Here is a 47,500-nt window from a genome sequence, read left to right on the forward strand (position 1 = left end):
CGCCGACGGCGACCTCGACCGGGACGGACTCGCCGGTGAGCATCGAGGCGTCCACCGCGGAGGTGCCCTCGACCACCACGCCGTCGGTGGCGATCTTCTCGCCCGGCCGGACCACGAAGCGCTCCCCGACGGCGAGTTCGGCGATCGGGATGCGCACCTCGGCCGCGCCGCGCAGCACCGTCACGTCCTTGGCGCCCAGTTCCAGTAGCGCCTTGAGCGCGGCGCCGGCGGTGCGCTTGGAGCGGGCCTCGAAGTAGCGTCCGGCCAGGATGAAGGCGGTGACGCCGGCCGCGGCCTCCAGGTAGATGTCGGAGGCGCCGTCGCCGCGGGCGATGGTGAACTCGAAGCCGTGCCGCATGCCGGGCATTCCGGCGTCGCCGAAGAACAGCGCCCACAGCGACCACAGGAACGCGGCGCCCGTACCGAGTGAGACCAGGGTGTCCATCGTCGCGGCGCCGTGCCGGGCGTTGGTGAAGGCGGCCCGGTGGAACGGCCAGGCGGCGTAGGTGACCACCGGCGCGGCCAGGGTCAGCGACAGCCATTGCCAGTTGTCGAACTGCAGCGCGGGCACCATCGCCATCGCGACCACCGGTACGGCCAGCGCGACGGCGGTGAACAACCGGGCGCGCAGCGGGGCCAGTTCGTCGGCCGGCTCGGCCGGCTCGCCGGTCGGCGCCTGGGCCGCCGGGGGCTTGGGCGGGGCGGCGGTGTAGCCGGTGGCCTCGACGGTGGCGATCAGGTCGGCCACCTGGACGTCGCCCGCGAAGGAGACCTTCGCCTTCTCGGTGGCGTAGTTGACGCTGGCGGTGACCCCGTCCATCCGGTTGAGCTTCTTCTCGATCCGGGCCGCGCACGAGGCGCACGTCATTCCGCCGATCGAGAGTTCCACCTCCGCTGAGGCGGGTGCCTGCGTCGTCATCGTCGCTCCTCGGGACAGTCGTTCGCGCGGTGGGCGGTACGTTCTGCGGCTCGGCCCTTCATACCCGGCAGGGGTAGTGAGCCGCACCGAGGTCCTTTATACCCCCCAGGGGTATCTGTCGCAAGCTTTGGCGATACCGCGGAGGGGTATCTCTCGACACGACGGGCCGATCGCCTCGACACCTGGTGGCGCGCCCTTCCCGGCGGGCGCCCCGGCCGGGCACGCCGCGCTGCGGAAATCCGCCGAGCGCCGACCGCCCCCTACCCGTACGGGGTATGCGGGAACGGCGGCGCACCGCCCCCCGCGCCGCCCCCGCACCGCACCGCCCGGACGGCGCGGGCGCGGCCGCGGAACCGGCCCTCCCCCGCCGACGTCTATGCTCGTCGACCGCGGGCTCGTCCGATCACGGCGAGCCACTGGAGCTTCTTGGGGGAGAGCAGCCGATGCCCGACTCGGTGGGGTACACCGTCCAGCCCGACGCGCTGGACCACGTGACGACGGCACTCAGCAACGTCGCGACCGACCTGGCCTCGGCCAACCAGTCCTACACCGCGCAGAAGCCCTACCAGTCCGCCGACTTCGGCGAGTTCGGGGTCGACCAGGCCTGGGCGGGCTTCGACGGCAACTGGTCCCAGGAACTGCACGTCACCCAGCGCGCCGTGGCCGAACTGGTCCAGAAGATGTCGGCCACCGCCGCCAACTACCGCGCCGCGGAGACGAAGCTCACCGCATCGCTGACCCCGGCGCAGACCCGATGAGCAAGGTCACGGACCTGCAGAACGCGCAGCAGGCCATCACCCACCCCGGCTCCGGCTTCTTCATCGGCGTCGCGCTCATCGGCGCGATCGACAAGGCCCTGGCCGTGCCCGGGCCGGCCGGGAACCCGGGCGTGATCCGCGAGCGGGCCAAGGCCTACGCGGAGACCGCCAAGGCCTACGCCAAGGCGTCCACCGACCTCGGGGAGGTCGCCGACCACCGGCTGCCGAACGCCTGGACCGGCTCGGTCGCCGAGAACGCCACCCAGTCCGTGCGGGCACTGGCGAACGAACTGAGCGTCTCCCAGAAGTCCTTGGAGCAGGCCGCCGCCGAACTGAACGCCTGGGCGGACCACCTGGAAGGCGCCCAGAGCACCGACGCGCAGGGCGTGACCGCCCTGGAGAACGTGCAGAAGTCGCTCGCCGACGACGCCTTCGACACGGGCAAGGCCATCGCCGCCATCGAACCCGCCAACACGGCCGTGGCGACCAGGATCTCGGCCGCCCAGCGGGCGGAGAGCAGCGGCACCCACGCCGCGAGCATGCTCAACCAGCTCGCCGCCAAGGCCCGCACCGAGCGCGCCGGGCAAGGGCCGATCGACCCGCTGGCGGCGCTGGTGCTGGCGAACGAGAAGGGCCCCGGCGGCAGTGCGGACGGCGACTACATCCTGACCGACAACCAGCTCGACCGCGCCAAGCAGTTCATGTCGGTGATGAACGGCACCGACCAGCTCGCCTTCCAGAACCTCCTGTCCGGCGCCAAGTCGCCGGAGGAGGCCGCCTACCTGTGGAAGGCCCTGGCGGCCGGCCACTCGGTCGCCGACGTCCAGCAGTTCGCCGCGCTGATCCACCCCCACGGCGACGACCCGCGCTGGCTGTCCGAGCACCTGGTGCCGGCGCTCGGCTCGGATCCCCTGCAGGAGGAGTCCACCACCCAGACGATCAAGCTGAACTACAAGGGCGCCGACATCCTCGACGGCTACGACGTCTACAGCCAGCGCAACGTCGGCGACTGCGTCGCCGCCTCGACGGTGGTCGCGAGCCTCAAGCTCGACCCGGTGACGATGCTCCAGCTCACCACCGGCAACATGACCGACGTCCCGGGATCCGACTCCCCCGAGTACTTCAAACAACGCCTCCAGCAGCTCTTCATCGGCCAGTACCAGCAGGGCCAACTGGCCGACGGCAACCAGAAGGTCTACCCGCAGGCGGACGGCGGGATCGGCCCGAAGGGCGGCACCTTCCTCGCCGACCAGAACCTCGGGAAGGCCACCGGCTCGACCTACGAATACGTCAACCTGAACACCGACGACGACCGGCGCGCGGCCGTCACCCGGATCGAGAAGGCCCTGGACGAGGGCAAGCCGGTGCCGTTCTGCGCCTTCGACGAGGCCAGCAAGGGCGGTTACCACCAGATGGTGATCGTGGCCCGGGACGGCGACCGGCTGCAGGTCTACAACCCGTGGGGCCAGTCGGTGTGGGTGACCGAGGACCAGTTCATCCACAACCACATCGACACCGGCGGCCTCACCGGCGACGCGAAGATCAACCGACCCTACGGCGCGGAGCTGCCGAAATGACCGACTACCTCCCCGACTCCGAGCTGACGACCGGCTACGACGTCGAGTCCGCCGTCACCCGCGGCCTGCTGATCGACGGAGTCCCGCGCCGCGTGCTGTTCGGCGAGGCGGCGATCGCCGCCTCCTACCAGGCCGAGGCCCTGGGCATCGGCCCCGAGCCACTGGGCGTCCTGGCCCGGTACGTCCGCGCCGGCGGCTTCTCCGGTGCGCTCGACCTGCCGGAGCCGGTGATCGGAGAGGAACCGGGCGCACTGGTCCGCGGCTGGCTGCGCGCGGCCGCGGCCGGCGGGGCGGACCTGGGGCGCGAGGTCCTGTTCGCCCGCTGGCTGGCCGAGGTCGCGCTGCTGATCACCATGCGTCGCCGGGTCCGGGAGGAGGGCAACTGATGCGCCGGCTGATCACCTCCGTGGTGGCCATCGCGGCCGCCTCCGTGTTGCTCCTCTCCTACCTCAACGGCTGGTGGTCCGACCCCGATCCGGTCGGGCCGGCCACCGCCACCGCCACCCGGCCGCAGGTGGAGGTCCCGCTCCCCACTGACACGGACAACCCGGTCTCCCCGTACCCGCCCAGCACGGTGACCCTGACGGTCGGACAGCAGCTCGGCGTCAGGACGACCGGCGGCGCCCGGCCGAAGTGGTGGTACCTCGACTCGGCGGGCGACCCCACCGTGCTGCGGCCCGGCCCGAACTTCGTCATCACCCCCTGCCCCACGGACCAGCCCGCAGCGGGCTGCGGCTCCGAGTTCGACCTGACCTTCACCGCCCTGGCCCCCGGAACCACCACCCTCACCTGGCTGTTCGGCGAGGGCGGCTGCCACGCCGGCGTGCCGAAGTACGCCGGGGACCGCTGCGACGTCTCCAAGAGCATCCAGGTCACGGTGCACTGACCGGCGGCCCGCCTCCGGCCAGGCCGGCGGCCGGGCCGCTTCGGGGGCGCTACGCGGGCGCGATGGCGAAGCCCAGCATCACGGCGGCCGAGACCACGACCGCGCCGGGGGCGAGGTCGGCCTCGGAGACGCCGTCCCCGCCGCCGTGGCCCCGGTAGCGGCCTCCGCCGATGCTCTCCGGGTCGACGTCCTCGATGTGGATGACCGGGCCCAGTCGGACGCCCGCGGCCGTGGCGTACAGCTCGGCCTTGGCCCGGGCGGCGTGGACGGCCTTCTCCCGTGCCTCGGCGCGCAGTTCCGGCTTGTTGCGCACGTCGAAGTCCACACCGTCGAGTTCGTTCGCGCCGGCGTCGACCGCGGCGATCAGGAACGGTTCGAGCGAGTCGAGGTCCTGGTACTCGATGGCGAACCCGGCGTGGCAGCGGTAGCCGAGGAACTTCCGGTCCGAGCCGTAGCCGCTCCAGGCCGTTTCGAGGTCGAGTCGGGACGCCGACACCTGCGCGTCCTGCACACCGTGGAGCCGGAACGCTTCGCGCAGGTTCGCTATCGCGGTGCGCGCGGCGCCGAAGGCCTCCTGGGGTGTCGCCTCGACCCGCTCGACGCCGAGCCGGATCCTGGCGAGGTCCGGTGCGGCCTGGACGCTCGCCGCACCGTAGCCGGTGATTCCCCACGGTGACGTGATCGTTGTCTGCATGATCGGGAGTCAACCACGAAGCCGACGGGCGGGCAGCGGAGTTTCCGAACGCGGTGGCGCCGGCCTCCCCGGGCGAGGAGGCCGGCGCCCGGAGCGGTGCGGTCGGGCCGGAGCGCGGGGGCCCGGGGCGGTGCGCTCGGGCCGGGGCGCGGGCGGTGGTGCCGTCAGGTGGCGCTGGCGATCAGCGGTCGGGCCGCGGGGGCCGCGGCTCGGGACGCCTCCCCCCGCACCGCCCGGTCGAGGCCGAGGTTGCGGTGGATCTCCAGCGCGGCGGTGGAGCGGTTCAGGGTGATGTAGTGCAGGCCGGGCGCGCCCTCGCGGAGCAGGCGCTCGGCCAGGCGGGTGGCGTGCTCGACGCCGATCCGGTGCGCGGCCGCCCGGTCGTGCCGGGCCGCCTCCAGGAGCCGCGCCAGGCCGGCCGGGAAGGACGCCCCGCTGAGTTCGGCGAAGCGGCCGATCTGCCGGACGTCGGTGGCGGGCATGATCTCCGGGATGACCGGGGTCTCGCACCCCGCCGCGGCCAGCCGGTCCCGCAGCCGCAGGTAGTGCTCGACCTCGAAGAACATCTGGGTGACGGCGTAGTCGGCACCGGCCCGGCACTTGGCGACGAAGTGCCGGATGTCGCTGTCCCAGTCCGCGGAGCGCGGGTGCCGCTCGGGGAAGGCCGCCACGCCGACGGTGAACGCGCCGCACTCCCTGACCAGCCGCACCAGCTCGACGGCGTGCCGCAGGCCCTGCGGGTGCTGCTCCCAGACGCCGTTGGGGTTGCCGGGCGGGTCGCCGCGCAGGGCGAGGACGTCGCGGATCCCGACGTCGGCGTAGCGCCGCAGGACGGCCTGGAGTTCGGCGGTGGAGTGGCCGACGGCGGTCAGGTGCGCGACCGGGCGCAGCGTGGTCTGCGCGGCGATCCGCTCGGTGGTCTCGATGGTGCGGTCGCGCGAGGAGCCGCCGGCGCCGTAGGTGACCGAGACGAAGGTCGGTGCGACCGCCTCCACCCGTCGGATGGCCGCCCACAGGGCGCGTTCGCCGGACTCGTCCTTGGCGGGGAAGAACTCGAAGGAGTACGTCCGTTCGCCGTCGGCGAGGAGTTCGCGCAGGCCGCGTGGGCCGCGCGGGGTGGTCTGGTCCATGGGGTTCACCTCGTGTGGTGGGGTTCGGTCGTCCGGGGGCATGAGGGAGCGCCTCCACCCTGCCCGGTCGCCCGCAACAGGGGTGTCACAGCGACGCGTTGACGGCTTTCGACCGCCTGCGGCGGTGTCGGCCGAGGTCCCGCGCCCGGTCCGCCCGAACCCCCTTAGATACCCTAGGGGGGTATGGTATGTTCGAGGAGAAGCAGCCGCCCGGACCATTCCGGCCGGCGCCGGCCCATGACGACAGGAGCACACCGTGAGCGAGACCACCGTCACCGTCGAGTCGGCCCCCACCGAGGCCGGCTCCTGCTGCGGTTCGTGCGGCACCGGCGCCACCGCCGCCCCCGCCGCCGCCCTGACCTCGGCCTTCCAGGTCACGGGCATGACCTGCGGCCACTGCGTCACCTCGGTCACCGCCGAGCTGAAGAAGCTCGACGGCGTCACCGAGGTCGCCGTGGACCTCGCCTCCGGCAGGGTCACCGTCGCCGGCACCCGGCCGCTCGTCGATGCCGACGTGGCCGCCGCCATCGACGAGGCCGGCTACGACCTGGTCGGCCGCCTCGACGGCTGAGGGCTCGGCGGCGATCCCCGACCGGCCCTCGCCGAGGGAGGCCAGGGCGAGGCCTACCAGGGCATCGCCCGCCTCGCACGGTCCCGGCGCGCTCCCCCGTTCCGCCCCGGGGGGGGGGGCGGCTGCGAAGTGCGCCGGGCCCGGATCGGTCTCCGCACCGAGCGGTACGGGGCGGGGGTATCCTCGAAGCCCGCCGGACGACGGGCGGGGCAACCGGGACCGAGGGAGCCGCCATGCCGTCGATCGAGTTCGTCCGCCGCCTGGACGGTCTGGTCTACCGCTTCCGGCCCGACGGCACCTTCAACGGACGGCCGTCGTTCAAGCGGACCGACCTGGACGTCTGGTGCCGCTGGCTGCCCGACCGCGGCTGGTGCACCGTCGACGCCGCGGGCGTCCCCAACTCCGCCCCCCTGCCCGGCGGGACGGCCGACCAGCCGCTCCCGCCGCTCTGCCCCTGGCGCAGCTGGAAGGCCGGCAAGTCCTACCTCTACGACCTGCGCCTCGGAGACCTCGCCGACCCCGGAGACCCCGGAGCCCTCCCCGACCCCGGAGACCTCCCCGACGCCGCCGACCGCGCGGAGCCGGAGCCCCCGGTCGGCTGAGCCCCCCTCGCCGAGCCGGCGATCCGTCAGACCCGGTCGAGCGGCCGGTGCGGGCCCTCCGGGAGCTCGACCGCGATCCGGTCGCCGGGCCGGACCGGACCGCCCGCGCGGACGACGCCCATGATGCCGGCGCGGCGGACGATCGTGCCGTCCTCGGCGCGGCCGACGACCTGCTTGAGCAGGCCCGCCCGGTAGGCGTCGATCTGCGCGCACGGGTTGCGCAGGCCGGTGACCTCCACCTCCGCCTGCGCGCCGATCCTCAGCACCGCGCCGACCGGGAGACCGAGCAGGTCCACGCCCTCGGTGGTGATGTTCTCGCCGAGCGCACCCGGCGCCACGTCGAAGCCGGACGCGGCGAGTTCGGCGAGGAGTTCGCGGTGGATCAGGTGGACTTGTCGCAGGTTGGGCTGGGTCGGTCCTGGGCGACGCGCGAGCGGTGCCTGACCGTCACCCCGGCGTGCACGTCGCCCTCCACACCGAGCCCGGCGAGCAGCGTGATGCCGTCCCGGTTCGGCTTGGTGAACGAGTACTCGGCGTTGCTGCTGACTGCCACCACGGTGCCGCTCATGCTTCGGACCTTCCTCGCGCGCCTACCTTCGACCAGCCCGAAGCTTAAGGCGTGTCCGACCACTACCGCCGGGCGCGCGACGCTCCCCCAGCCTTCGGCCCGGAGGTACCCCCAGGGCACGCACCTCGCCGCGTTGTCGTCGGTCGCCGATGTCCCCCAGCCTCCGGCCGGGAGGTGCCCCCACCGAATGGACTCTCCCCCAGCCTCCGGCCGGGAGGTGCCCCCGTCCTCCGCCTCGCGATGCACGCATCCCAACGCCGCGCACTGATCCGACGCGAATGGTCAGACACGCCTCAGTCAGTGCCGGTCAGCCCGCGACCGGCGCCTTGAGGAGCGGAAGCACGATCTCGTCGAGGACCTCCGCCACGACCCGGTCGGAGGGGACCGCCGCGTCGACCAGGAAGGCGTCCCGCAGCAGGTCGAGCGGCAGCGAGACGACGCGCCGGGTGATCCGGCCGGGGTCGATCTCGTTCCGCGCGGCTGCCCGGCGCATCATCAACTCCAGGCTGTCGAGCGGGCCCTGGGTGTTCACCAGGCCCGAGAAGCCGGTCCGGAGCTCGGGGTAGCGCAACAGGTCCACGAGGACGCCGTGAACGGTGTCGGTCGGCAGGTCGTCGAAGCGGTGCAGCACGCTGCCCAGGAATTGCGCCAGGTCGGTGCGCAGGTCGCCGGTGTCCGGCGGCTCCTGGTAGTCGGGGGCGTTGCGGCCGAGGGCCGCGATGACGAGGGCGGCCCGGTTGGGCCAACGCCGGTAGAGGACCGGTTTGCTGGTCCGGGCGCGGGCGGCTACGCCCTCCATGGTGAGCCGGTCGTAGCCGTGGTCGGCGAGTTCGGCCCAGACGGCGTCCAGGATCGCCCGCTCCAGCTCGTCACCGCGTCGCCGCACCGGCTTGTCGCCGACGGAGGGGTCCGCCCCGCCTTGCCCGTCCTTCACGTCCCGCACGTCCCGCACCCGCCCTCAGAGATACGTTGCGTTTCTTATCGAGGTCAGCCTACAGTCGGAGGCAAGAAACGCGCCGTATCTTATGGCCGGAACGGCCAGGGGGAGATCCGTCATGCGCACTGCTCACACCACTGCCGACGCCACGACTCACCAGCACACCGACGTCCTGGTCGTCGGCGCCGGACCGGTGGGTCTCGTGCTCGCCCTCGGGCTTGCCCGCGCCGGGGTGCACTGCCGCGTCATCGAGCGGGAGCCGGAGTTCCGCGATCGCGGCGTCCGCGGCAAGGGCGTCAACCCGCGAACCCTGGAGGTGTTCGACGACCTCGGCGTCGTCGACGCGATCCTCGATCGCGGCACGCTTGGCCTCAAGGTCCGTACGTACGAGGGGAGTCGGGTCCTGCGCGAGGTCGATCCGGCCCCCGGGATCCGCCCGACGCCGGACCGCCCGTACGCCGGGATGGTGCTGCTCGGCCAGCACCACACCGAGGCCGTGCTGCGCGAACGGCTCGCCGCGTACGGCGTCACCGTCGAGACCGGTACGGAGTTGCTCGACCACACCCAGGACGCGGACGGCGTGCTCGCCACCGTCCGGCGCGGCGACCGGATCGAACGGCTGGGCGCCCGCTACCTGGTCGGCTGCGACGGCGGTCGCAGCACCGTCCGCAAGCTGGCTGGCTTCCCCTTCCTCGGCGAGACCTGGGAGGAGGAACGGTTCCTGATGGCCTCGATGGAGGTGGACGGCCTGGACTCCGACGCCATGCACGTCTGGAACGACCCCCGGCTCGGTGTCGGCGCGCTGGTCATGGTCCCGATGCGGGCGGACGGCAACTGGGCCGTGCACGCCGGTGTCGCCCCGGACGCGCAGGGCGGGATACCGGACCCGACCGGGGACACCTTCCGCGCACTGTTCGCCGAACGGGCCGGCCTGCCCGGCGTCACCCTGCACGAACCGGTCTGGTCGACGGTCTGGCGGCCGACCGTCCGCATGGTCGAGCGCTACCGGGACGGCCGGGTGCTGCTCGCCGGGGACGCCGCGCACTGCCACTCCGCCGCGGGCGGCCAGGGCATGAACACCGGCATCCAGGACGCCCACAACCTGAGCTGGAAGCTGGCCGCCGTCCTGCGCGGCGCGCCGGACGCACTGCTCGACAGCTACCAGGCCGAGCGGCTGCCCGTCGCCCGCGCCGTTCTCGCCGCCACCTCGGCCCAGCACAGGGCCCTGTTCGGCGCCGACGGCGCCCGCGCGCTCACCGACCAGTTCGTCAACCCGGCCGCCGCGGGCTCCGACTTCACCGGGCTCTCCGTCGGCTACCGTGGCGGCCCGCTCGGCCGCGACCTCGACGGCACCACGGGCATCCGGGCCGGCGACCGCGCCCCCGACGCCCCCTGCACCACCGCTGACGGCACGCCGACCCGGCTCTTCGACCTCTTCCGCGGCCCGCACTTCACCCTGCTCACCCTCGGGGAGCACCCGGCGCTTCCGGCCGGACCACCGTTCGCGGAAGGGCGCGTCACCGAGATCCGGCGGGCCGCCGTGCTCGACCCCGACGGCCACGTCGCCCGCGCGTACGGGCTGCGCGGCGACGCCGTCGTCCTGGTCCGGCCGGACGGCTACGTCGCGCTGACCGGGGCCACCGCCGATCCGGGTGCCCTCGCCGAGCAGTTGGGGGGCTACGCCCCGGTGGCCGCCTGAGGCCCGCCCGACTCCGGCAGCCGCCCCGGCTGCCGTTCCAGGCCGCGTTGCCGCTCGTCCGCGTCGGCGAGCCGGAAGTAGACCGGCGGGAGGGCGAGTTCGATCACCATCAGCACGACCTGGAAGCCCTGCGGCCACCCGTCCACCGCGATGGAGAGCACCCGGGCGAGGCCGCCCAGCAGGAGCACCGCCGCCAGCCCCCGCACCGCCCGGGCGGGCACCGGCTCCTGCCGGGCGGCCCACACCCAGGCCGCGCCGTACCCGGCGAAGACCGCGCCCATGAAGCGGCCGAAGCTGCCCACCGTCGGCCCCGCGTCCGCGATCCCGGGCACCGCGGCGTTCCCCAGCAGGATGTGGAAGAAGCCGATCGCCACACAGGCGATCCCCATCGTCCACACGAGCACCCGCAGTGTCCTGGCCATGACCCACCCACCCGTCGTCGGTCCGGTTCGACGCGTGCCACCGACGGCGTGCGCCCTGACCGACGCCGCCTTAGTTGACACGCGTCTACCAAGCTAGCGCCCCCCGGTAGACGCGTGTCAAGTAACCTGGCGCGCATGCCAGTCCACGAACGACGCCGACGGCTCTCCCCCGCCGAGCGGCGCGCCCAGCTGCTCTCCGTCGGCGCCCGGCTGTTCGCCGCCCGCCCGTACGAGGAGGTGCTGATGGAGGAGGTCGCCGAGCAGGCCGGGGTCTCACGCGCACTGCTCTACCGGCACTTCCCGAGCAAGCACGACCTGTTCGCCGAGGTCTACCGGCAGGCCGCCGACGAGCTGCTCGCCAGGAGCCGCTTCGACCCGGCCGACACCCTGGTGGAGCAGCTGGTCGAGGGCATGGACGCCCACCTGGACTACTTCATCGCCAACCGGCACGCCGTCCTGGCCGCCAACCGCGTCCTGGCCGGGGACCAGGTGATCCAGACGATCATCACCGAGGAGCTGGACACCCTCCGGGGCCGCCTGCTCGGCGTCCTCCCGCTCGCGGACGAGGCGGCGCGGCGGGCCGTGTCGCAGGTCCTGCGCAGCTGGCTGGTGTTCGTCCGGGTGCTCGTCCTCGACTGGCTGACCGAGGAGTCCTGTCCGCGCGAGGAGCTGCGCGACGCCTGCATCGGCGCCGTCCTCGGGGCGCTGCGGCCGCTGCTGCCCGCCGACCCGGCGCCCGACTGGGGGCGGTAGCCGCCGGGCACCCACCGGGCCTCCGGACGCATACCATCGATCCGCAACGGGAAAATCCGCACGAAGCGTCCAACTGTTGCTGAAAATATGACAGTTGGATGTGAAGTCCGCATCCACCCCGAAGGGACCCATGGACTCCGCCGCCGACACCCGGACCGCCCTCCCCCCGCTCCACCGGCTCCCCCTCTCCCCCGCCCTGCCACCCCGCCCGACCACCCTCCCCGACGGCACCCCCGCCTGGCTGGTCACCCGCTACCACGAGGTCCGGCAGGTCCTCGGCGACCCCCGGCTCACCCGGGCCGACCTGCACGAGGTCGGCACCGCGGGCACCACCGCCGACGTGGCCGCCAACCCGGCGTCCCTGTTCAACCAGGACGGCCCCGCCCACCGACGCCTGCGCGGCACCGTCCAGCGCGCCTTCACCCCGCGCGCCATCGCCGGGTGGCAGCCCTGGGTCGCGGCCGCCGTCCAACAGTCCGTGGACGCGCTGGTCGCCGCCGGGCCGCCCGCCGACCTGGTCACCGCCTTCGCCCGGCCGGTGCCCTTCGCCGTCACCACCCGGCTGATGGGGCTCGACGGCGACGGACCCGACCGTCTCGACGAGGAGCGGCTGGGCCGCTGGACGCTCGCCCTGCTCGCCCAGGGCGAGGGACCGGCCGCCGGGGAGGACGCCGGTGCGGACCCCGGCCACGCCGAAGTCCTCGCCGAGTTCGGCGCGTTCACCCGGGAGTTGATCGAGCGCCGGCGCCGCGAACCCGGCGACGACCTGGTCAGCCGACTGGTCCGGGCCGCCGACCAGGACGGCGGCATCCCCGAGGAGCCGCTCGTCTACCTCGTCGCCGGCCTCACCGCCAGCGGCAACGAGAGCGTCGCCGGGGCCCTCGGCAACGCCCTCCTCTACCTCCTCGGCGAACGCGCCGACCACTGGCCCCGCCTCGCCGACCCCGGCACCGCCGAACGCACGGCCGAACGCCTGCTCCACTTCATCCCGCTCGGCGACGACGAGGCCACCATCCGGCGCACCACCGCGCCGATCGAGCTCGGCGGCGCCACCATCCCGGCCGACGCCGTCGTGGCCATCAGCCTCGGCAGCGCCAACCGCGACCCGGCCGTCTACCCCGAGGGCCTCGACGCCGACCTCGACCTCCCGCTCACCTCCCCCACCCTCGCCTTCAGTGCCGGTCCGCACTACTGCATCGGCGCCTGGCGGGTCCGCCTCGAGATGCGCGAGTCCCTGCACCGCCTCGCCGCCGCCCTCCCCGGCCTCCGCCTCACCACCCCGGTCGAGGAGATCGCCTGGCAGCTCGGCGGCACCACCCGCAGCCCGGCCGGGATCCCCGTCACCTGGTGATCCCGGCGCCGGGCCGCCGCCACCGGCACGGACCGCGGACCGCGGCGGCCCGGCGCGGCGCGGGGCGGCGCGGGGCGGCGCGGGCTGGTGCCGCACGGCTTGGCGCGGCGCGGTACGGCGCGGCGCGGCGCGGTGCGGCGCGGCACGGCCCGGCACGGCTCAGCGCGGCACAGCCCTGCGCGCTTCGGCGCGCCGCGGTGCAGCGCAACGCCACGGCACGGCCGGGCTCGGCCCGAGCAGCCGGCCGTCAGCCGCCGCCCGTCAGCCGAACAGCCCCTCCCCCAGCACCGCGCCCTCCGGCGCCCCCGGCAGCACGTACGCCACCGCCGAGGCCGTGTGCTCCAGGAAGGCGTTCAGCGCGTCCCGCGCCGCCAGCCGGTTCTGCACCCGGGTGAACTGGGCCGGGTCCCGCATGAACGCGCAGAACAGCAGCCCCCGGTCCGTCGGCCCGTCGTCGTAGCTGTAGCCACGGCGCAGCATCCGGGCGCCGCCGTCCAGCCGGGGGCTGGAGAGGCGTACGTGGGCGGTGGCCGGGATGACGTACGAGCCGTCGTGGTTCTTCGCGTAGATGTCCGGCTCGTCGTGCTCCGCCGTGCCGGTGAGCGGGGCGCCGTCGCCCTCCCGGCGGCCCATCGCCTGCTCGCGCCGGTCCGCGGGGAGGGCGGCGAAGGCGGCGGTGTCCATCCGGATCCTCCGGTAGACCAGCACCGTGCCGTGCTCGTGGGGCCCTGGCGGTCCCCAGACCCACTGCCGGGCGGCCTCCTCGTCCGGGTTGGCCGTGCCGTCCTTGAAGCCGAACAGGTTCCGCGGCGTGGTGCCCGCGGGCGTCCGGGGCAGGAAGCCGGACTGCGTCCACCGCGCGGACGCCCCGGCCGCCGCAGCGGCCGCGCCCAGCTGCTCGGCGACCACCGCCAGCGGCCACCGGTCGGCCGCGCACAGCTGGACCAGCAGGTCACCGCCGCCCCGCGCCGGATCGAGCCGGTCCCCCGGAAAGGCGGGCAGCTCGGCCAGGACGGGCGCCGGAACGCTCAGCCCCAGCCGGGACGCGAGGCCCGGCCCGACCCCCACCAGGCTGCTCAGCCGGGCCGGTTCGCCGCCCCGCAGCCGCGGATCCGCCGAGCCGCCACCGGCCGCCTCGGCGAGCACCCGGGTCACCTCGGCGAGCAGGCCCCGCAGGGCCGCCCGGCCGTCCGAGGTCGCGGCGGGCGCGAGGTCGAAGGCGAGCAGCTGGGTGGCCGGCTGCTGCGGGGCCGTCACCCCGGCCTGCCGTACGCCGTGGAAGGGCACCTCCGGCTCGGCCGGCGGCGCCGCAGCGGCCCGTCCGCCCCCGCCTCCGCCGTCCCCGACGCGGACCAGGGCCGTGACGCCGGCGCCGACGCCCGCGCCGGCCCCGGCGGCCAGCGCCGCCCCGCCCGCCAGCAGGGCCCTGCGGCCCAGGCCGGCGCCGACAGCTCGTGGCCGGTCCTGCTCCTTTTCGGTTTCGGCATGCATGGCCGACATTGGAGACGATAGAACACGGATCATGCAACTTTTGACCACACGTCAATTCCGCTCCACCGCAAGGCGGCGCTGCCCGTCGGCGGCCCGCAGCCCGCTCCCCGCCCTGCTCACCACCGCCGCACTCGCCCTGGCCCTCGCCCTCTCCGGCTGTTCGTCGAGCGGTTCGACCTCGACCGACGCGAAACACCCGGACGGCACGGTGGTTCGGGTCCCGCAGGACTTCCCGACCATCCAGCAGGCCGTCGACGTGGCCCGGGAGGGCGACACCGTCCTGGTCGACCCGGGCACCTACCGGGAGAGCGTCCGGATCACCAAGCCCCGGATCGTGCTGCGCGGCACCGACCGCAACACCGTCGTCCTGGACGGCGGCGTGCGGCTCGTCAACGGCGTCACGGTGACCGGCGCGGGCTCGGTCGTCGAGAACCTCACGGTCCACGGCTACCTCGCCAACGGCGTGCTGTTCACCGGCGTCACCGACGAGAAGCTGCAGCAGCGCGGAGCCGGAGGCTCCGCCTACGACCCGCTGGACACCGCCCGCTTCCCCGTCGTCCAGGGCTTCCGCGCGACCAGGGTCACCGCCTACAACAACGGCCTGTACGGCATCTACGCCTTCGACGCCCGCGGCGGCGTCATCGAGGACTCGTACGCGTCCGGGCAGGCCGACTCCGGCATCTACGTCGGCCAGTGCAAGCCCTGCGACACCCTGGTGCGCGGCAACACCACCGAACGCAACGCCGTGGGCATCGAACTCACCAACGCCTCGGACGGGTTGACGATCGTCGGCAACCGCGTCAGCGGGAACCGGGTCGGCGTCACGGTCAACTCCAACGACCTGGAGGCCCTCGCCCCGCAGCACGGCGCCGTCATCGCGGGCAACGTCGTCACCGACAACAACGCCGCCGACACCCCCGAACAGGCCGACGGCGGCTTCGGCATCGGCATCGGCATCGGCGGCGGCACGGCGAACCTGGTGCAGCGCAACCTCGTTCAGGGCAACCGCGCCGTCGGCATCGTCATCACCGACCCGCCGGGCCACCCGGCGAGCGGGAACCGGGTCGAAGGCAACCGGGCCACCGGCAACGGCACCGACCTCGCCCTCGCCTCCGCCGACCCGGCCAACTGCTTCACCGGCAACCGGCCCACCGTACAGAGCCCGGAGGACCTGGAGACCGCGGCCGCCTGCCCGGCCGTCCAGGGCCGGGGCCCCGTGCCCGCGGGCCGCACCACCCCGGTCCAGGCCCCACCCGGCATCCCGTTCAGTCAGGTCCAGGCCCCGCCCGCGCAGCCCTCGCTCCCCGACCCGACCGCCCCGGCCCGCCCCGCCACCGGCCTCCCGGGCCCCGTCGACCCCGGCGCCTACCCCCTCCCGGAAACCCCCGACGCCCTGCCCAGGCCCTGACCGCTCCCGCACACCCCGCGCACACCGCAGGCGCGGCCCCCGCCGGCCGGCCGGGTGCGGGCGGGCCGTGCCCGGCCGGTGGCGCCGGGCACGGCCCCGACGGCCGGTCCGCCCCCGCTCGGCACAGCCGCCCCTGGGGCCGCTCGGCCGACGGGCCCCGTCAAGAGTTCGCAAACCCGCAGGACAGGACGGTGCAGTACCGGACGACCCCGACTTCCGTGCCGACACGGTCAGTTCAGGACACCCCGGGCAGTTCGGAATCCGCCCGAACAGCCCTCCGCGGACATGACATACTGCGTCGGTGACCGCAGCAGACCTGGCCGAGAAGCCACCCAAAAGCCGCCCGCGCCTGGGACGGAAGTTCACCCTGCTGTGGTCGGCCTCGGCGATCTCCTCGGTCGGCGACGGCATGCGGGACTCCGCCCTGCCGCTGCTCGCGGTGGCCGTCTCGGACTCCCCCAGCGCGGTCTCGGTGGTCTCCGTGGCCGGATCGCTGCCCTTCCTGCTGATGTCGCTGTACGGCGGCGTGCTCGCCGACCGCTCCGACCGGCGGCGGCTGATGTGGACCATCGACGCCCTGCGCGCCGCCGTCGTCCTCGGCTTCGCCTGCTGGGTCTTCCTCGCCCACCCGCCGCTGGCCGTGCTCGCCGCGCTCGCCTTCCTGCTCGGCTGCGGGGAGACGGTCTTCTCCAACGCCGCCACCTCCGCCGTCCCGGAACTCGTCCGCCCCGACCAACTCGACGCCGCCAACGGCCGGATGCAGGCCAACATGCTCGTCGGCGGGAACCTGATCGGCCCGCTGCTCGGCTCCGCGCTGTTCGCCGTGGCCGCCGGCTTCCCGTTCACCGTCGACGGCGTCTCCTTCGCCCTCGCCGCCGTCCTGGTCGCCGCGACCGGCCGCTCCACCGCCGCCCGCGCCACGACCTCCCGGCCGGTGCTCACCGAGATCCGCGAAGGCGTCACCTGGCTGCTCCGCCACCGCGAAGTGCGGATGCTCGCCGTGCTCTCCACCCTCGGCGCCCTGACCTGCTTCATGGGCACCACCATGATGGTCCTGATGGTCACCAGGGTCGTGCACGCCCCCGCCGCCTCCTACGGCATCGTCCTCGCGGCGGGCGCGATCGGCGGCACCGCCGCGAGCACCCTGGCCGGCCGGATCAGCCGCCTGCTCAGCCGCGGCACCCGGATCGCCGCCGCCTTCCTGCTGATGGGCGTCTCGCTGATCCTGATGGGGATGAGCACCTCGGTACTGGAGATCGCCGCCCTGTACGGCGTGATCGGCTTCGGCATCGTGACCTGGAACATCCAGGCGATCTCGCTGCGCCAGCAGGCCGTCCCGAAGGAACTCCTCGGCCGGGTCAACAGCTGCTACATGCTGCTGACCCGCCTCGGCATCATGACCGGCGCCGCCCTCAGCGGCTGGATCGCCTCCGTCGCCGGCATCCGCACCCCGCTCTTCCTCGGCGGCGGCCTGCTGCTCGTCCTCCTGGTCGCCGTCCTGGTGCTGCTGCCCCGGATGACGGCGATGGAGACCCCCAAGGCCGGGAGCACGGAGCCGGAGGTCACCGGCGCCGCCCCTGCCGCGCCCACCGCCGCTGCCACGCCCGCTTCGGAGAAGGGCGAGTAGTCCCCCGGCCGGACGGCGGTCGGCCACTCACCACCGATCGGTCGGACGTCGAGGCACTCTGACGCCCCGTCCGTCAGCGGGACCCCGGTCGCGCAGAGACCACCGGGCGTGCGCCGCAGGACAAGAAGGGCAGCCGGAACGCGCGGATGCTGGATCGGAACACCGGGAGCGCACCCGTCGCGGTGTCAGTTCCCGTCCCGACCAACGTCCTCAGGAAGGTACCGTGCTCAAGAAGACGTCCTCCGTGCTGCTGTCTATCTCCGCGGCCACCGCACTCCTCCTCCCCCTGGCGGGCACGGCGTCCGCCGCGACCGCCCCCGCCGCGCACCCGGCCGCGGTGAGCCAGGCCGCGCCCGCCGCGGCCAACCGCGCGGCGGTGAACTGGCCCGTCATCGACTGGGACATCACCGGCATCACCGCCGGCGGCGGCGAGCACGCGCGCCGCTACTGGAACCTGGTCGACGCGATCCACCGCTCCAGCTACGGCGAGCCGACCCACGTCGACAGCGGGGTCGTCCGCCAGACGACCCGGGACACCAACCAGCTGATCCAGGTGCGGGTGAGGAACCAGGGGTCGGACCTCGTCTCCGTCTACCTGTGGGCCGACAACCTCTACGTCGCGGGCTTCTACTCCCCGGCGGCCAACCAGCACTGGGCCTTCCAGGACGGCCGCCAGCAGCAGTTCCAGAACGACCTGGGCGTGCCGGTGCGCCTCATGCCGCGCAACGGCAGTTACCTCAGCCTCACCGGCGGAACCACGCGCGAGAACCTGTCCCTCGGCGCCGAGAACATCTTCAACGCCCTCCGCGACCTGTACAACCTCCGGGACTGGGACCCGACGCGCGCCGACCGGGGCATGCTGATGGCCATCACCATCTTCTCGGAAGCCGCCCGCTTCGGACCGATCTTCAACCGGGTCCACGGCAACATCAACGCGTGGAGCAGCAACCAGCTGAGCGTGGACTACCGCGACATGGAGAACCAGTGGGGCGCGCTCTCCCGCGCCGCCCACAGCTGGCACCAGGGCCAGCCGGCCTCGGTGCGGCTGATCGGCACCAACGTCACGAACTTCGACCAGCTGCGGCGCGTGGTCGGCTTCGTGGAGCTGCACGGTTCGGAAGCGCTGCTGTAGCGCGGCAGCGGGATCGGCCGACGGACCGGCAGCGGTGCCCCGCCCAGGCGATGGGCGGGGCACCGCTGCGCCGTCCACGCGCCCGCGGCTCGGTGGCCTACCGCCCGCCCAGGGCTCCGCCCGTGGCCGACCCGCGCAGGGACACCCCGAAGCGCGTCCGGAGCCGGTGCACCTCCCACCAGGCCACTGCGGTGACCGTCGCCGGCCCGCCGACGACCGAGCACAGCTGCACGGGCAACGGGCCGGGCGGCAGACCGCCGATCGCCAGTCCGATCGCGGCCAGCTCCCACACCAGCACCACGGTCAGCACGGGCGGGAACACCGCATGCACCCGGTCCATCGTGAAGGCCGTCCGGACCACCGTCGGCGAGGCGAACGCCACGAACATCAGCGCCCAGACCGGGACCGCCAGCGCCAGCATGTCGAACACCTGGCCCACCAGCAGGACCTGGACCGCCCCCTGCACCTGCTGGGCGAGCCACAGCAGCACCGGAACCGCCGTCCACACGCCCACGTACCGCAGCGCCATCAGCGCCGCCGGCCGCACCTGCGCCCGCATCGCGGGCCGCGCGGCCGGCCCGGCCAGCCGGAACAGCACCCCGACCACGACCGGCGCCGTCACCAGCACCAGCCACGGCGTGATCACCAGCCGCGTCTCCAGCTGATCGTTGGCCTGGCTCCAGTCGTCCGGCGACCCGTACACCGCCAGCAGCGTGAACCCCGCGGCGAGCGCCAGCCACCCCCGGATCCGCTGCACCCGCAGCACCACCCGATCGGTGATCCCCCGCGGCCCGGGCGCCACGAACACCCGCCGCGCCAGCCGCCGTGCCGAGCGCGCCATCGGGTAGAGCCCCAGGAACAGCAGGAACGGCCACAGGCAGAACAGCAGCGGCACCCACATCCAGCAGCCGACCGCCCGCCGCGCGGGCGCCAGCACCTCCCGCAGGGTGGGCCACTCCCCGTCGCCCCGGAACCGCTGCCACAGCGGAACGCCGCGCTGCGGCTGCCGCTGATACCCCTGCTGATATCCCGACCACGAGAAAGAGTCCTGATCCCCGTACGTCACGCCCCACCCCTCACCCGGTCCCTGCCCCCACCGGACATCCGGTCAACTCCGCAGCCCCGCACACTACTGCCGCCCACCTGCGCCCGCCTGTCCCTTTCCGTCCGCCCCGGACGACGAAGGCCGTCGACCTCCCCTCGGTGGGGCGAGTGGGCCGACGGCATTCAGACTGCAGGCCGATCAGCTGCCGGACGGAACCTCGGCCCTCTCGGCCTCGCGGAGCAGGGCGAGCAGGTTGAGGACGGTGCTCGTCGGAGCGTTGCCGAAGCGGACGAGGACACGGCCGTCCACGACACTGTCCGTGGTCGCGGACGGCCAGAGCAGGCCGAACTTCGCACCCAGCTCGCGGACTTCGGCGAGCAGGGAGGCGACCTGCGGCTCGGTGTACGTGCGGATCGACGGGTCGGCGGGGTCGATCGGACGGCGTCCGGCGCCGGTCACGCGGCGGCGTCCAACTCGAACCAGGTGGACTTGCCCGTTCTACGGGGCTCCGAGCCGAAGCGGTGGGTGAGCGACCGCACCAACTGCAGACCCCGGCCCGACAGGGCATGGAGGTCGGACCCCTCCCGCTGGACCGGCAGGACGGGGCTCGGATCACTGACGGAGACCCGCAGCACCCCGTCGATCGCCGTGATCACCACGAGCGGCGCCGGACTGCCCCGTGGCGCCAGGCATTGACGAACAGTTCGAGCAGCGCGAGCTCGGCGTCGCCCACCAGGTCGGGCCTCCACCCGGCGCGCGCCATCGCCCCGCGCAACTCCTCACGCGCGGCCGACCAGTCAGGGGGGATGTCGAGGGAGAACACGAAGCAACCTCCGTGAGGGGTGTAAGGGGATCATCCATCGCCGCACGCCGAGAGAAGACGGCCCAGAAGACGGCGAGATCACCGATCGATGCATACCCAGCGCATGCGACCGGCTACGCTCAGCATGGAGCCTATGCAGGACACTGCGCAAGTCACTCCAAGCAAATCGCATATATACAAATCGAACCTGAATTCGGCGGCCTGGAGTGCCAGTTATTGGTAGCGCCGCCGCCCATCGCACGGGCAGACTGGTCAACTGACAGCTCAGGAGGGGTCAACATGGCGATGTCGACCGTTCGCCGGCGGAGACTCGGTGGCGAACTGCGGAAGCTACGCGAGGAACGGAAGCTCACCGCCGAGGTGGTCGCAGAGGCCACGGGGATGAGTCAGCCCAAGCTGACCCGCATCGAGACCGCTCACACTGCGGCCAAGATCGAGGACGTCAACAAGCTCCTCGACTACTACGGATGCGACGACGAGGACTACCGGGCCGGGTTGATCGCGATCACCAAGGACGGGAGCAAACGCGGCTGGTGGCTCAGCTACCGCGATGTCATCAACGCCACCGCCAACGACCTCATCATCCTGGAAGCCGACGCCACCACCTACCGGACATACGAACCGGCCTTCATTCCCGGCCTCTTCCAGACCCCCGAATACGCACGCGTCATCATCGACCGCTTGCGCACCCGGTCAAGCGGAACCGTCGAAGACCTGGTCCAGGTCCGCATGGCGCGCCAATCCATCCTCACGCGCCCGAATCCCGTCCAGGTATGGGCTGTCGTCCACGAAGCCGCTCTCCGCGCGAACGCAAATCGCCCCGAGATCATGGTCCCGCAATTGGACAGGCTGCTGACACTCAGCACCCTGTCCAACATCAACATCCAAGTCATGCCCATCGGTGCGGCGGTCCACCCGGGAATGTACGGGGCGTTCACGCTCATGGGATTCCCTCAGCGGAAAGACCTCGATGTCGTCCTGGTCGAGGGGATGCTGAGCAGCCTGTGGGTCGAAGATCCAGCCGACGTGGAGCTCTGCCGGGCGAAGTTCCAAGAAATCACAGCAGAAGCCATGTCCGTCGACTCCTCGCTCGCCTTCATCACCGCACAGAGAGACAGGATCAAGTGACCCAGCCGACCTTCAAGAAATCCAGCTACAGCGGCGGAGACGACAACTGCGTCGAGGTGGCCCTCCCCGCCGGTCCGGTCTCCCACATCCGCGACTCGAAGGACCCCGACGGCCCGATCCTCACCTTCGACCGGGAAGCCCACACCACCTTCATCACCGCGGTCGCCGCCGGCGAATTCGACTTCGGCCTCCTCTGACCAGGCCGCAGCGCGGTGCCCCGCCCACACGGGCGGGGCACCGCACGCTCAATCGCCCCCGCGGACCGCCCGGCAGGCCCTCGCGATCACCCGATGAGCCGCCGCCCCGTAGACCGCGCTCTCCGCCAGTGCCTCCCAGGCCCGGACGTGCAGTGCCACGTCCGCCGGATCGTCCAGCCACATCTCCGCGTGCCAGGACTCGGTGATGACCAACGCGCCGTCATGGATCGAGAATCCGACCCCCGCGGGCACCTGCAGATCGGCCTCGAACGGCACGATCCCGAGCCGGACGTTGCCCCGCGCCAGCCGGGGAACCAGAGCCTCCAACTGGTCGACCAGAGCGCCCGGAGGACAGAGCCGGGAGACCAGGGCGCCTTCCCACACCAGGAAATGGAAGGACCGCTCCCGATCGTCAAGCGCCCTCTGCCGCTCCATCCGAGCCACCACTGCAGCCTCGACATCGCTGATCGACGGATGGATCCTGGTGTATCGCGTGAGAATCGCACGCGCGTGGTCGGCCGTCTGCAGCAGACCGGGAACCACGGTCGGATCGAACGACTGACGGTGCTTGGTCCTCTTCCCCAGCACAGCGTGCGCCTCCTGTACCGGCCTGACGCCGGCCGCAAGTTGGTTCTGCCACGAGTGGCTCCCGGAGGCCTGATCGCGCGACGTCTCACGCATCTTGTTTGTGGTCATGGCACAAGTGAACCCACTCGCGACGGCAAGTGGGACGGCTTCTGCAAGTCAGGCGTGGGCTCGCGGAGGCGCTGGGAGAATATTCGAGAATCAGCGCACACGCCCGGGAGATCGCACGGCATCCTGATGCTGCCTGACCGACTGCGAGGGGAGCGGCTGTGAGCCGACGACTGCGGTACATCGGAAGCACTTCGGACTTCGACGGGTGCCCGACGCTCTACGAAATCGAGGAGAGCGGAGAGGTGCTCGTACAGGGCGACCTGGTGACCAGCCCGGAGGAAATCGCCCAACTCCGCAACATCAAGCCCGGCGAGGGGTTCGTGACCGTACCCCGCACGCTGCTCGCCGACTTCGCACCGCGCGGCGTGAACCGGGAGCGCAAGCTGATCAGCTACGACGAGTTCGAGAAGATGTTCGTCAGCTTCGAGCACACCGCGTTCCGGCTGGAGACGCGTCGCCGGTACCGTTCCGACGAAGAAAGCGACTCCTACCAACGGTTCGTCGCCGGCCTGGACCCCGAATGGGACCTGGACCACCCCTGGTGCCGCTCGCGCCGCGAACAGTCGGCCCTGGGCAAGCGGTTCGAGCGCGTGCGAATCATGGACAACCCGCCCACCATGGGGCAGCGGTACCTCCTCAACAACTCCGTGCGGAACGGCATGGTTGGCGAGGACATCCGGTACCTCTGGCGTAGCGACGCCGAGCGACTGAGTCTGCCCGAAGAGGATGCCTGGCTGTTCGACTCGCGCGTCATCGCCATGCTGCACTTCGACGCCGACGACGGCATTGCCGAGATCGAGGTGATCACCGACCCGGTGCAGGTAGCCCGCGCCTGCCAGGTCCGTGATGCCGCCTGGCACTACGCCACGCCGCACCACGAGTTCAGCGCTGGGGTACCGTCCGCCATGTGAGTACCGACTTCCAGCAAGCCAGAATCGCCCTCGGCCAGCGGCTCCGTGAGCTGCGCACCGAGGGCGGTCTCACGGGAAGGCAACTGGCGGAGGACCTGGGCTGGACGCAGTCCAAGGTCAGTAAGCTGGAGACCGGTCGACAGACAGCCACTCCGGATGACCTCAAGGCCTGGGCTGAAGGGGTCGGCCAGCCCGATTCTGCGGGCGAGTTGGTGGCAAGGCTCAAGGCATTCGAGTCGGGGACCCGCTCCTGGCGACGGCGCCTGGCCGCCGGGCACAAACCCGTGCAGGACACCCTGACCGCTGAACACGAACGCTCGACTGTCATGCGCGCATGGCAGAACGCCGCGATCGTCGGTCTACTCCAGACTGCCGACTACGCCCGGCACATCTTCAGCGCGTACGTCGATCTCCGCCAGTCACCGCGCGACGTCGAGGACGCCGTACGAGCCCGCGTCCAACGGCAGGAGCTCCTGTATAAGCTGGGCCGGAAGTATCACATCCTCATGGGGGAATCCGTCCTTCGTACTCTGATCTGCCCGCCTGCCGTGCTGGCCGCGCAACTCGACCGACTCAGCGGCGTGATCGGCCTGGACACGGTCACCCTTGGCATCATCCCGTTCGAAGCTTCGCTCAGGTTGCCTCCTGCCAAAGCGTTCTGGATTCACGACGACAGACTCGTCATCGTCGAGGACTGGCACGCGGAGCTGTGGCTCGACCAGCCGGAAAACGTCACGCTCTATCGGCGCGTGTGGGACACCTTGGCCGGCTCGGCCGTCTACGGTGCGGATGCCCACAAGGTCATCGCCCGATGCCGCGGAGCTCTCGGATCCGTTTGAAGAATCTCCGCGAACCTTCGCCCGTCAGGGCCGGAATATCCGAGAATCACGCACCCGCCGGCGGCTCTCACCCGTCTAGCGTCTTCACCAGCACCCGTCATCCGAACGGGAGTTGGCGGAAGGATAATCGCATGGGCAAGCACGGCGGCGGTACCGGTGGCGGCAAGGGCGGCGGTCAGCAGGACGACAGCAACAAGGGCGCCGGGCACGGTGGTGGCGGATCCGACGAGGGCGGCAACACCAACGACGGCTCGTCCCCGGCGGGCGGCGGCAAGTGAGCGGTGGGATGCCCCCGGAGGCGGGCCCGCGCGGGCTCGCCTCCGTACTGCTGGCCGGCGGGGCGCTGTCCTCGGACTGGCTGCCCTCCTTCCACGCCGTACCCCGTGAACTCTTCGTCCCGGACCGGATCTGGCCGGGCGTCGCGGACGGTACGCGACAGCACCCGGCCCTGGACAAGTCCAAGGACCCCGTGGCGTGGCGCAGGGCCGTCTACTCGGACATCCCGCTGACCACGCAGTGGGACGACGGCGAGCACGAGGGCGACGGCCTCGGTTCGACCCCGACCTCGTCCAACTCCATGCCCACCATGGTCTTCTCGATGCTGCAGGACCTCGACGTCCGCCCCGGCGACCGGGTGCTGGAGGTCGGCGCCGGCACGGGCTGGAACGCCGGCCTGCTGGCGCACCGCCTGGGCGACCTGAACGTGGTGACCGTCGAGTACGACCCGCAGGTCGCCCGCGGTGCCCGCGAGAACCTCCGCCGCGCCGGTCTCGCTCCGACCGTCGTCGAGGGCGACGGACGGGCCGGGTGGCCGAAGGGCGCGCCGTACGACCGGATCATCGCCACCTGCTCGCTGCTGGAGATCCCCTCGGCGTGGCTGGAGCAGGCGGCCCCCGGCGCGGTCATCGTCGCGCCGTTCGGCACCGAGTACGGCGGCGAGCAGACGTCCGCCTGACGGTGAACGGCGACGGGACGAGCGCGAGCGGCCGGTTCACCCGCGGCTCCGCCTTCATGCGCCTGCGGCAGCACCGCACCGACCGACCGCCGTTCGAGGCCTACCTGCACGGGCGGCCCTGGCCGGCGGACGGGATCCGGAGCACCACCACCCTGCCCCCACCGCACACCGGCGGCTGGCTCGAACAGTTCGTCATCGGCGCGGCCGTCCCGGCAGCCTTCTGGCGGGCGGAGCGCTACGACGACGGCGCCTACACGCTCTGGCTCTACAGCCGCGACACCCGCTCCTGGGCCTCCGCCGACTACGAGCCGAACCGCACCGGCTACGAGGTGTACCAGTCCGGCCCCCGCAGGCTCTGGGACGAGGTGGAGGCCGCCTGGCGCTGGTGGGACGCCCGGGGCCGCCCCGTCCCCGACCGCTTCGGCCTCACCGTCACCCCGAACGCCGACAGCTCGAACGCCGACGCCCCGACCGCCCACACGCTCTGGCTCGGCACCCCGGACAACCCGGTGCCCCGCCGGTATTGAGCACGGACACAGAACGGGGCCCCGACCGCGGCTGCGGTCGGGGCCCTGGCGTTCGCACGGCGCGGGGCGCCGTGTCAGTAGTGGAAGCGGAGCCGGATCACCAGGCAGTCCCCGGGCAGGGTCTCCAGGTAGTCGTCCGCGAACCGGTAGTAGTCGCCGGACCTGCCGATCTTCCGGCCCCAGTGCTCGACGGTGCCGTCGATCCACTGACCGTCCAGGAGCAGCAGGTAGTTCGTCGGGACGACCCGTTCCGTCTCCCGACGGACGAACTCCGTCAGGCTGCCCCGGAAGTGGTGGAGGGGGTCCGTCAGGCGCGGGAACAGTCCGCAGACCTCCGGCGAGTCGTTGGCCGCCGCGATCAGCGGCTGCTCGTAGTAGTCGGCGCGGGCCCGGGCTACGGGGTAGCCGGCGAGGTCCTGCCGGGCGCGTTCGGCGAAGTCCTCGAAAGGAACGGCGGGCGGGAACCCTGCAGCGAACGCCTGCCACGCCTGCCAGCGCTCGGTGGCGCGGGCGGCCACGGGGGCGCGGGCGGCGTCGAAGTCGAGGAGGGCGCGCGGGCCTCCGTCCCACCGCGAAGGGGTGCGCTGCCGGACAGCGCCGTTCGGCAGGGTCGGATTGAAGATCAGCCGGGGGTCCGTCTCGTACGCGGGCGGGACGGGGAATCCGTCGCCGTCGTGCCCGCCGTAGATGTGCCAGGCGTCCCATTCGCCCTGCCAGGCGGGGCCCCCGGGTTGGGCCTCGTAGTCGTAGTCGTAGGGCGCCATGGCGGCCCCGATCGCCGCCATGACCTGGTCCGGCGGAGTCGGGGGGAGGCAGACGGTCAGGAGATCACGAGCCATGGTGCGCGCCTAGGGGGTGAGTGCGTGAGATCTGGGGCGAAGGGTACGCCGGGTGATCCTACTGACGCAGGTCGGGTGGGGAGGGGCGGGGGAAGACCGCCGCCCCCGCCCGGTCGCCCCCGGCGGCCGACCCGCACCGATGAGGTGGCGGGCCGGCCGCGGGGGCCGGGATCCGGCGGTTCAGCCGGTCCGGCTGCCGTGACGGCCTAGGCCATCGGCTGCGGCGGGGGAAGGATCAGCTCGCGTTCGCCGCCGAGGTCGAGCGGATCGAAGATGTTCTGCAGGGTCAGGTCGATGCCCTTCTCCCAGCCGTAGTCGTGGATGTCGTCCTTGGCCTGCATCGCCGTCAACGGCGCCGTGATGATGGTGAGCACCGGGATCCGGCCGAGGACCCCGAGACGGCCGCCCTTGGGCGCCTTCGGCTTCGGGGCCCCCGCGGGCGGCTTCGGCGGGGTGACGCTGACCTTCACCGAACGGTGGCTGTCGAACGACCTGTCCGCGGTGATGACCCGGACGTTCTGGTTCCCGGCGAAGTGGTCGGCGATCTGCTTGGCCTGGTCGGCGTCCTGCGCGACGAAGACGACGGTTCCGGCCTGAGCCTTCTTGTTGATGTCCAGCTTGTTGGTGATGGTCGTGATGCCGCCTTCGACGGTCTTCCCGCCGGTCGCGTCCACCGACTCGACGCCGACGATCTTGCCGTTGCGCCAGGTGACCTTGATGAAGTCGGAGGTGGTGCCGATCGGCACACTGTTCCCGTTCGCGTCCAGGATGGTGTTCTTCTGGATGATCGGGTTCTTCTCGTCCTGCATCAGGTACCGCACGCCGCTTCCCGTCTTCGACCCGTCGAACCAGTTGCCGGAGTCCTTCAGGTCGTCGTTCATGGCGTGGTAGGCGGCACGCTCGTTGTCATTGACGAAGTCCTCGGTGTCGGCCAGCACGTGCGGCACGCCGTAGCCGTCATAGATGACGTTCCTGCCGTCCTGGACGCCTTCGGTGTAGGCGTTCGACGGCCGGACGTGGTTGCCGACGCAGTCGTCCGCGTGCTCCCGGCAGTAGTTGCGCTCGTCCGGGTCGAACAGTCCGCTCGGGTCGCTGCGGTTGAGCGGGCTGCTGTGGGCGTAGGTGTAGCCGTTGAGCGACTGCGGGTCGTTCTCGGCGAAGACCGGGTCGATGCTGATGAACCGGCCCGTGGCGGGGTCGTAGTCACGGGCCCCGAGGTGGACGAGTCCGGTGGGCTCGTTGGTGCCGCCGACGAAGCCGCGGCTGCCCGCCCAGGTGGCCGGGGCCGCGCCGCGGGCCGCGCCGAACGGGGTGGTCCGCCGGACGCTTGCCGCCCCGGTGACGGCGTCGATGTTGAGCGTCGCCGTGCCGTGGTGGTCGCCGACCTGGAAGGTCACCTTGTTGTCGTCGGTGCGCAGCGCGGTCGCGCCGCCCAGCTGGTAGTAGCGGACCGCGGTGGGCTTGGCCGCGCCCTTGACCAGGGTGAGCTCGGTGTTGCCGAGGCTGAGGGTCCACTTCTCGCCGGTCGGGTCGGCCGTGTCGAGGTGGTGTGCGAGCAGGCGGTTGCCGACCGCGTCGTACAGGTAGTCGGTGGTCCTCGTGGTGGTGCCGGTGGTGCCGCCGACCGTGGTCTTCACGGTGTCGGTGACCTTGTCCAGCTTGCCTTCGGAGTTCCAGACGAGTGTCTGGTCGCTGGTCTGGTTGGCGGACGGCTTGAGGTGGCGGCCCACGGTGTTGCCGGACGCGTCGTAGTCGTACGACTCGACGGCCGGGGTGCCGACCGAGCCCACCGTCGTGCTGGTGCTGCCCAGGGCGTGCGGACGGGTGCCGGTCGCCGCCGGGTAGCCGTAGCCGGTCGTGGCGTCGAGGGTGGGGTTGCCCTTGGGGTCGTGCCGGGTCTCGCCGGCCCGGGTGCCGTTGGTGTTGTAGGTGTAGCTGGTCCAGTACGGGGCCGGGCCGCCGAGCGACGCGCCGTCCGGGGCCGACGGGCAGCCGGTCCCGGAGGGAGTGAACGCCTCGGTGAGGCGGACCTGGTAGTCGTACTGGAAGCACTGCCGGTCGACGCCCGCGGGCGTGCTGTCGGTCACCGAGGTGATGTTGCCGGCCTGGTCGTACGTGTAGGCGGCGGCCCGCAGGGCACCGGTGACGCCGTACTCGTCGGTGCGGCTGGAGGCCAGGCGCTGGGTGCCCCACTCGTAGGAGTTGGTGACGTAGACGTCCTTGCCCGGCGTGCCGGCGTTCAGGGTGGTCTGCAGCGGCTTGCCGGTCAGGCTGAAGGTCTGGCCGGTCTGGTAGCTGCTGAGGCCGGAGACCGCCGTCGCCCGGTGGAGCCGGTCGTAGGTGAAGGCCAGCGACTCGGCGGGGAGGTTGCCCGCGGCCGGATAGGACACGGTCTGCGGCAGGCCGTCGAGCCGGTAGATCGCGCCGGTGACGTAGGTGCCGGCGAGCGCCTCCTGCCCGGGTACGGACGGGATGGTGACCGTGGTCCGGGTCGGGCGGCCCAGCGGGTCGTAGAGCGAGTAGGCCGTCTTGTACTGGTAGGTGGTGCCGCCGACCGTGGCGTAGCGGGTGGTCGAGGAGAGCAGGCCCTTGTTGCCCGCCGGGTCCCACACCGTGGAGGTCATCAGCGGGCCGGTGGCGGAGCCGTCGTGGGTCTCCACCGGCCGGGACAGGTTGTCGTAGACGGTGGTGACGGTCTTGCCGCGGCCGTCGGTCGAGCTGACCATCTCCGCGCGGTCGTTGTAGACCTTGAGGGTGGTCCCGGAGTCCGGGTCGATGGTCTTGGTCTGCCGGCCGCGCTGGTCGTACAGCCAGGTCCACACCGTGCCGGCCGGGTCGGTCAGCTTGGTGAGGTGGCCGGCCGGGTCGTAGGAGTAGCTGGTGGCGTCGTAGCCGGTGAGGGTCCGGTCCTTGTACTGGCGGACCTCCGTGGTGTGCCCCGTGGCGTCCGCGATGGTCGTGGTCGGGATCGCCCCGTTGGGCGGGACGACGGTGACCCGGTCGCCGCCGTACTCGGTGGTCGTGGTCGACAGGGGGGTGCCGACGCCGTTCCCGGCGAGGACGGTGGACTTGATGACACGGCCGAGGCCGTCGTAGGTGTTGGCGGTCTGCGTCTCGACGCCGGTGGTGTCGTCGACGTTGCGCAGCGTCGTCGAGGGCGCCCCGGTGGCGTAGTACGGCGCGTAGGTGAGCGCGGCCCGGCCGTGCTCGTCGTAGAAGGTGTCGCTGAGGATGCGGCCGCCGTTGTCACCGGGTGCCTGGGTCTGGCGCACCCGGCCGAGGCCGTCGTACAGCGTGTACGCCGTGTCCTGGGAGCCGTCTGCGTTCAGGGTGAGCGTCGCGACCGAGACGATCTTGCCGTCGGCGATGTCGTAGGCGAACTGGTGGTTCGGCGACTGGCCGGTGCTCTTGGAGCGGTCGGGCAGCCAGACCTTCAGGATCCGGCCGAGGCCGTCGTACTGCAGGTCGGTGCGGCGGTTGTTGGCGTCGATCGTGTCGGCGGTCAGGCCGCGGGCGGGCTCGTAGTCGGTGGTGACGGTGTGCGCGGTGGCGCTGTTGCCGACGACGGAAGGGGCGCCGGTGGTCTTCGACTGCGTCGGTCGGCCGGTCGCCGGGGTGTAGCCCGTGGTGGTGGTCCGGGCGAGCGGGTTCGCCGTGCTGACCGGCGCGGTGGCCCCGGTGAGGTCGTAGACCGTGCTGACGGCGAGTTCGGTGCTGGTCAGGGTCCGGCCGTAGGCGTCGAAGGCCGCGGTGTTGCCGAGGTAGGTGGCGCTGTTGCCGGTGCGGGACTTGAGCGTCTCCGTCCGCGTGATGTCGCCCTTGGTGGGGGCGACGCCGTGGGCCTGGCCGTCGAAGCTCACCCGGGTGTCGGCCAGGACGGCCGAGGTGCCGTCGGGCTGGGTGTCCCGGTTGACGTTCGCCGAGCAGTTCGCGGCGACGGTCTCGGTGCGGACGGCGGCCAGGATCCAGGCCGACGCGTTGTCCGCGTAGGTGATCCGGGTGCACTTGTCGTCCGTGCCGTTCGCGACGTCACCGAGGTCCTCGGACTGGGTGGTGCGGCCGTAGTCGTCGACGGTGGTGTTGCTGCGCACCTCGCGCCAGGCGTTCCCGGCGCCCTTGTCCAGCGAGGTGAAGGAGCGCCGGACGGACGTACCGGTCAGGTTGGCCGTGGTGGTCCCCCAGTCGCGGACGCGCTTGGCGGTCTCCTTCTTCCACGGCGTGTTGACGTTCTTGCCCAGGACCTTGCCGCCCGGGCCGTCATACTGCTCGACCCGGTACTCGAAGCCGGCCCACGCGTTGTCGTCGGTGAGGGTGGTGCCCTGGCCGTCGTCGACCGTCACCGTGCGCTTGCGGGTCCGGTCCGCCGGGTCGGAGCGGTCGCCGTCCATGCCCCGCAGGAAGTAGTGGTCGGACTGGGTGGACATGCCGGTGACGCCGCCGGTCTCCACCCGGGTGCGGGCGTAGCCGCGCCACTGGGACCAGGTCTTGAGGTTCTCCCGGGTCAGGCCGTCCTCGTCGTCGTAGTGCCAGGCGGCGTCGCCGAGGTAGGTGTAGTGGGTGACCATGTCCGGCGCGCCGCCGGTGCGGTCGGTGGCGATGACCGACTCGACCACGTACTTGTTGAACCACTCGGTGGTCACCGGCACGTCGTTGGTCGGCTGGTACTGCTGCGGGAAGCAGCGGGTGGTGTTGGTCTGCGGGGTGGGCAGTGCGTTCCAGTCGCAGGCCGGCGCCGAGTAGTTGACGTCGATCTGGCCGCCGAGCTCGTCGGTGACGGTGCCCAGGCGCTGCTTGATGAACGGCATGCGGCCGTCACCGACCTTGTCGAGCCGGTTGGCCAGCTGCTTGTAGGCGAAGGTGGTCTTCGGCAGCGCGACGGAGGGGGTGGCGGAGGAGCCGGTGTGCTTGATCGAGTCCAGCAGGAGCTGGTAGTCGAAGTCGGCGGTGCCCCACTTGTGGGTCAGGTCCCAGGTGTCGACGGCGGCGTAGCTGCCGTCGACCTGCAGGGTCTTGGCGACGACCTGGGTGAGGCGGGTGCGGGTGAAGAAGGTCGGCGAGTACTGGCCGGTGCAGTCGGTGCCGTCCTTGCAGTTCTGGTCCCACGGGGTGTCGTACCAGTACTGGCGGTTGGCGTCGATCTTCGCCGGGTCGCAGAGCGTGGCGTCGGTCTCCAGGCAGCGCTCGGCGGTGCCGAACTCGACCCGGCCCATCGGCTTCACCGTGGCCGAGTAGAGGTCGCCCTGCTGCTGGCCGTACTCGATGTGGTCCAGCCGGCCGCCCCGGACGTACGGGGTGCGGTCCGAGGCCTTCAGGTTGCGGCCGTAGTTGTTGGTCTCGGGGGTGTACCAGTAGGTGATGTCGTTGCCGTGGGTGTCGACCACCAGGTCGAGGTTCCACCGCCAGCCCTGCTGGCACCAGGAGGACGCGAAGTCCGCCCCGTTGCACGGTTCTCCGGCGTTGTTGCCGAACACCGGGACGGTGTAGACGGACTTGGTCTCCGCCTTGCCCGCACTCCAGTTCGGCAGCCGGTTGTAGCCGAAGTAGTAGCTGGTGCCGTCGGTGGTGGTGGCGCGGAAGTACTCGCCGTCGTTGTCGCCGTTGCCGCGGTTGGTGTCGCGCAGCCTGGTGACCTTGGTGTTGTCGTCGCCCTCGATGCGCCACTCGTCGTTGGAGACCGGGATCAGCTCTCCGGAGTGGCCGGCGAAGCTGATGGTGGCGTTGTCGGTCGCCCAGCACTGGTCGCCGGACTCCGAGCCGTTGGTCTTCGGCACGCCGTCGTCGGCGCAGGGCTTGTAGCCGCGTTCCACGAAGCCGGGCGAGAGGTCGAAGCCGTCGCCGACCCAGGAGGCCTGGTTGTTGCTGTTCGCGGTGCGCCCGTCGATCCGGCCGGAGTTGTACGACAGGCCGAGCTTGGGGGTCAGCCCGCCCGGCATCGGAGTGAGAGGCATGTCGTACGACCAGCTGAACGAGCCGCTGTTCAGCCCGGTCGACCAGGTCGACGCCGAGGACAACGGCGTGGCCTTGTAGTCGCCGCTGGGCCCGGCCGTTCCGGTGGTGGCGGCGACGACCATCGCGCCCGGCGCGGCCGCCAGGCGCATCGACCCGGCCGGGGCCGTGGTGAGGGCGTCCGCGGCCACCGTCTGGTGCTCGACGTCGTTGCCGCCCGGCAGCGGGGTCTGCACCCGGCACTCGGGCCGCTCGGGGGTGGTCAGCGCGCACTCGGGCAGGCGGACCAGCTTCAGGCGCGAGCCGAAGCCGGAGCCCGCCGCCTGCGCGAAGGATGAGTAGTCGACGGCGAGCCCGCTGTTCTCGTCCGCGCCGGAGACGGTCAGCAGCAGGCCGTTGACCCCGGCTTTGGCGGCGGCGTCCTGGCCGAGCAGTTCGACCTTCGCCTTGCCCGCCGCGCCGGCGGAGGAGACGGCGACCGGAAGCTGTCCGGCCTTGACCGCCCTGCCCTTCTCGCCGGGCACGTCGACGGTGGCACTGCCCGCGCCGGGCAGGGCGCCGTGCTTGCCGTCCGTCTTGCTGACGGTGGTGTCGGCCTTGCGGCCCTTGGCCTTGGCGTCCGAGCCCTTGACCGGCTTCTCGGGTGAGACCGCCGAGGGCTTGGTGTACGGTTCGGCGGCCGACGCGACGGCGGCCAGCGGCAGTGCCGGCAGCAGCGACCCGACCAGGGTGCCCGCGATGACCGCGGACACTCTGGTGCGGGCCGGCAGCCGCAGCACCGACCTCTTCCTGCTCATGGGTGGAACAACTCCTCGAAGGGGAAAGGGATGGGAAGACCGCGGGCCGGGCGGCAGGAAGCCGCCCGGCCCGCGGAGGTTGGGGGATCAGACGCCGGTGGCGGTGGCCAGCTCGACGTTGTAGTCGGCGAGTTTGGCGATCTGCGCCGGGCTCAGCACGCCCTGGTACAGCCAGACGTCGTCCAGCTCACCGGAGAAGTACTCGCCCCAGGCCCCGGCCGCCCGGTTCCGGCCGAACTGCACGCCCCCGGTCGCCTCGTAGGGCTGCGGGGCGCCGGTCGAGGAGACGTGCGGGACGCAGCCGGAAGCGCCGTCCGGGCAACCCTGGTTCTCGGGCTGGCCGTTGACGTACAGCACCAGTCGATCCGCGAAGGCGTCGTAACTGACCGCCAGGTGCGTCCAGTTCTCGAGGACGGAGGTGGCCGTGGTGTGCGCCGTGAGGGTGCGCACCGCGCCGTTGGCGTCGGAGTCGCGCACCTCGGCCTGCCACTGGCCGGTGGGCTGGCCGGTGGCGTCGTTGCCCAGGGCGTGCCAGCGCAGGGTGACCGCGCTGTTCCCGGAGCCGGCCACGGACAGGACCGTCATGTCCCGGGTCGGGACGCCCGCGGTGTTCGCCCAGCCGGCCAGGGTGAAGCTCTGGCCGGTGTGCAGTGGGGTCGAGGCGGTGGCGGCGTAGCCGGTGGAGCCGTCCAGCAGCAGGGTGCCCGGGGTGGGCAGCAGGCCGCCGTCGGCCTTGATCGAGGCGCCGCCGCCGAGCTGGGCACCGGCCTTGGCCGGGCCCTCGTCGGGGGTGACGGCCGGGGTGCCGGTGGCCGAGGAGAGCTTCCAGCGGCCGGCCAGCTGCGGGCGCTGCTGCACCATCGCGGTGGCCTCCGGACCGGTGACGACGCGGTCGTAGAGCCGCACGTCGTCGATGTCGCCGCCGAAGAACTCGGCGTTGACGCCCTCGCGGTTGACCGCGCCGATCTGCACCGGGCCGGGGTTGGCCCACGGCGCGTTCTGGGTGTAGTCGGACTCGCCGACCAGGTAGCCGTTGATGTACAGGCGCAGCTTCTTGGCGGCGGTGTCGGACACGCCCAGGAGGTGGGTCCACTCACCGGTGGTGCCGGCGAAGCACGGCACGCCGTTCACCTGGGTGTTCGGGGTGCAGTCGGGCTGCCAGGTCCGCACCAGGGTGTCGGTGGAGGTGTCCTCCTTGTAGCGGCCGAAGATCCAGCGCTTCCAGTAGGGCGAGTAGTACAGCGAGAACTCGTTGTTGTGCTGGCCGTTCTGGGTGACCGCCATCTTCGGGTTGGTGTCGCCGGCGGCGGGCGCCGGCAGCTTGACCCAGGCGGAGACGGAGAAGTCCCGGCTGCCGTCCACCTGCGGGCGGGTGCCCCGCAGGTAGTCGTCCACGCCGTCCAGGTGGACCGCCTTGTCGGCGATGCCCGGCCGGCCGAGGGCGACACCGTTGTTGGCGGTCAGGTTGTCCGTCTCGGTGGTGCCGACCGGCTTGGCGCCGGTGCCGTCCAGGTGCCAGACGGCCTTGGCCGGGCGGCCGGTGGCGAGCTGCCTGTCGGCGGCGACATCAGCGGCCTCGGCCTTGCTCAGGTTGCGGTCCCAGAGCCGGACCTCGTCGATCGAGCCCTTCCACGGGTCGGTCATGTTGCCGTGCCACTTGGAGCGGCCGAACTCCAGCTGGCCGCGCGCGTCCCAGGCGGCGGTGACGGGCACGGGGGTGCCCGGCACGCCGTTGACGTACAGCGTCGTGGTCTTGGCCGCCGGGTCGTAGACGCCCGTCAGGTGGGTCCAGGAGCCGAGCACGACGGGGGTGTCCGAGCTGGCCACCTCGAGGGTGTAGACGGCGTTGGTGTCCTGGCTGGAGGTCCACATCGCCCACTTGCCGTTCATCAGGCCGAGGGCGAAGCGGGCGGCCCAGGTGCCGTTCTCACTGACCGCGACCCGGTTGCGGGTGGTGTCGCCGGTGAGGTTGACCCAGGCGGAGACGGTGAAGCCACGCGTGGTGTCCAGCACGCCGCCCTGGGTCTCGCCGTAGCCGCTGGGGGTCCCGTCCAGGGCGATGGCCTCACCGAGGTGGCCGGGCGCGCCCGGGGTGGCGCCGGAGGCGAGGGTGGCCTCGAAGTCGCCGCCGGTGCCGGTGACGCTGGTGCCGCTCGGGTCGTCCATCGCCCAGCCGGCGCGCTGGGTCTGCCCGGCGAGCACGTTGAAGTAGTACGTCTCGGGCTGCGAGGCGTTGCCGGCGCCGTCGATCGCCTTGGCGGAGAAGATGTGCACCCCGGGGGTCTGCGGCTGGATGCGCACGGTCTGCGCGGCGCCGCCGCTGGTCGGCACGTCGGTCAGCCCCGAACCGTCCAGGGCCCACTGGTACTTGACCACGTCGGTGGCGGCCGACTTGAGGGTGAACAGGCCGCTCTTGCCCACGCCATCGGTCCACGGCAGCGCCGCGGTGGCGTCCTTGGAGCCCGGGTAGACGTCCGAGGTGATCGTCGGGCCGTCGGGCGCGGAGGTGTCGACGGTGAAGTAGCAGCCGGTCGGGTCGCCGTCGGAGGACCACGGCCCCCACTGCGCGCCGTCCCAGGCGCGGGCCTCCCAGTCGAGCTGGGTGTTCTGCGGCAGGGAGGTCGGCAGCGGCCAGGAGAACATCGAGCCGGAACCCTTGAAGGTGTTGCCCGCCGGGGCGGCGTCCTCCGAACCGGTGGACCACCAGCGTCGGCGCAGGCCGGTGCCGTCGTCCCAGGCGACCGCGAACTGTACGCCGATCGCCTCGCCGTCCGGGTCACTGGCCCGGGCGGTGACCTGCGGCATCTTGTTGATCCTGATGCCCGGGTACTGGCAGACCGAGCCGGGCGACATCGTCAGGTCGGCCATCGGGATCTGGTTGGGGCGCAGGTTGTAGTACACCGTCAGGTAGGCGTCGTCGGTGAAGCGCTTCCAGGCGAGGGTGTCGCCCTCGTTCTGGGCCTTCAGACCGAAGGTGATGGTCGGCCAGCCCCAGTTGGCGGCGTCCTGGACGAGGTTGCGCACCGCGCCGTCCTCGCCGTACTCCAGCCAGCCGCCGGGGCAGCTTCCGCTCCAGCCCTTGGCGGTGTTGATGGTCTGCAGGTAGCGGCTCCAGAAGCCGGAGGCGTTCTGGGCGTTCCAGTTCAGGCCCGGGGAGATGTAGCCGGTGCTCCACAGTTCGACGGGCCGGGCGTCGCAGGAGTACGACCAGCTCTCATAGGTGCCGAAGGTGGCGGCGAGCACCTGCTTGCCGACGAACGGGTTCGACATCTGGAAGAACGCCCGCTTCACGTCGGTCGGCGCGCACCGCGAGGTGTCGCCGCAGTAGCCGACGCCCCAGTCGTGGACGTAGGTGCTGTTGTACGTGAAGTGCCAGTACGCCTGGTTGGGGTAGGTGCGCGAGACACCGGCCCAGTCGCCCGCGTGCGGGGTGTTCCACGCCGGGTCGATCATCACCGGGTAGACCGTGTCCGGGGCGGCCAGCATGCCCTGGTCGGGCGAGAGCAGCAGGCCGTCCTTGGGCAGCTCGACCTTGAGGCGGGCCATCTTGGCGCCCTCGCCGGGCAGATCTCCGTAGCCGGCGGCGGGGTCGGGGGCACCCTGGCCGACGGGGGCGCCCTGCGCGGGCGCGGCGGCGGGGGCCTCCGCCTGCGGGGCGGCCTGCGGGGCGGACTTGGGGGCCTTCGCCGCGACGGCGGGGGCGCTGGGCGCCAAGGCGGGGCTGCTCGGCGCCGGCGCGGCCGGATCGCTCGGTGCGGCCGGCTTGGAGGAGTCCCACATCACCGGGACGGGCGCCTCGAAGACGGTGCCGCCGCCGGAGGTGTCCTTGGCTTTGAGGGTGCCGTCCGGCTCCTGACTGATCGTCAGTCCATTGCCCTGGAGGCCGAGCCGGAGCTGGTCGAGCTCCGGGTTCTTCGCAGCCGCGGCCGTGTGCACCACGATGACCTGGGTGAACCCGGTCTTGGTGGCGGACAGCCGCAGGTCCACGTCCGGCAGGATCGACGGGTACTCGGCGGTCGCGCCGTTCACCGTCGGCTTGGGCAGCGGCTTCGGCCAGCTGAGCTTCAGCTCCTTGCCGGCCCGGGTCATGGTGACCAGCGGCGCGCTGCCGCCCCCGGAGAACCGCAGGTCGGCGGTGGAGCCCTTGGGGGCGACGGCGCCGCCGGGCAGCGTCTGCAGCGTCGGGTCGAGGTCCACCCAGGCGCCGTTCTTGCGCACCCGCTTGGGCTGGACGTAGGTGGTGGTCTTCAGCTTGCCGTCGGGCTGGGCGACGGTGTCACTCGTCTCGCTGCGCTTGGCGACCACCTCGACCGGCTTGCCCGAACGCGCGGCCTCCCGGACCGCCTGGGTCTCGGTGGTGTCCTGCGACCCGGCAGCGCCGGGCGGAGGCGCTCCGCCGGGTGTGGCGGCGGCCGGCACCACCGCGGTCGCGGCCAGCGCGACCGCGGCGAGGGCCGCGGCGAGCAGACTGCCCGACCGTCTTGCTGCTGTTCTCACTGTGCGTGGGCTCCGACTTCCGATATGTGAGCGAAGTTTGGAGCGGATCTTCATGGAAATTTAAAACAACTGTCAATTGGCCCCTCAGGAAAGAGGGCCTCCCTACGGCCTGTCGCCCGGTATCCGAACCGGCATCAGGGCAGGTAAAAACGGATGAACCACCCCATGGAATGTGAGGGAGATCACGGCACCGAACGCGGAACCGACCGGGCCGGGAGGCCGCCGTTCGAAGCATCAGTGCTGGTCAGCAATGGTGCACCGAACGGGGGCGGCCAGGCAGCCGGGCACCCCGCCCCGAACCGACCGGGCGGTCGGTCAACTTCGCGACGTGGAAAGGTAGTTATCGCTTCGAAAGTGCATTTCACCGGGAAAGAAAGAGACTTGCTCGGAGAATTCCCCGGCCTCGACGGAAAGAACCGGCACCTGAAGGCAACTGACGTCCAATCACTGCCCGAAGGTCTCACCGGGCCGGGCCGTCCGCCGGCGGCCCGGCCCGGCGCTCCGAGGCCGGAGCCGCGGAGTCCCGGAGGTGCCCGGCGGTCGAGGGCGCCGCTCACCGCCCCCGCGACCGACCGTGCGGCGGTCGTCTGCCCCGTTCCGTCCGGTTCATTCACTGCCCGTGCGATGTGCTCGGCCGGACGCGGCGAAGGCCGTCGCCCCGCCCGCCCGAGGGGGCGAGTGGGGCGACGGCCTTCGGCCCGCTACGGCCCGCTACGGCGGCGGAACCGCCGGTCCGCTCCAGTCCGTTACGGCGGCGGCCTTCGGTCCGCTCCGGCCCGCTACGGCGGCGGAACCGCCGGTCCGGTCCGGCCCGCTACGGCAGCGGGACCGACGGGAAGGTGCCGGCCGGGGTGCCGTCGAGGGCGCCGTCCATGGCGTCGCGCCAGATCGGGCCGGCCAGGGTGCCGCCGAAGGCCTGGCCCACGGTCTTGCCGCCGATCCGCTGGCCGTCCAGCGACTTCGGGTTGTCGGTGTCGCTGACGACGGTGGCGCCGGCCATCTCCGGGGTGTAGCCCACGAACCAGACCTGGAGGCTCCCGTTGGTGGTGCCGGTCTTGCCCGCGCTGTCCCGGCCGGTGAGGCCGGCCGCCTTGCCGGTGCCGTCCTCCACCACGCCCTTGAGCATCGCGGTGACGGTGTCGGCGGTGTTCGCGGACATCACGGAGGAGCAGTTCGCCTGCGGCACCGTCAGCTGCTTGCCGTCGGGGCCGGTGACCGAGCTGATCGCGGTAGGCGTGCAGTAGGTGCCGTGGGCGGCGAAGGCGGCGTAGACGCCCGCCATCGCCAGCGGGGTCAGGTCGTTGCTGCCGAGTGTCATCGACGGCACCACCTGGAGCTTCTCGCCGCCCGCCTGCTCGGTGATGCCGAGCTTGTTGGTCATCTGGGCGACGTTGCAGAGCCCGGTGTCGGCTTCCAGCTTGGCGAAGTAGGTGTTCACCGACTGCGCCATGGCCGACTTCATGTCGAACTGGCCGGTGAGGGTCGGGCTGTCGTTGTGCACCTGCCCGGCGGACGGGAACTTCCCGCCCGAGCAGTCCTTCATCGCCGGCCACGGGATGCTGTAGTCGGTGGTGTAGCTCTGGCTCGGCGAGAGGCCGCTCTCCAGGGCCGCCGCGGCGACGATCGGCTTGAAGGTCGAGCCGGTCGGGAAGCCGAGCCCGCCGCCCATGGCCTTGGGCACGTTGTAGTTGATCTGGGTCTGGTCGGGCTTGTCCTCGACGCCGTACGGGCGGCTCTGGCCCATCGCGAGGATCCTGCCGGTGCCGGGCTGGACGATGCTCATCGCCGTCGCCGCCTTGTCGCCGGCGTTCACGTGGCTGGTCACCGAGTCGTTGAGGGCGGCCTGTGCCTTGGGGTCCAGGGTGGTGTGGATCTGCAGCCCGCCGCGCTTCCAGACCGCCAGCCGCTCGGCCGCCGACTTCCCGAAGGCCGGGTCGGTGAGCACCACCTTGCGCACGTAGTCGCAGAAGAAGCCCTCGCCCTGCTTGGCCAGGATGCAGCCCTGCTGCGGGGCCTGGACGTTCAGGCCGAGCGGGGTCGCGATGGCCTGCTCGGCCTGCTCCTTGGTGATGTGCCCGTACTCGGCCATCTTGCGCAGTACGGTGTCGCGCCGCTCCTTGGCCGCGGCCGGCTTGACCGCCGGGTCGTAGCCGCTGGGCGACTGCACCAGACCGGCCAGCATCGCGGCCTGCGGCAGGGTGAGGTCCTTGGCGTGCACGCCGAAGTAGCGCCGCGAGGCCGCCTCGATGCCGAACGCCTTCTCCCCGAAGAAGGTGATGTTCAGGTAGTTGGTGAGGATCTGGTCCTTGCTGAGGGTCTCCTCGACCTTGATCGCGTACTTCAGCTCCTGGATCTTGCGGCCGATGGTCTGCCGCTGCGCCTCCTGGACCTTCACCGGGTCGTCGCCCGCCTCGTCGACGAAGACGTTCTTCACGTACTGCTGGGTCAGCGTGGACGCGCCCTGCGCGGTGGTGCCCGAGGAGGCGTTCTTGTCGATGGCGCGCAGCACGCCCTTGAGGTCGATCGCGCCGTGCTCGTAGAACCGGTTGTCCTCGATGTCCACCAGCGCGGTCTTCACCAGCGGGGATATCTGGTCCCCGGACACGACGGTGCGGTCCCGGTCGTACACGGTGGCGATCGTGCCGCCCTGGGCGTCGAGGATCGTCGAGGCCTGCGACAGCGCCGGGGTCTTGAAGTCGTCGGGCAGGCTCTGGAAGTCGTCCGCCGCCGACTGGGCCCCCAGCCCGGCCGCCGCCACCGCCGGCAGGGCGATCCCCGCCGCCACGACACCGGCGACCACGCTGACCCCGATCAACCCCAGCCCGTGCCCGAACTTCCGCATGCCCGTTCCCGCCCGCTTCGCTGCCATGCCAGGGACCCTACGTGCACGTCATGAGGAACACGTCAGAAATCCGGCACCGGTTCGTCACAACTCTGTGACGGGCCCGGCCGCGGGAGGCACCGCCGAGTCCGGCGTCCGTCGCGCTCCGGCTCCCACTCCGGCTCCGGCTCCCGCTCCGGCCCCCGCCCTGGCTCCGTCGCCGTCGCCGGCTCCGGCTCCGGCTCCGGCCCGGACGAGAACTCGGTATGACCGCGGCAAAGACTTCGCCCCGCCGCGTCCCGACATCTGGACAGCCCGGGAGCCCACTTGGTGAGGTGTCGGGGCTCGGAGCACGCACGGACGCACCTCCCGCACCCCCACACCCTCACATCCGGGAGCAGACGCATGCGCACACCGTTCAAGGCCACCGCCCACACCCTGGCGGCGCTGGCCCTGGCCGCCTTCGGCACCACCTCGCTGGCCACCGCGGCCGAGGCGCGACCCGCCCCGGCGCCCGCCCACGCCGGGGTCAAGCCGCTCGCCCCCTCCGCCGCGCGGCACCAGGCCCCCACCGCCGCCGCCGACACCCTGAAGGTCGGCTCCAGCGCGAGCCAGGGGGTGGTGTCGCCGACCCCGAAGGTCTACCTGGTGTTCTGGGGCTCGCAGTGGTCCTCCGATCCCGCCGGGGTCGCGCCCGACCTGCAGAACATGTTCCGGGGCCTGTACGGCGGCCAGGACACCTGGGGCACCATCCTCGACCAGTACTGCGAGGGCGTTCCCAAGGGCACCACCACCTGCGGCACCCGGGGCGTCCACGTCCAGCACCCGGCCGCCTCCCCCCTGGCCGGCGTCTGGTTCGACAACACCTCCGCCGCGCCCGCGAGTGCGACCGCCGCCCAGATCGGCGCCGAGGCCGGCAAGGCCGCCGCCCACTTCGGGAACACCACCCAGACGCCCAACCTCAACGCCCAGTACGTGGTCGTCTCCCCGACCCACACGCACCCGGACGGCTTCCCCAACTCCGGCTTCTGCGCCTGGCACGACAAGACCAGCAGCGCGTACGGCACCCTGGCCTACACCAACCTCCCGTACATCCCGGACAGCGGCGCGGGCGCCTGCACCACCTTCACCGACGGCCGGCTGCTCTCGGGCATCGAGTCCACCGAGACGCACGAGTACGCCGAGACCGTCACCGACTTCTGGCCCAGTATCGGGTGGAACGGCGGGGGCGGCGAGATCGGTGACGCCTGCGTCGACCTCGACGCCTACGTCACCCTGAGCACCGGCACCTTCGACCTCCAGGGCCTGTGGTCCAACAGCGCCAACTCCTGCGTGACGCACGGCTAGCACCGCTCCCAGCACCGCGCGGCCCGCGGCACCGCGCGGCTCACGGGACGCGCCGCTCACAGCCCACGCGCGTGACGGTGGCCGACCCGCCGGTCGGCCACCGTCGTCACTCGCGGTAGAGCAGCAGGGTCGCCCCGGCCAGGAGGGCGCTGGCGACCAGCGCCCAGGCGGTCTGCCCGTGCAGGACCAGGACCGCGCCCGGGGCGGCGCCGGCCAGCATCGTGACGACCGAGAGGATCCGCCGCCGGCGGCGGGGCGCGGTGCCGCCGGCCAGCCGGGAGTCGGCGGCCAGGCCGGTCAGGGTCAGGGTGAGCACGGTGGTGGTGAGGTCCGGGATCCCGAGGCCCCGCACGGTGCCGTTGCGGACGCCCATCGCCAGGGCGAGCAGCGCGATCACGCCGTACTGCGCGAGTCCGTCCGCCGTCCAGGCGAAGACGACGACGGCGGCCGCCCCGTGCAGCGCCACCTCCAGCACCAGGGCCGTACGCAGCCGCCGCGAGCGCCCGGCGACGGCGGACCGCGTCGCGAGCCGGCCGGCCAGGACGGCGCCGAGCAGGAAGGCGACGAGCGAGGTCAGCGAGCCGACGACGGAGAAGCCGGGTGCTCCGGCGAGGGCGAAGGCGATGACCACGACGTTGCCGGTCATGTTCGCGGTGAAGACGTGGCCGAGGCCGAGGTAGCTCACGGCGTCGATCAGCCCGCTGACCAGGGTGAGGCCGAACAGGGCCAGGGCCAGCGGGTGCCGGTCGTGGATCTGCGGCCCCGGCGGCGGCCCGGGGGCGGTGCGGGGATCGGCTGCGGGCGTGGTCACGGGGACTCCTCGTGGATCGGAGGTTCGACGGATCGGAGGTTCGACGGATCGGCGGGACCGCGGTTCGACGGATCCGCGGCTCGGCAGGACCGCAGTTCGACGGATCGACGGATCCGCGATTCAGGACGGGTACGGCGGGCGGGACGTGCTGGGCGGCGCGGCGCGCCTCGGCGGCACCGGGCGCCGTCAGAAGAAGCAGGGGTCCATCGGCGCCGCGCCCTGCCCAGGCAGGGCGCGGCCGCGCGCCACCCGCCAGGCGTGCTGTTCGCCGGAGTCGGCCACCGCCTCCACCACGCCCTCCGCCTGCCGGACGCCCTCCCGGCCGGGGGCGGGGGTGGCGTGGTAGCCGCCGAAGCGGGTGACCGGGCTCCAGGACGGCGAGACGGCGGGCGGCTCCGGGGCCAGCCCCTGGTGCTCCGCGACGGCGTGGACGATGCGTCCGCCGACGACGGTGAGGACGGACTCGATGTGCGGGATCTCCTGCTCGGGCACGGTGAAGTAGTCCGCGCTGAGCAGCGCGAGGTCGGCGTAACTGCCCACGCTCAGGCGGCCCTTGACGTCTTCCTCGCCGGTGAGGCGGGCGCCGCCCAGGGTGTACAGCTCCAGGGCCTGCTCGCGGCCGAGCCGGTTGTGCTCGGCGGCGAGGCGCCGCCCGCTGACGGCGCGGCCGGAGACCAGCCAGTGCAGGGCGACCCACGGGTTGTACGAGGAGACCCGGGTGGCGTCGGTACCCGCCGCGACGGTGAGGCCGCGGTCCAGCATGGCGCGCAGCGGCGGTGCCTCGGCGGCGGCGGGCGCGCCGTAGCGCGAGAGGAAGGCCTCGCCCTGGAAGGAGAGCCGGTTCTGGACGGAGACGGCGCCGCCCAGGGCGGCGATCCGGTCGAGGCTGTCCGGGCTGACGGTCTCGGCGTGGTCGAAGAGCCAGCGGTTGCCCTGCGGGAAGAGGCCCTCGGCGGCGAGCTTCTCGAAGACGGCGAGGTCGCGGCGGATCGTCTCGTCGTAGCTGGCGTGCAGCCGGAAGCCCCAGCCGTGCTCGGTCAGCAGCCGGACGGCCTTCTCGAACTCGGCTTCGTAGGCGCCGAGTTGCGGCCTCGGCTCGGTGAAGTTCTCGAAGTCGGCGGCGGCCCAGGTGAGGTTCTCCCCCGCGCCGTTGAGCCGCAGCCAGGCGTCGCCCTCCCCGGGGCGCACGGTCTCGACCCAGCGGGTGAGGTCGTCCAGTTCCTGCCCGGCGGTCTGCGGGAAGAGGTGGTAGGCGATGCGCAGGGTCAGCTCGCCCCGGCGGGCGAGTTCCATGACGGTGCCGTAGTTCTCGGGGAAGCTCTGGAAGCCGCCGGCCGCGTCGATCGCGGAGGTGAGGCCGAAGCGGTTCAGCTCGCGCAGGAAGTGCCGGGTGGAGCCGATCCGGTCGGCCTCGTCCAGGGTCGGCGCCTTGGCGAGGGTGGAGTAGAGCAGCAGCGCGCCGGGGGCGGCGATCAGCAGGCCGGTCGGTTCGCCGTCGTGTCCGCGCACGATCTGTCCGCCCGCGGGGTCGGGGGTGTCCCGGGTGAAGCCGGCGGCGCGCAGGGCGGCCCGGTTGAGCAGGGCCGACTGGTAGAGGTGCAGCACGAAGACCGGGGTGTCGGGCGCCGCCGCGTCGAGTTCCGCCAGGGTGGGCAGCCGCCGCTCGGCGAACTGGTCGGCGGACCAGCCGCCGACCACCCGCACCCACTGGCCGGGCGGGGTGCGCTCGGCCTGGAGCCGGAGCATCGCGAGGGCCTCGCGCAGCGTCGGGACGCCGTCCCAGCGCAGCTCCAGCACGTAGTTGAGGCCGCCGCGGATGACGTGCAGGTGGGCGTCGTTGAGCCCGGGGACGGCCCGCCGGCCGAGCGCGTCGACGACCCGGGTGCCGGGGCCGACCAGCGGGACGACGTCCGCGTCGTCACCGACGGCCTGGATCAGCCCGTCCCGCACGGCCAGGGCGGTGGCCCGCGGACGGCGCGGGTCGTTGGTGTGCACCTTGGCGTTGCGGATGACCAGGTCGGCGGGCTGCTCGGGGGCGCCGGGGCGGATCCCGGCGACGGGCATGGTGGACAACGGGGGTCCCTTCGTTCGGCGGTGGGCACGGCCCGGTGGGGGCCACCCCGCGAAACCTAGGCAGCCCGGCGGCCGCCGACGCACTCCGCAGCGCATCGTCAGTTGACCCGCAGTGCACGGTGGGCGCCCTCGTTCGCGGCGGCGGCCGGCCGTGCGTTGTCGGAACAGTCCCGGGCGCCCAGTGAGCAGAACCGCCGGCCGGCCCGCCGTTAACGTCGTCGATGTGCCGCCCCGGGCTCTCCGGGAGCGGGAACTGACGCTTCGTCACCTTGTTGCGCCGACAGGCGAATTGTCGGCGCGTTCCCCCGCGGACTCCCGCATCCACCAGAAGGAGAAGAACCGTGTTCGACCTCGACCGGGTCCACGCCGCCCCGAGCCCCGACCTGCTCACCCCGGACAACGCGATGATGCTGTTCGTGGACCACCAGCCGCAGATGTTCTTCGGCACCGGCAGCGGCGACCGCACCTCGATCATCAACTCCACCGTGGGCCTGGCGAAGGCCGCGAAGATCTTCGACGTGCCGGTGGTGCTGTCGACCGTCGCGGCGGAGTCCTTCTCCGGCCCGATACTCCCGCAGCTGCGGGCGGTCTTCCCCGAGCAGGAGGTCATCGACCGGACCAGCATGAACGCCTGGGAGGACGAGGCCCTGGTCGAGGCCGTCAAGGCGACCGGCCGCAGCAAGATCATCCTGTCCGGTCTCTGGACCGAGGTCTGCCTGGTCCTGCCGGCGCTGTCGGCGCTGGAGCAGGGGTACGAGGTGTACGTGGTCGCCGACGCCTCCGGCGGCGTCAGCCCCCGCGCCCACGAGCACGCCCTGCAGCGGATGACCGCCGCCGGCGCCGTGCCCGTCACCTGGGTGCAGGTGCTGCTGGAGCTCCAGCGCGACTGGGCCCGCGCCGAGACCTACGTCCCGGTGACGGACCTGGTCAAGGAGCACGGCGGCGCGTACGGCCTGGGCATCGTCTACGCCCAGTCCATGATCGACCCGCACGCCGCCGGCTGACGGCCCGCGCGCTACCCCACGGAGTCCGAGATGAACACGGGTCTACTCCTGCTGCGCCTGGTCGCCGGTCTGCTGATCGCGGGCCACGGCGTCCAGAAGGTCAGCCACCGCCTCGGCGGCGCCGGACTGGAGGGCGGCACCGCCGAGTTCCGGGGTGACGGCTTCCGCGGTGGCGTGCTCACCGCACTGGCCGCCGGCGGCACCCAGATCGGGGCCGGGCTGATGCTGGCCCTCGGCCTGCTCACCCCGCTCGCCGGCGCGGGCGCCATGGGGGTGATGACCGTCGCCCTGACGGTCAAGTGGCCGCACGGGCTGTGGGTGCAGCACGACGGGTACGAGTACCCGCTCGTCCTGATCACCATCGGCGCGGTGCTGGCCGCCACCGGCCCCGGCCGGTGGTCGGTCGACCATGCCCTCGGCATCACCCACTGGCCGCTGTGGTGGCTGCCGGTGGCGGTGGTCATGGGCGTGGGCGGTGGCCTGGCCACCCGGCTCGTCCTGCACCGGGCCCCGGAGCGGCCCTGACGGCAGCGGCGGGATCCCCGAACGGTTCGGGCCCCTGGACACCCCCGTGTCCAGGGGCCCGAACCGTTCCCCGGCGCCGGCAGGGCCCCGGTGCAGGGAGTGCTCCGGTGCAGGGCGGGCCCCAGTGCCGGGAGGGCTCCGGCGCCGGGCGGGCCCCAGTGCCGGGAGGGCCCCGGTACCGGAAGGGGGAGCAAGCACGGAAGGCGCCCGGCCGCGGCCGGGCGCCTTCGAGTCACGGCCGGGCCCGTCCGAGGGCGGACCGGGCGGCGGTCACGCCTTCGAACGGGCCCGGCCCCCGGTCACGCCCTGGAACGGACCGGGCCCACCGGTCACGCCTCCGGTTCCGGAAGCACCACGAGGTGCTCGGCGAGGAACCAGACCTGGCTCTCGCCGGTGCGGATGATCTGGGAGACCAGGAGGTCCTGGGTGCCGTCGTCGCCGAGCCGCGCCGTGCGGGCGGCGGCGTCGCGGGCTTCGGCCAGGACGGTCTCGTGCGCGTCGAGGAGCCGCGAGAGCATCGACCGCACGTCCTCGACCCCGTCCGGCGGACGCGGCACGCCGGTGATCTGGGCGGCGTGGCGCGGGTCGCCCACCGCGACACCGCCGAGCATCTGCACCCGCTCGGCCAGCGCGTCGACCAGCTCCAGCTGCTCCTGGGCGTGCTTGTCGAAGAGCAGGTGCAGCTGGTACGCCGTCGGCCCGCGCATGCCCCAGTGGTACTTCTTGTACAGCGCGTACAGGAACTGGGTGTCGGCGAGGACGCGGTTCAGCCGCTGGGCGGAGTACTGGCGGGTGTCGTGGGAGAGCGCGATCGGCAGCTGGGTGACGGTGCCGTACTCCTGGATCTCGGCGCCGTGCTGGTGCAGGCGTGGCTGGCTGGTCATGCGGTTCTCCTGGGTTCTCGGGGGCAACTCTGCCGGGGAATAAGGGGTTTCGGCGCGATCCGCCACGCGGCGGCACCGGCGGCCCCACCCTAGGAAGGCTCCGGGCCACCGCCTGTTCCGACGGCGCACCGCCGGCAGCCGGTCCGTGCACCCGATCGGGCCGTCCGGCGCTCCGACGTCCGGCGCTCCGACGTCCGGCAGTCCGGCAGTCCGGCGCTCCGACGTCCGACCGTCCGGCCGTCCGTCGGCCACCGGCTCCTCCTCGGCACTCTCGGACGACACCGTGTGCTCTCACAGGACATCAGCCGTC

Annotated in this window: 40 protein-coding genes and 1 pseudogene; 22 read left to right on the forward strand and 19 right to left on the reverse strand. The window is 72.4% G+C overall.

Annotated elements, in window-relative coordinates:
* Nucleotides 1-919: heavy metal translocating P-type ATPase (locus ACZ6Y7_RS35765; protein WP_465762132.1), on the reverse strand; the 919-nt coding region annotated here is incomplete at its 3' end.
* Nucleotides 920-1,362: 443 nt separating this feature from the next.
* On the opposite strand from ACZ6Y7_RS35765, the gene ACZ6Y7_RS35770 reads away from it, so the two are divergent.
* The 4 genes from ACZ6Y7_RS35770 to ACZ6Y7_RS35785 are packed head-to-tail and all read left to right on the forward strand — an operon-like array spanning nt 1,363 to nt 4,140.
* Nucleotides 1,363-1,677 (forward strand): hypothetical protein, encoded by a 315-nt coding sequence (locus ACZ6Y7_RS35770; RefSeq protein ID WP_465762133.1) that lies wholly within the window; start codon nt 1,363-1,365, stop codon nt 1,675-1,677.
* Nucleotides 1,674-3,254 carry a hypothetical protein gene (locus ACZ6Y7_RS35775; protein WP_465762134.1) on the forward strand — a complete coding sequence of 527 codons (1,581 nt, stop codon included), beginning with the start codon at nt 1,674-1,676 and terminating at the stop codon, nt 3,252-3,254. Before ACZ6Y7_RS35770 ends, ACZ6Y7_RS35775 begins: the two co-directional genes overlap by 4 nt.
* Nucleotides 3,251-3,640: a hypothetical protein gene (locus ACZ6Y7_RS35780; RefSeq protein ID WP_465762135.1), complete on the forward strand. Its 390-nt coding sequence runs from the start codon at nt 3,251-3,253 to the stop codon at nt 3,638-3,640. The genes ACZ6Y7_RS35775 and ACZ6Y7_RS35780 overlap by 4 nt, the downstream gene beginning before the upstream one ends.
* Nucleotides 3,640-4,140, forward strand: a complete 501-nt coding sequence (locus ACZ6Y7_RS35785) for a hypothetical protein (RefSeq protein ID WP_465762136.1) — start codon at nt 3,640-3,642, stop codon at nt 4,138-4,140. Before ACZ6Y7_RS35780 ends, ACZ6Y7_RS35785 begins: the two co-directional genes overlap by 1 nt.
* A 49-nt stretch (nt 4,141-4,189) precedes the next feature.
* Here the strand turns inward: ACZ6Y7_RS35785 and ACZ6Y7_RS35790 are convergent, their stop codons facing one another.
* Both ACZ6Y7_RS35790 and metF read right to left on the reverse strand, forming a co-directional pair.
* Nucleotides 4,190-4,834, reverse strand: a complete 645-nt coding sequence (locus ACZ6Y7_RS35790) for an SIMPL domain-containing protein (RefSeq protein ID WP_465762137.1) — start codon at nt 4,832-4,834, stop codon at nt 4,190-4,192.
* Between the two features lie 164 nt (nt 4,835-4,998).
* Complete coding sequence (gene metF, locus ACZ6Y7_RS35795) at nt 4,999-5,964, reverse strand: methylenetetrahydrofolate reductase [NAD(P)H] (protein WP_465762138.1); 966 nt, start codon at nt 5,962-5,964, stop codon at nt 4,999-5,001.
* Between the two features lie 256 nt (nt 5,965-6,220).
* On the opposite strand from metF, the gene ACZ6Y7_RS35800 reads away from it, so the two are divergent.
* The gene (locus ACZ6Y7_RS35800) at nt 6,221-6,535 is read left to right on the forward strand and encodes a heavy-metal-associated domain-containing protein (RefSeq protein ID WP_465762139.1); all 315 of its coding nucleotides are present in this window, start codon (nt 6,221-6,223) and stop codon (nt 6,533-6,535) included.
* A 233-nt stretch (nt 6,536-6,768) separates the two neighbouring features.
* On the forward strand, nt 6,769-7,137 hold the full coding sequence (locus tag ACZ6Y7_RS35805; protein WP_465762140.1) for a hypothetical protein: 369 nt from the start codon (nt 6,769-6,771) through the stop codon (nt 7,135-7,137).
* Nucleotides 7,138-7,163: 26 nt separating this feature from the next.
* Here the strand turns inward: ACZ6Y7_RS35805 and ACZ6Y7_RS35810 are convergent.
* Together ACZ6Y7_RS35810 and ACZ6Y7_RS35815 are read right to left on the reverse strand one after the other, a co-directional pair.
* A pseudogene (locus tag ACZ6Y7_RS35810) lies at nt 7,164-7,705 on the reverse strand (MOSC domain-containing protein).
* Between the two features lie 307 nt (nt 7,706-8,012).
* Nucleotides 8,013-8,648: a TetR/AcrR family transcriptional regulator gene (locus ACZ6Y7_RS35815; protein WP_465762141.1), complete on the reverse strand. Its 636-nt coding sequence runs from the start codon at nt 8,646-8,648 to the stop codon at nt 8,013-8,015.
* 112 nt (nt 8,649-8,760) lie between these two features.
* Here ACZ6Y7_RS35815 and ACZ6Y7_RS35820 point away from each other — a divergent pair, with 112 nt between their 5' ends.
* Nucleotides 8,761-10,341, forward strand: coding sequence for an FAD-dependent monooxygenase (locus tag ACZ6Y7_RS35820; RefSeq protein ID WP_465762142.1), 1,581 nt, complete (start codon nt 8,761-8,763; stop codon nt 10,339-10,341).
* On the opposite strand, the gene ACZ6Y7_RS35825 is transcribed toward ACZ6Y7_RS35820, so the two are convergent.
* Complete coding sequence (locus ACZ6Y7_RS35825) at nt 10,320-10,763, reverse strand: DUF4345 domain-containing protein (protein ID WP_465762143.1); 444 nt, start codon at nt 10,761-10,763, stop codon at nt 10,320-10,322. The two genes, ACZ6Y7_RS35820 and ACZ6Y7_RS35825, sit on opposite strands and share 22 nt — an antisense overlap.
* A gap of 135 nt (nt 10,764-10,898) precedes the next feature.
* On the opposite strand from ACZ6Y7_RS35825, the gene ACZ6Y7_RS35830 reads away from it, so the two are divergent.
* Together ACZ6Y7_RS35830 and ACZ6Y7_RS35835 are read left to right on the forward strand one after the other, a co-directional pair.
* Complete coding sequence (locus tag ACZ6Y7_RS35830; RefSeq protein ID WP_465762144.1) at nt 10,899-11,516, forward strand: TetR/AcrR family transcriptional regulator; 618 nt, start codon at nt 10,899-10,901, stop codon at nt 11,514-11,516.
* A 130-nt stretch (nt 11,517-11,646) separates the two neighbouring features.
* A complete protein-coding gene (locus ACZ6Y7_RS35835) occupies nt 11,647-12,867 on the forward strand; it encodes a cytochrome P450 (RefSeq protein WP_465762145.1) in 1,221 nt (406 codons plus the stop codon).
* A gap of 261 nt (nt 12,868-13,128) precedes the next feature.
* Here the strand turns inward: ACZ6Y7_RS35835 and ACZ6Y7_RS35840 are convergent, their stop codons facing one another.
* Nucleotides 13,129-14,358: a Dyp-type peroxidase gene (locus ACZ6Y7_RS35840; RefSeq protein ID WP_465762146.1), complete on the reverse strand. Its 1,230-nt coding sequence runs from the start codon at nt 14,356-14,358 to the stop codon at nt 13,129-13,131.
* 40 nt (nt 14,359-14,398) lie between these two features.
* On the opposite strand from ACZ6Y7_RS35840, the gene ACZ6Y7_RS35845 reads away from it, so the two are divergent.
* The 3 genes from ACZ6Y7_RS35845 (at nt 14,399) to ACZ6Y7_RS35855 (ending at nt 18,525) form a co-directional block, all read left to right on the forward strand.
* A complete protein-coding gene (locus ACZ6Y7_RS35845; RefSeq protein WP_465762147.1) occupies nt 14,399-15,766 on the forward strand; it encodes a right-handed parallel beta-helix repeat-containing protein in 1,368 nt (455 codons plus the stop codon).
* Nucleotides 15,767-16,067: 301 nt separating this feature from the next.
* Nucleotides 16,068-17,393 carry an MFS transporter gene (locus ACZ6Y7_RS35850; protein ID WP_465762148.1) on the forward strand — a complete coding sequence of 442 codons (1,326 nt, stop codon included), beginning with the start codon at nt 16,068-16,070 and terminating at the stop codon, nt 17,391-17,393.
* Nucleotides 17,394-17,616: 223 nt separating this feature from the next.
* Nucleotides 17,617-18,525, forward strand: coding sequence for a ribosome-inactivating family protein (locus tag ACZ6Y7_RS35855; RefSeq protein WP_465762149.1), 909 nt, complete (start codon nt 17,617-17,619; stop codon nt 18,523-18,525).
* Nucleotides 18,526-18,622: 97 nt separating this feature from the next.
* Here the strand turns inward: ACZ6Y7_RS35855 and ACZ6Y7_RS35860 are convergent, their stop codons facing one another.
* The 4 genes from ACZ6Y7_RS35860 to ACZ6Y7_RS35875 form a co-directional block, all read right to left on the reverse strand.
* Nucleotides 18,623-19,591 carry a hypothetical protein gene (locus ACZ6Y7_RS35860; protein ID WP_465762150.1) on the reverse strand — a complete coding sequence of 323 codons (969 nt, stop codon included), beginning with the start codon at nt 19,589-19,591 and terminating at the stop codon, nt 18,623-18,625.
* A 177-nt stretch (nt 19,592-19,768) separates the two neighbouring features.
* Nucleotides 19,769-20,029: a hypothetical protein gene (locus tag ACZ6Y7_RS35865; RefSeq protein WP_465762151.1), complete on the reverse strand. Its 261-nt coding sequence runs from the start codon at nt 20,027-20,029 to the stop codon at nt 19,769-19,771.
* Nucleotides 20,026-20,229, reverse strand: a complete 204-nt coding sequence (locus tag ACZ6Y7_RS35870) for an ATP-binding protein (protein ID WP_465762152.1) — start codon at nt 20,227-20,229, stop codon at nt 20,026-20,028. The genes ACZ6Y7_RS35865 and ACZ6Y7_RS35870 overlap by 4 nt, the downstream gene beginning before the upstream one ends.
* Nucleotides 20,223-20,393, reverse strand: coding sequence for a hypothetical protein (locus ACZ6Y7_RS35875; RefSeq protein WP_465762153.1), 171 nt, complete (start codon nt 20,391-20,393; stop codon nt 20,223-20,225). Before ACZ6Y7_RS35875 ends, ACZ6Y7_RS35870 begins: the two co-directional genes overlap by 7 nt.
* A 279-nt stretch (nt 20,394-20,672) precedes the next feature.
* On the opposite strand from ACZ6Y7_RS35875, the gene ACZ6Y7_RS35880 reads away from it, so the two are divergent.
* Entirely contained in the window at nt 20,673-21,521 is an 849-nt protein-coding gene (locus ACZ6Y7_RS35880; protein ID WP_465762154.1) for a helix-turn-helix domain-containing protein, read from the forward strand.
* Nucleotides 21,518-21,718, forward strand: coding sequence for a DUF397 domain-containing protein (locus ACZ6Y7_RS35885; RefSeq protein WP_465762155.1), 201 nt, complete (start codon nt 21,518-21,520; stop codon nt 21,716-21,718). Before ACZ6Y7_RS35880 ends, ACZ6Y7_RS35885 begins: the two co-directional genes overlap by 4 nt.
* A gap of 48 nt (nt 21,719-21,766) precedes the next feature.
* On the opposite strand, the gene ACZ6Y7_RS35890 is transcribed toward ACZ6Y7_RS35885, so the two are convergent.
* Nucleotides 21,767-22,414, reverse strand: a complete 648-nt coding sequence (locus tag ACZ6Y7_RS35890; protein ID WP_465762156.1) for a DUF5753 domain-containing protein — start codon at nt 22,412-22,414, stop codon at nt 21,767-21,769.
* A gap of 158 nt (nt 22,415-22,572) precedes the next feature.
* Here ACZ6Y7_RS35890 and ACZ6Y7_RS35895 point away from each other — a divergent pair, with 158 nt between their 5' ends.
* The 5 genes from ACZ6Y7_RS35895 to ACZ6Y7_RS35915 all read left to right on the forward strand — a co-directional run bounded on the left by ACZ6Y7_RS35895 (nt 22,573) and on the right by ACZ6Y7_RS35915 (nt 25,646).
* Nucleotides 22,573-23,325, forward strand: coding sequence for a DUF6879 family protein (locus ACZ6Y7_RS35895; protein WP_465762157.1), 753 nt, complete (start codon nt 22,573-22,575; stop codon nt 23,323-23,325).
* Entirely contained in the window at nt 23,322-24,164 is an 843-nt protein-coding gene (locus ACZ6Y7_RS35900) for a helix-turn-helix domain-containing protein (RefSeq protein WP_465762158.1), read from the forward strand. The genes ACZ6Y7_RS35895 and ACZ6Y7_RS35900 overlap by 4 nt, the downstream gene beginning before the upstream one ends.
* A 131-nt stretch (nt 24,165-24,295) precedes the next feature.
* Complete coding sequence (locus ACZ6Y7_RS35905; protein WP_465762159.1) at nt 24,296-24,442, forward strand: hypothetical protein; 147 nt, start codon at nt 24,296-24,298, stop codon at nt 24,440-24,442.
* Nucleotides 24,443-24,450: 8 nt separating this feature from the next.
* A complete protein-coding gene (locus ACZ6Y7_RS35910) occupies nt 24,451-25,119 on the forward strand; it encodes a methyltransferase domain-containing protein (protein WP_465762160.1) in 669 nt (222 codons plus the stop codon).
* 56 nt (nt 25,120-25,175) lie between these two features.
* Nucleotides 25,176-25,646, forward strand: coding sequence for a hypothetical protein (locus ACZ6Y7_RS35915; protein WP_465762161.1), 471 nt, complete (start codon nt 25,176-25,178; stop codon nt 25,644-25,646).
* A gap of 74 nt (nt 25,647-25,720) precedes the next feature.
* Here the strand turns inward: ACZ6Y7_RS35915 and ACZ6Y7_RS35920 are convergent, their stop codons facing one another.
* From ACZ6Y7_RS35920 to ACZ6Y7_RS35935, 4 genes are all read right to left on the reverse strand, one after another.
* Nucleotides 25,721-26,485, reverse strand: a complete 765-nt coding sequence (locus ACZ6Y7_RS35920) for a hypothetical protein (RefSeq protein ID WP_465762162.1) — start codon at nt 26,483-26,485, stop codon at nt 25,721-25,723.
* A 206-nt stretch (nt 26,486-26,691) separates the two neighbouring features.
* Entirely contained in the window at nt 26,692-33,228 is a 6,537-nt protein-coding gene (locus tag ACZ6Y7_RS35925) for an RHS repeat domain-containing protein (RefSeq protein WP_465762163.1), read from the reverse strand.
* A gap of 87 nt (nt 33,229-33,315) precedes the next feature.
* Nucleotides 33,316-37,725, reverse strand: a complete 4,410-nt coding sequence (locus ACZ6Y7_RS35930) for a LamG-like jellyroll fold domain-containing protein (RefSeq protein WP_465762164.1) — start codon at nt 37,723-37,725, stop codon at nt 33,316-33,318.
* An 814-nt stretch (nt 37,726-38,539) separates the two neighbouring features.
* Nucleotides 38,540-40,594 (reverse strand): transglycosylase domain-containing protein, encoded by a 2,055-nt coding sequence (locus tag ACZ6Y7_RS35935; RefSeq protein ID WP_465762165.1) that lies wholly within the window; start codon nt 40,592-40,594, stop codon nt 38,540-38,542.
* A gap of 357 nt (nt 40,595-40,951) precedes the next feature.
* Between ACZ6Y7_RS35935 and ACZ6Y7_RS35940 the strand changes: the two genes are divergently transcribed.
* Nucleotides 40,952-41,893, forward strand: coding sequence for a hypothetical protein (locus ACZ6Y7_RS35940; protein ID WP_465762166.1), 942 nt, complete (start codon nt 40,952-40,954; stop codon nt 41,891-41,893).
* 106 nt (nt 41,894-41,999) lie between these two features.
* Here ACZ6Y7_RS35940 and ACZ6Y7_RS35945 read toward each other — a convergent pair whose 3' ends face one another.
* Nucleotides 42,000-42,704, reverse strand: coding sequence for a YoaK family protein (locus ACZ6Y7_RS35945; protein ID WP_465762167.1), 705 nt, complete (start codon nt 42,702-42,704; stop codon nt 42,000-42,002).
* A 186-nt stretch (nt 42,705-42,890) separates the two neighbouring features.
* Nucleotides 42,891-44,768, reverse strand: a complete 1,878-nt coding sequence (locus ACZ6Y7_RS35950) for an amidohydrolase (RefSeq protein ID WP_465762172.1) — start codon at nt 44,766-44,768, stop codon at nt 42,891-42,893.
* A gap of 350 nt (nt 44,769-45,118) precedes the next feature.
* Between ACZ6Y7_RS35950 and ACZ6Y7_RS35955 the strand changes: the two genes are divergently transcribed.
* Both ACZ6Y7_RS35955 and ACZ6Y7_RS35960 read left to right on the forward strand, forming a co-directional pair.
* A complete protein-coding gene (locus ACZ6Y7_RS35955) occupies nt 45,119-45,781 on the forward strand; it encodes a hydrolase (protein ID WP_465762168.1) in 663 nt (220 codons plus the stop codon).
* A gap of 30 nt (nt 45,782-45,811) precedes the next feature.
* A complete protein-coding gene (locus tag ACZ6Y7_RS35960) occupies nt 45,812-46,306 on the forward strand; it encodes a DoxX family protein (RefSeq protein ID WP_465762169.1) in 495 nt (164 codons plus the stop codon).
* Nucleotides 46,307-46,635: 329 nt separating this feature from the next.
* Here the strand turns inward: ACZ6Y7_RS35960 and ACZ6Y7_RS35965 are convergent, their stop codons facing one another.
* A complete protein-coding gene (locus ACZ6Y7_RS35965; protein WP_465762170.1) occupies nt 46,636-47,190 on the reverse strand; it encodes a Dps family protein in 555 nt (184 codons plus the stop codon).
* Between the last annotated feature and the right edge of the window lie 310 nt (nt 47,191-47,500).

It is taken from the genome of Kitasatospora sp. NPDC053308 (assembly GCF_055585785.1).

Coding starts and splice junctions, on each gene's coding strand:
- ACZ6Y7_RS35785 (WP_465762136.1), top strand. CDS start 3,640: ATGCGCCGGCTGATCACCTCCGTGGTGGCCATCGCGGCCGCCTCCGTG.
- ACZ6Y7_RS35825 (WP_465762143.1), bottom strand. CDS start 10,763: ATGGCCAGGACACTGCGGGTGCTCGTGTGGACGATGGGGATCGCCTGT.
- ACZ6Y7_RS35915 (WP_465762161.1), top strand. CDS start 25,176: ATGCGCCTGCGGCAGCACCGCACCGACCGACCGCCGTTCGAGGCCTAC.
- ACZ6Y7_RS35775 (WP_465762134.1), top strand. CDS start 1,674: ATGAGCAAGGTCACGGACCTGCAGAACGCGCAGCAGGCCATCACCCAC.
- ACZ6Y7_RS35920 (WP_465762162.1), bottom strand. CDS start 26,485: ATGGCTCGTGATCTCCTGACCGTCTGCCTCCCCCCGACTCCGCCGGAC.
- ACZ6Y7_RS35770 (WP_465762133.1), top strand. CDS start 1,363: ATGCCCGACTCGGTGGGGTACACCGTCCAGCCCGACGCGCTGGACCAC.
- ACZ6Y7_RS35925 (WP_465762163.1), bottom strand. CDS start 33,228: ATGAGCAGGAAGAGGTCGGTGCTGCGGCTGCCGGCCCGCACCAGAGTG.
- ACZ6Y7_RS35935 (WP_465762165.1), bottom strand. CDS start 40,594: ATGGCAGCGAAGCGGGCGGGAACGGGCATGCGGAAGTTCGGGCACGGG.
- ACZ6Y7_RS35950 (WP_465762172.1), bottom strand. CDS start 44,768: ATGCCCGTCGCCGGGATCCGCCCCGGCGCCCCCGAGCAGCCCGCCGAC.
- ACZ6Y7_RS35840 (WP_465762146.1), bottom strand. CDS start 14,358: ATGCATGCCGAAACCGAAAAGGAGCAGGACCGGCCACGAGCTGTCGGC.
- ACZ6Y7_RS35790 (WP_465762137.1), bottom strand. CDS start 4,834: ATGCAGACAACGATCACGTCACCGTGGGGAATCACCGGCTACGGTGCG.
- ACZ6Y7_RS35805 (WP_465762140.1), top strand. CDS start 6,769: ATGCCGTCGATCGAGTTCGTCCGCCGCCTGGACGGTCTGGTCTACCGC.
- ACZ6Y7_RS35780 (WP_465762135.1), top strand. CDS start 3,251: ATGACCGACTACCTCCCCGACTCCGAGCTGACGACCGGCTACGACGTC.
- ACZ6Y7_RS35880 (WP_465762154.1), top strand. CDS start 20,673: ATGGCGATGTCGACCGTTCGCCGGCGGAGACTCGGTGGCGAACTGCGG.
- ACZ6Y7_RS35965 (WP_465762170.1), bottom strand. CDS start 47,190: ATGACCAGCCAGCCACGCCTGCACCAGCACGGCGCCGAGATCCAGGAG.
- ACZ6Y7_RS35960 (WP_465762169.1), top strand. CDS start 45,812: ATGAACACGGGTCTACTCCTGCTGCGCCTGGTCGCCGGTCTGCTGATC.
- metF (WP_465762138.1), bottom strand. CDS start 5,964: ATGGACCAGACCACCCCGCGCGGCCCACGCGGCCTGCGCGAACTCCTC.
- ACZ6Y7_RS35910 (WP_465762160.1), top strand. CDS start 24,451: ATGCCCCCGGAGGCGGGCCCGCGCGGGCTCGCCTCCGTACTGCTGGCC.
- ACZ6Y7_RS35905 (WP_465762159.1), top strand. CDS start 24,296: ATGGGCAAGCACGGCGGCGGTACCGGTGGCGGCAAGGGCGGCGGTCAG.
- ACZ6Y7_RS35890 (WP_465762156.1), bottom strand. CDS start 22,414: ATGACCACAAACAAGATGCGTGAGACGTCGCGCGATCAGGCCTCCGGG.
- ACZ6Y7_RS35940 (WP_465762166.1), top strand. CDS start 40,952: ATGCGCACACCGTTCAAGGCCACCGCCCACACCCTGGCGGCGCTGGCC.
- ACZ6Y7_RS35835 (WP_465762145.1), top strand. CDS start 11,647: ATGGACTCCGCCGCCGACACCCGGACCGCCCTCCCCCCGCTCCACCGG.
- ACZ6Y7_RS35820 (WP_465762142.1), top strand. CDS start 8,761: ATGCGCACTGCTCACACCACTGCCGACGCCACGACTCACCAGCACACC.
- ACZ6Y7_RS35830 (WP_465762144.1), top strand. CDS start 10,899: ATGCCAGTCCACGAACGACGCCGACGGCTCTCCCCCGCCGAGCGGCGC.